33 protein-coding genes and 1 riboswitch are annotated in these 47,621 nt (G+C 53.6%); of the genes, 18 read left to right on the forward strand and 15 right to left on the reverse strand.

Annotation, left to right across the window (positions count from 1 at the left end):
- Positions 1–171: 171 nt before the first annotated feature.
- The 4 genes from KQI79_RS22255 to KQI79_RS22270 are packed head-to-tail and all read right to left on the reverse strand — an operon-like array spanning position 172 to position 3,086.
- Positions 172–912, reverse strand: coding sequence for a hypothetical protein (locus KQI79_RS22255; RefSeq protein WP_216540512.1), 741 nt, complete (start codon positions 910–912; stop codon positions 172–174).
- Entirely contained in the window at positions 909–1,625 is a 717-nt protein-coding gene (locus KQI79_RS22260) for a fluoroquinolone export ABC transporter permease subunit (protein WP_216540513.1), read from the reverse strand. The genes KQI79_RS22255 and KQI79_RS22260 overlap by 4 nt, the downstream gene beginning before the upstream one ends.
- Positions 1,622–2,476 carry an ABC transporter ATP-binding protein gene (locus tag KQI79_RS22265; protein ID WP_216540514.1) on the reverse strand — a complete coding sequence of 285 codons (855 nt, stop codon included), beginning with the start codon at positions 2,474–2,476 and terminating at the stop codon, positions 1,622–1,624. Before KQI79_RS22265 ends, KQI79_RS22260 begins: the two co-directional genes overlap by 4 nt.
- The gene (locus KQI79_RS22270; protein ID WP_216540515.1) at positions 2,469–3,086 is read right to left on the reverse strand and encodes a TetR/AcrR family transcriptional regulator; all 618 of its coding nucleotides are present in this window, start codon (positions 3,084–3,086) and stop codon (positions 2,469–2,471) included. The genes KQI79_RS22265 and KQI79_RS22270 overlap by 8 nt, the downstream gene beginning before the upstream one ends.
- Before the next feature lie 156 nt (positions 3,087–3,242).
- Between KQI79_RS22270 and KQI79_RS22275 the strand changes: the two genes are divergently transcribed.
- The 10 genes from KQI79_RS22275 to KQI79_RS22320 all read left to right on the forward strand — a co-directional run bounded on the left by KQI79_RS22275 (position 3,243) and on the right by KQI79_RS22320 (position 22,360).
- Entirely contained in the window at positions 3,243–3,872 is a 630-nt protein-coding gene (locus KQI79_RS22275) for a bifunctional 4-hydroxy-2-oxoglutarate aldolase/2-dehydro-3-deoxy-phosphogluconate aldolase (protein ID WP_216540516.1), read from the forward strand.
- 155 nt (positions 3,873–4,027) lie between these two features.
- The gene (locus KQI79_RS22280) at positions 4,028–6,475 is read left to right on the forward strand and encodes a YcdB/YcdC domain-containing protein (protein ID WP_216540517.1); all 2,448 of its coding nucleotides are present in this window, start codon (positions 4,028–4,030) and stop codon (positions 6,473–6,475) included.
- A 679-nt stretch (positions 6,476–7,154) separates the two neighbouring features.
- Positions 7,155–12,308: an S-layer homology domain-containing protein gene (locus KQI79_RS22285; protein WP_216540518.1), complete on the forward strand. Its 5,154-nt coding sequence runs from the start codon at positions 7,155–7,157 to the stop codon at positions 12,306–12,308.
- 215 nt (positions 12,309–12,523) lie between these two features.
- Positions 12,524–13,468 carry a carbohydrate ABC transporter permease gene (locus tag KQI79_RS22290; protein ID WP_216540519.1) on the forward strand — a complete coding sequence of 315 codons (945 nt, stop codon included), beginning with the start codon at positions 12,524–12,526 and terminating at the stop codon, positions 13,466–13,468.
- A gap of 3 nt (positions 13,469–13,471) precedes the next feature.
- Positions 13,472–14,284 (forward strand): carbohydrate ABC transporter permease, encoded by an 813-nt coding sequence (locus KQI79_RS22295; protein WP_216540520.1) that lies wholly within the window; start codon positions 13,472–13,474, stop codon positions 14,282–14,284.
- A gap of 100 nt (positions 14,285–14,384) precedes the next feature.
- Positions 14,385–16,733, forward strand: a complete 2,349-nt coding sequence (locus tag KQI79_RS22300; protein ID WP_216540521.1) for a glycoside hydrolase family 65 protein — start codon at positions 14,385–14,387, stop codon at positions 16,731–16,733.
- Positions 16,734–16,740: 7 nt separating this feature from the next.
- Positions 16,741–17,415: a beta-phosphoglucomutase gene (gene pgmB, locus KQI79_RS22305; RefSeq protein ID WP_216540542.1), complete on the forward strand. Its 675-nt coding sequence runs from the start codon at positions 16,741–16,743 to the stop codon at positions 17,413–17,415.
- Positions 17,416–17,514: 99 nt separating this feature from the next.
- Positions 17,515–19,326, forward strand: coding sequence for a sensor histidine kinase (locus KQI79_RS22310; RefSeq protein ID WP_216540522.1), 1,812 nt, complete (start codon positions 17,515–17,517; stop codon positions 19,324–19,326).
- A 4-nt stretch (positions 19,327–19,330) separates the two neighbouring features.
- The gene (locus KQI79_RS22315; protein WP_216540523.1) at positions 19,331–20,944 is read left to right on the forward strand and encodes a response regulator transcription factor; all 1,614 of its coding nucleotides are present in this window, start codon (positions 19,331–19,333) and stop codon (positions 20,942–20,944) included.
- Positions 20,945–21,067: 123 nt separating this feature from the next.
- Positions 21,068–22,360, forward strand: coding sequence for an extracellular solute-binding protein (locus KQI79_RS22320; protein WP_216540524.1), 1,293 nt, complete (start codon positions 21,068–21,070; stop codon positions 22,358–22,360).
- Between the two features lie 821 nt (positions 22,361–23,181).
- Here KQI79_RS22320 and KQI79_RS22325 read toward each other — a convergent pair.
- The 7 genes from KQI79_RS22325 to KQI79_RS22355 all read right to left on the reverse strand — a co-directional run bounded on the left by KQI79_RS22325 (position 23,182) and on the right by KQI79_RS22355 (position 31,101).
- The gene (locus KQI79_RS22325) at positions 23,182–24,525 is read right to left on the reverse strand and encodes an FAD-dependent oxidoreductase (RefSeq protein ID WP_216540525.1); all 1,344 of its coding nucleotides are present in this window, start codon (positions 24,523–24,525) and stop codon (positions 23,182–23,184) included.
- Positions 24,526–24,547: 22 nt separating this feature from the next.
- Positions 24,548–25,411, reverse strand: coding sequence for a carbohydrate ABC transporter permease (locus KQI79_RS22330; protein ID WP_216540543.1), 864 nt, complete (start codon positions 25,409–25,411; stop codon positions 24,548–24,550).
- 10 nt (positions 25,412–25,421) lie between these two features.
- A complete protein-coding gene (locus tag KQI79_RS22335) occupies positions 25,422–26,330 on the reverse strand; it encodes a carbohydrate ABC transporter permease (RefSeq protein WP_216540526.1) in 909 nt (302 codons plus the stop codon).
- Between the two features lie 10 nt (positions 26,331–26,340).
- A complete protein-coding gene (locus KQI79_RS22340) occupies positions 26,341–27,027 on the reverse strand; it encodes a hypothetical protein (RefSeq protein ID WP_216540527.1) in 687 nt (228 codons plus the stop codon).
- A gap of 60 nt (positions 27,028–27,087) precedes the next feature.
- Complete coding sequence (locus KQI79_RS22345; RefSeq protein WP_216540528.1) at positions 27,088–28,386, reverse strand: ABC transporter substrate-binding protein; 1,299 nt, start codon at positions 28,384–28,386, stop codon at positions 27,088–27,090.
- 134 nt (positions 28,387–28,520) lie between these two features.
- Positions 28,521–29,279: a response regulator gene (locus KQI79_RS22350; RefSeq protein WP_216540529.1), complete on the reverse strand. Its 759-nt coding sequence runs from the start codon at positions 29,277–29,279 to the stop codon at positions 28,521–28,523.
- Positions 29,257–31,101, reverse strand: a complete 1,845-nt coding sequence (locus KQI79_RS22355; protein WP_230191517.1) for a cache domain-containing sensor histidine kinase — start codon at positions 31,099–31,101, stop codon at positions 29,257–29,259. Before KQI79_RS22355 ends, KQI79_RS22350 begins: the two co-directional genes overlap by 23 nt.
- Positions 31,102–31,152: 51 nt before the next feature.
- On the opposite strand from KQI79_RS22355, the gene KQI79_RS22360 reads away from it, so the two are divergent.
- The gene (locus KQI79_RS22360) at positions 31,153–32,469 is read left to right on the forward strand and encodes a transglutaminase domain-containing protein (RefSeq protein ID WP_216540530.1); all 1,317 of its coding nucleotides are present in this window, start codon (positions 31,153–31,155) and stop codon (positions 32,467–32,469) included.
- Positions 32,470–32,562: 93 nt separating this feature from the next.
- A complete protein-coding gene (locus KQI79_RS22365; protein ID WP_216540531.1) occupies positions 32,563–33,852 on the forward strand; it encodes an MFS transporter in 1,290 nt (429 codons plus the stop codon).
- 1,088 nt (positions 33,853–34,940) lie between these two features.
- On the opposite strand, the gene KQI79_RS22370 is transcribed toward KQI79_RS22365, so the two are convergent.
- Positions 34,941–36,401: an amino acid permease gene (locus KQI79_RS22370; protein WP_216540532.1), complete on the reverse strand. Its 1,461-nt coding sequence runs from the start codon at positions 36,399–36,401 to the stop codon at positions 34,941–34,943.
- 92 nt (positions 36,402–36,493) lie between these two features.
- Positions 36,494–36,682: riboswitch (Lysine riboswitch) on the reverse strand.
- A gap of 174 nt (positions 36,683–36,856) precedes the next feature.
- Here KQI79_RS22370 and KQI79_RS22375 point away from each other — a divergent pair.
- Positions 36,857–38,713, forward strand: a complete 1,857-nt coding sequence (locus KQI79_RS22375; protein WP_216540533.1) for an ABC transporter ATP-binding protein — start codon at positions 36,857–36,859, stop codon at positions 38,711–38,713.
- Between the two features lie 31 nt (positions 38,714–38,744).
- Positions 38,745–39,956 carry an alpha-D-ribose 1-methylphosphonate 5-triphosphate diphosphatase gene (locus KQI79_RS22380; RefSeq protein ID WP_216540534.1) on the forward strand — a complete coding sequence of 404 codons (1,212 nt, stop codon included), beginning with the start codon at positions 38,745–38,747 and terminating at the stop codon, positions 39,954–39,956.
- A 78-nt stretch (positions 39,957–40,034) separates the two neighbouring features.
- Here the strand turns inward: KQI79_RS22380 and KQI79_RS22385 are convergent, their stop codons facing one another.
- Complete coding sequence (locus KQI79_RS22385) at positions 40,035–41,171, reverse strand: conserved virulence factor C family protein (RefSeq protein WP_216540535.1); 1,137 nt, start codon at positions 41,169–41,171, stop codon at positions 40,035–40,037.
- Positions 41,172–41,426: 255 nt separating this feature from the next.
- On the opposite strand from KQI79_RS22385, the gene KQI79_RS22390 reads away from it, so the two are divergent.
- From KQI79_RS22390 to KQI79_RS22400, 3 genes are all read left to right on the forward strand, one after another.
- Positions 41,427–42,566, forward strand: a complete 1,140-nt coding sequence (locus tag KQI79_RS22390; RefSeq protein ID WP_216540536.1) for an amidase domain-containing protein — start codon at positions 41,427–41,429, stop codon at positions 42,564–42,566.
- A gap of 101 nt (positions 42,567–42,667) precedes the next feature.
- Positions 42,668–44,182, forward strand: a complete 1,515-nt coding sequence (locus KQI79_RS22395; protein ID WP_216540537.1) for an oligosaccharide flippase family protein — start codon at positions 42,668–42,670, stop codon at positions 44,180–44,182.
- Positions 44,183–44,283: 101 nt separating this feature from the next.
- Positions 44,284–45,309 (forward strand): MBL fold metallo-hydrolase, encoded by a 1,026-nt coding sequence (locus tag KQI79_RS22400; RefSeq protein ID WP_216540538.1) that lies wholly within the window; start codon positions 44,284–44,286, stop codon positions 45,307–45,309.
- A 79-nt stretch (positions 45,310–45,388) separates the two neighbouring features.
- Here KQI79_RS22400 and KQI79_RS22405 read toward each other — a convergent pair whose 3' ends face one another.
- On the reverse strand, positions 45,389–45,670 hold the full coding sequence (locus KQI79_RS22405; protein ID WP_216540539.1) for a hypothetical protein: 282 nt from the start codon (positions 45,668–45,670) through the stop codon (positions 45,389–45,391).
- A gap of 180 nt (positions 45,671–45,850) precedes the next feature.
- Here KQI79_RS22405 and KQI79_RS22410 point away from each other — a divergent pair, with 180 nt between their 5' ends.
- On the forward strand, positions 45,851–47,470 hold the full coding sequence (locus KQI79_RS22410) for an ABC-F family ATP-binding cassette domain-containing protein (protein WP_216540540.1): 1,620 nt from the start codon (positions 45,851–45,853) through the stop codon (positions 47,468–47,470).
- On the opposite strand, the gene KQI79_RS22415 is transcribed toward KQI79_RS22410, so the two are convergent.
- On the reverse strand, positions 47,436–47,621 hold a 186-nt coding region (locus KQI79_RS22415), incomplete at its 5' end, for a hypothetical protein (protein WP_216540541.1). The genes KQI79_RS22410 and KQI79_RS22415 overlap by 35 nt on opposite strands.

The raw sequence follows: 47,621 nt of genomic DNA on the forward strand, positions 1-47,621 counted from the left end.
ATTGATACACCAAAAAGCTTTCGACCTATGATCTGCCCATATTAATTACCCCAAAAACGGATACAGTTTGCAACTCTATTTTCATTTATGGCGATGGTCGTCAGGCCATGGGGGATTTGAATGAAAATAAGGCTAAATCTAGAATTTTTTGCGAACATGATCATGCATCTATTAATCCGTTTTTAATAGAAACCGTTGATATAAGAAACGCAGCGCGATGACATGCACGGCAATGCCGGTGCCTCCGCAAAGGGCCAATACCGGTATTGTCAAAGCCTTCGGCGTCATGCCGCCGGCCAGAAACGTTCTCGGAACCCAATAAGCCGGGACGATTCCGGCGAGCAATTGCCATGGCAAAGGAACAAAGTAGGCGATCGCAGGCAAAAAAACGATCAATCCCGCTCCTTTCGACCAGGCCAGGCCTTCCACTTTGTTCGATGCGCAGGCGGCCAACAATAAGGCGATTAACGGAGCTTCCATCGCCAGCATGGGAAGCGTCGCAAGCAAACTCGCGGTCTGCGCCGGTGCAAGGGAAGCTGCGAGCAGAAACATGCCGCAATAGAGGACGGATAATACGATCGGGAAAGAGAGACGGTACAGCAAGTAGCCCGACTTGGAAAGCGGCGTGACGGAATAATAGGCGATCAGGTTCTCGTCCCGTTCGTCCAGCATCATAAATCCGGCGAGCACTCCTAGAATAAGCGGAATAAGCAGCATCGCAAAGCTGAGGATCAGATTGTAATAAGGAGCCAGATCGAATCCGGCTTCGCGCTGCAGCAGCGCTGCCGCGAACGGAATGCCGAACCGGACCGCCAATATAATAAGCATCGGAGCCAGCAAATAAAAAGCGAGCATCGGATCGCGCGCAATTTGTTTGACGTCTCCGCGAATAAGATGAAGGAACCGATTCATTTGCCGCCTCTCCTTTCGTTTCCGATTTTTAAAATGATGAACTTGCGGAATGAATGCCAGGTCCATAGAAATGCAATCGCGTTCCAGCCTGCCAGAAGCAGGAGGCCGTACGCCAATTCGCGCCAATCAAGCGGCGAGAACGCCGTACCGAGCAGCAGCAACGACGCTTTCGCGGGCAAAACGGCAAATAGCGGACTTGTCCATACACCCACGGTTTCGAAGAGCGGCAGGACGAAAACAAACGTGTACAGCGTAGACATGAAGAAGAAACCGTTCAACGTCTGGCATCTTACCGCCAGTCCCATACCGATCAAGGTAAAGAAAAAGGAAGTAAGCGCAACGCCTGTCACATACAGCAGCAGATTCGTATGAAAGCCGAAGGCGCCGACATGAACCGCATAACTTGTAACGACGGACAAGAGGGTAAGGGACAGCGTTTTCGACACGATATATTCCGCCGGACGATACGGCGTAACGAATAAATTGTCGTAGACGTTCTGCCCTTTCTCCAGCAGCACGAGACCGCCGATAAAGAAAAAGCCGAGCACGCTCGGATCGGAAAAGGTTATGAGAATGCTTGCCGTTTCCTTGTACTCCCGAGGCATGAGTCTCAGCAAAACGATATAGGCGGCGCTGATGAACAAATAAGCGTAATAGAAGCCGTGCCTGAACTGCAGTTTCATATCGTAAACGAAAGCCGACGCCAATCTCATCCCAAACTCCTCCCGGTCACTTGAATAAAAATATCTTCCAACGAAGCTTCTTGCGTATGGATCGTCTCGACCCGTTTCGTCCGCAGCATATCGAGAAAATGCGGATCCGTTCCGATTCCGTCCAGATGGAAATCGGCGCTCCGCAAGCCTTCGCCTTCCCGGTATTCGACGCGCAGCCGTTTGCTGCCGCGCTGCACTTTCAACGTCCGCGGCGAATCGATCAGACTGATTCCGCCGTCGACGATAAATGCGACGCGATCGCAAATTTCATCGGCCGCGCTCATATTATGCGTCGTGATCAGAATTGTTTTGCCCTCGGACTTTTTGGCCATGATCAAATCCTTCATCTTCCTTGCGTTGACCGGGTCGAGTCCGGATGTCGGTTCGTCGAGAAACAAAATATCCGGTTTGTTCAGCAGCGCCCGGCAAAAATTCAGCCTCATCTTCATGCCTTTGGAGAAATCGGATACTTTCGTCTTGGCAAATCGCTCCAGATCGACCATGGCGAGCAGCCGCTCGGGTTGTTCCGTCTCCCCCTTGTACAGGGAACGGAATAAATTCAAATTTTCCAATGCCGTAAAACGGTTGTAAAAATTGGGGAATTCAAAAGCGACTCCGATGTTCTCGTAATAATCGTTCGTGACCTCGCGCAATTCGCGGCCCATCACCCGAACTTGCCCCTCATACCGTTTCAGGATGCCGATCAAAATTTTTTGCGTTGTGCTTTTGCCGGCGCCCGACGGGCCGAGAAAACCGAAAATTTCCCCTTTGCCCATCGAGAAATCGAGCCCTTTCAGCGCAGGTTCCGTTTGCCCCGGATACGTATAATAAAGCCGTTCGACCTCAATCATGGCGCTGAGCCTCCTCCTTAACCAAGCCGCTGGCGACCAGTTCAATGAGCAATTCGATCGTTTCCTCGTAACGTTCTTCGCCGATTTGCCTTTTTTGCATGGCCAGAAGCACGATGGACCGGATCAGACTGACGATCGTTTCCGGATTGCGGGCCGCCATCCACCCTTGTTGCTGTCCGCGCACGATCAGCGGCACGAAGAAAGCCGAGTCGTCCGTAAACAACTCTTGCAGTTTATCTTCCGGCAGCTTGCGAAACACAGATTCCATCGCATCCTCGTCGTATATTTGGCGGATGAACGGATTTTCCTCCATCACGGCAAACGACCGCCGCAAAAATTGTTTGAACATTTCTCTCGTGATATGGTCCTGCGCGAAGAAACGTTCGATCAGCTGCGACCGAATGACGCGTTCCTCCTGCTGCAAAATTTCGCAATACAGTTCTTCTTTTGAACTGTAAAACAAATAGAACGATCCTTGCGCGATTCCGACCGCTTTCGTTACGTCTTCGATGCTCGTCTTTTTTAATCCTAACACGGCGAACAGCCGCCTTCCCTCGTCCAGCAGTTTGTTGCGGATCGCTTCCTTTTCTTTTTCCGTAAATTTCGGCATAGGATCGACACCTCGTTTATTTTGAATTTATGAATAATTTATTTTTATATTCATAATATACGCCGGCATTGTCGATTTGTCCAGAGCCACATGAAGTTATGGTATAATGACGTTGACGTAAAAACGAATTGAAAATCGACGAAAAGAGGAATACATATGGATATGACAACGTTATTATTGCGGCATCGCATCGTCGCCATATTCCGCGGCATTGCCGCAGAACAGGCGGATATGGCGGGGCAAGCTCTCGTAGACGGCGGCATTGCCCTAATGGAAGTGACAATGAATACGGAAGGAGCGCTGCCGATCGTTTCGCGCTGGCGCGAGCGCTTTGACGGGCGCGCCTATATCGGCGCAGGCACGGTGCTGGATGAGGAAATGGCCCGGGAGGCGGTCGCCGCCGGCGCGCAATTTCTCATTTCTCCGAATTTGGACGAGGCGGTGATCGCATACGGCTTGGAACGGGGGGTCGACGTATGGCCGGGCGTAATGACGCCGACGGAAATCGTTCGCGCCTGGAAAGCGGGGGCGAAGGCGGTCAAGCTGTTCCCGATGGGGGCGCTCGGCCAATCCTACTTGCGCGAAGTTCGAGCTCCTCTGAATCATATCCCGATGATGGCGACCGGGGGAGTCGATTTGCATAATATTGCCGATTTTTTCGCGGCGGGGGCGGCCGCAGTCGGTCTCGGCAGCAAATTGGTCAACGCCGAATGGCTGGCGCGCGGCGATTACGAGCGATTGACGGACAACGCGCGGCAGTTTGTCGAGGCGGCGGGACGCGCCTAGAGGCTATTCAAAAAGTTTTTGAACACATTTTTAGCGTTCGTTCATAAAAAGTTCAAAAAAAATAATAGAAAATCCGGTAACTTTCTCCAATGCGATACGTTTTACTTTATAACGAACTATGAAAGCGTTTGCTTTCGAAGCGAGGAGAGGTTGGTTTGAACCGGAAACAGATGCGCAAAGCGATGATGAAGAAATCGATGGTAGCGGCAACGCTCACCTTTTGTTTAGTGCAGCAGGCGGTTGCCGCGGAGGCGGCCCATTCCGAGACGGTAACGGCGCAGTCCGGCCCAAGTTTTGCGGAAGTATCCGTCATGTCGGGAACCGCAACGAATTCGGGCGAAGGAAGCGCCTCCGTTTCAAGCGGGACGGCGATAAGGCAAGCGGAAGCGATCGATATCGCAGGCGGGTTGAATCCCGCGGATGCCAACATTTCCAAGGACGAAGCGGTATCGATTCTGCGCCGGCTGTTTCCGCATCTGCAAGACGCGGAAGTCGACCGGGCGGAATTCGGCGATCCGCACTCCAATCCGCCGAGCAACGAGAAAGTGTGGACCATCCAATGGTCTTATCGAAGCGGCAATTCCGGCATCGGCTTCAATAGCAGCGTCGATGCGATGACCGGCGAAGTGCTGCAAGCGAACATTGGCAATTTGCTCGAACTGAAATACGGCAAAATATACGAGCCGCCGCAAATGACGCGGGAGCAGGCGCTCGAGAAAGTGAAAGCGTTTATCGCGAAAGCTTCGCCTACGATAAAGCAAGATCAGTTATCGGAAGCCAATGTTCAATATCCGGACGAGCAATCGCTGTTTGCGCCCGCGAAGTATTATTTTCGCTTCAATGTACAGGTGGACGGCGTTTCCTCGGATAACGAATCCTTATCCGTGACGACGGACGGCAACGGCGAGGTAACGGATTATTACCGCAGCCGCTCCGAACTGCCCTATCCGAGCGCGAAGCCTGCAATTACGCAACAGCAGGCGGATCGGATCTTGGCGGACCGGCTTGTCATGGAACTTGCCTACGTTCCGGTTTACCGTGACGGGGCGCTTCAGTCCTACATGCTTGCATACCGCCCCGCGGCAAACGGCTATCAAATGATCGACGCGCAGACCGGCAAACCGGTCGCCGCGCCTGCGGGGGAACAATGGGAGCATGGCGAAACGATCTATAAGCGGGTGCCGAGAACGGACGCAACGTTCATTCCGAAAACGGGAGGCGTGGCGACAGGCGACGAAGCGGTCAAGCTCGTGACAGATGCGGCAAACGTTCCGGATGGAATGCAGTTGCGCCATTCATCGCTTACGTCGAGCCGGGGCGTCAAGAATGAACGAATGTGGCTGCTGACATGGGCAAACGAGGAGAATCGGGCGATGCCGTTCGGCGGCGACCGGTTCACGGCTCAAGTCGACGCGGATACCGGCCGCGTGATTCGATTCGGCACGGAACGCTTCCCGATGCCGGGAGTGAGGAGCGAAGGGGAATCGAAACAGCCTGCGGGACAAACCGTTACGCAACAACAGGCGGAGCGAACGGCGATCGAACTGGTGAACAAGCTGTATCCGAACGCCGCGGAGGCGTTGAAACTGGCGTCTTCGCCGCCCGCCTACATGAAGAACGGCGATAGCGACGATTATTTATTTTATTTCCAACGTTTCTATAACGATGTTCCGGTTGACGGCGATACCGTGACCGTCGGCATCTCCCGTTCGGGGGCGGTACGGAGCTATTCCGCGGAACGGACCGGGATGCTGGAGCATTGGGCGGAAGGGCAGAAAGCCGCCGTAACGGCGGAACAGGCGCTGCAAACGTATCGGGAGCAAGCGGTAATGGAACTGCGCTATGCCCGGTTCGGCGGATATTACGGAACGGACGGGAAGGAGCTTAAACCTTCTGTGAAGCTCGTATATGATATGAAATTCAAAGATCGGGACCGGTCGTTTATTGCTTATATTGATGCGAACAACGGGAAATTGACGCAGACATGGTCGATTCCCGGCGGCGGTGCGAAGGATGCCGAACAAGCGGCCAAAGATATTGAGGGGCATCCTTCCGAGAAGGCGTTGACCAAATTGCTGCTTCACGGCATTTTGACGCCGGACGAACAAGGGCGTCTGCAACCGGATCGTTCTATTACATACGGTGAGTGGCTGGCGATCATGTCCAAAGTGGTAAATCCCTATTACCAGTCTCTCTATCCCGGTATGAATGAGGCTCCTTTCGCCGATGTTGCGCCGGAAAGTCCTTATTTTGCGGCTGTGAAATATGCGATTCAAGAGGGTTGGCTGGCCGAGGACCGCAATGCCCAATTGCGGCCTGAACAAGGGGTAACCCGGGAGATGCTGGCCGTCTCGCTGGCCAAAATCGTAAAGTACGATAAATTATCGCAGTTTCTGGCCGATGACAAGACGGTCGCGGAGTTGAAGGACGCTTCGTCGATCGAACGCAAGGGAGCGGCGGCGCTCTCCCTCAAGCTCGGATTGCTGCAACCGAAGGACGGGAAGTTCGAGCCTCAGGGAACGGTAACCCGCGCCGATGCGGCGGAGATCGTCATGCGCCTGGTCGCCTTGCAAGGGAAGATCGATACGGCGATCGGCAGATAAACGGAAGAAGGCTGTACCGCGCATGGTCAATGCTGATGCGGTGCAGCCTTTGTTAACTTGTTTAGTGGAAGCTCGTCGTCATGCGTTTAGCGGTAAAATCTGGAGCAAATAGGTTCTCATCGCGTAAATCGCGAAAGGTAACGGTATTTTCCGGAGCTAATCTCGAGCATTTCGGCGAAAATGTCGATTTCGGAGAAATTAGCGGTAGATTTTCCATGTAATGTGGCTGAAGAGGGGCAGTCGGGAATATTAGCGCCGGTTTTTGGAGCTAACTCCCAAAGAGGCCTCCTATTCATGCTGCGTATGTATGCGACACAGGAAACCTGTAAAAACGGCGATATGCGAGAAATTGCGGCTCGTTCTCTTCCGGAGGCGGGCTGTATTTTTTTGCTTAGGAGGAGTTCTTTTGTCAAGCACAGTGGAGCATGTAAAAATTTTCGGAAGCATGTAAAGATCTTCTGTATTTTGCCGCGCCGGAACTCATTATGATGAAGTTGGTTATGCAGGATTGATGGAACGACCGGCAAACGGAAGCTACTGGGGGTTAATCGGAAAGAATTTTCTTGAAAAGGAGGGGGAAATGGAAATTTAATCGGAACCGTTTTCATCCTGATGGAACGGTTCGCAGACATGCGTCTAAGAAGAATCTGACAATAAACCGGTAATGGAGGTCTTATTCATGCTTAAAAATGCGTTTCAAAAATGGACGTCCGCTGTCTTATTCATTTGTGTGATGATAACGACGATCATTCCAACCGCGGCGGCGTACGGGGCGGAGGAAGGCGGCGGCGCCGGCTCGCTTTCGCTTGAAATCGCGCAAAGCCAAGTCAATGGCGAATACGCGCTGAATCTGTCGGAGGTCGGCAATGTAGATTGGCTTCATCTTAAAGGGGATGGCGCAGGGAATGTCATTCAGATCAAAAAAGCGGGCTCCAACTCCGTTACATTTAGCGTATATGGAGAAACAGCGGTGGAGGGGAAACCGAACCGGGGCGGCGACGCCAACTATATATCGTACTCATGGAGCGACGGTATGCCGGGATATGAAACAGGCGTTAAAGACACAGGATTCGGCGTGTTCTTTCCCGAGCGGAGCAGGGATGCCGGACCATATGAAAATGTGGGCTGGGATTTTACAGTAGCGCCGCAGCCGCAGGATACGACGATCGTATTCGGCTTGGGAATGTGGAACGCCAAGATTGATCTGAACTTCTATGCGGAGGATTCTCTTGTAGAAACGAAGCAAATTAGCGCCGGCGGCACTTCGCAAGTGTACCAGTACCAAATGAAAGTGCCTGCCCATGTAAGCGTCAAAGTGGAGGGCCGGCAAACGGAAACCATCGCGAAGTACGGCAACATCACGTTCTCCGGGCTTGCGGTCGGCACTGGGGAAGTTGTGGACAAACTGCCATTGCGGAACGAATATAATGCGGTGAAAGATATGGTTCAACGTCTCTATACGGACGAATCATGGCAAGCGTTCGTCGCCGCAAGAGAACAAGCCAAGACGATATTGGAAAAAGCGGATGCAACGCAAATCGAAGCGGACAATGCTCTCCGTGATTTGAGGCAGGCCAAAGCCGCGCTCGTTAAAAGAGAAACGAATATTATGGTCGATTATACGGGCTCGTGGAAAGGCAATTACGCTTTCGGCAACGTGAAAGATCAACGGGACCGGTATCAGACGTTCACACCGAAAGAAAGCTTTGAGATGGAATACGTTCAAGTTCGCGTGATGCCGGAATACGGCGCGAACGATCTCATCGTAGCTCTCTACGCCGTCAATGATGGCGGAATTCCCGAGGGCGCGCCGCTTGCGCAAGCCGTCGTGGACAGCGCCGCGGTTGCAAGCGATGGGTTGACAACGGCGAAATTGAGTTACTCTCTCGAACAAAATCAACGTTATGCCATCATCCTTTCGCAAACGAATCCGGTAAACGGCAAATATCAATGGGTCGTAACGAACAAAACGGAAGACTCGGAGAACGAATACTTTGGCAAGACGGTATTTGCAAACGGGTCGGCGCGGTTTGTTCCGGAAGCGCACCTAGGCACCGGAATATTGCGGATCGTCAAAAAATCGAACCTGGATAAAAGCTCGTTGGAAGCGTTAATAGAGGAACTATCCCGCTATAACCGAAAATTTTACACAGCACAGTCCTGGTCGGCACTGGAGACCGAGCTGGCCCGCGCCAAAGAGGTGCTGCACGATTTTGACGCCGAACAGACAGAGATTGACGCAGCCTTCTCCGCCTTGCAGGCCGCATTCGATAACTTGTCGGTAAGCGGCGGCTTGGACGGTTTTGCCGAACAAATCGCCGCCATCGAAGGAGCCGTTGTGAAAGGCTATACCGAGGAGTCTGTGTATACTTTGAAACTTGCCGTCGAAGCGGCGAAATCTCTGGGGACCGATGCCTCCGAACAAGAGAAATTGCAAGCCTACTCGAACGTATTGAATACGCTGGACCGTTTGCAGGTGTCCGGCAAATATCAATATGAAACGAACAGGAAAATGACGGCTGCGTTCGGATTTGAGGGAGATAAGAACGCGTCGCTCGCTTTCCTGGACGGCTCGTACCAAATCGGGGGAGCACGGCCGCAGCAGCACGGGCCTGTCGCGCCTATGCAAATGGTTACCTTCGGCGTGACGGATACCGACCATATTTCATGGTATAAAGCGGAAGGCTATCTGCCGGTATTCGTCAGCGAATATACGAAGGACGACGTGAAGTACAAGATTGAGAGCTTCGGCAACAAACACACGGTCGAGGGCAAGGATTATGTCATCGATTATTCCAGAGTAACGGCAACGAATCTGTCGGGCGAGAAAAGATTGTTGCCGGTCGTTTCCGGCAATTTGATCCCTTTGAACGAACATGCGAACCGCACCTTTGTCATGGAAGCCGGGGAAACCGTGGTACGCGACTATGCTATCGAAGCGGATAAATACGAATACTTTGACGAAGGCGTAACGAAGTTTACTTCGCTAACTTCGGATCAAGTGGCGAGTCAAGGCTCATTCGACGATAACTACCAATCCATGAAGACGTATTGGGTAAATAGGCTGTCCGCATTGGTAAGCATCGATCTGCCCAACAAAGAACTTGTCAATGCGTTTAAAGCGGGCTATATCGATATGATGATTATTAAGGACGGCACCTATCTGCATGTCGGCGAGAACGGATATGCGAGATTATACTCCCACGATACGCTGGGGATTTTGGTGCAGCTGCTTCAAAGCGGAGATTTCCAATACGCGAAACAGTATCTGGAGAGCATCCCTTTGACCGGAGGAATCAATATCGAGACCGGCGAGATCGACGGCAACCTGTATTGGGACGCCAACTGGAAACTGGCTTGGGCCTATGCCGTTTATGTAAGCAAGACGGGCGATATCGGCATTTTTGACGAGCAAATGACTGCCGATGACGGGTCGAGAGGAACGATATTCGAGAAAAGAGTCAAATATGCGGCGCGGAGCATAGCGGACGATCGCAAGGAGAATGCCGACGGAATTATGAAGCAAACCTATGCCATCGACGATAAAGGTTATTGGACGATTGACAATCACTCCGCACTTATGGGATTAACGGCTTATGAGTACATCGGCCGCGAATTGTACAAAGCGACGAACGACGAGCGGTATATGCTGGAAGCGCAATGGGCCAAGGCCGAGTATAATGATTTATTGGAAAAATTCACAGCCAGATTGCAGAAAACGATCGATGACAAGAAGCTGGATTACATCCCGATCTCCGTCGTGCAAAGCAATGACGAGAACCGAACCAAAGATTCGAGAGACGCGAACTGGGCATCGATGTTCCTGTTCGGCAGATGGACATGGGACGGCTACTTGTACGGAGCGGAACAGCCCGAAGACAATATCAACATTTCGATGCTGGATCAAACGTATACGTACGGCATCAACAGACGAATCAACGAGGGAACGACCGATTCCCCTTACAATTTCGGCGGATACCCGCACGGTTTCTATTCTAGCGCGTACAACGCGGGTTACGGCAGCGCGGCATTGCGCGGGGAACAGTACAGAGATATGGGCATTAAAGCGTACGAATTTATGCTTGAGCGCTCCATGAGCGGACCGTTCAGTTGGTGGGAAGGGATTGATTATCCGAAACAGAAGACTCCATGGGCCAAAACGAACGATCGTCTGAGCGTGCATAATACGCCGGGCGGCGGCGGGTCGGCGCCGCATATGTGGGGACAGTCGGTTAACTCCAAAGTATTGATCGATGCGCTGATCGCCGAACGGATTTACAACCAAAACCGGAACTACGATATTATCGTGGGCCGCGGCATCCCGAAGGAATGGGTGGAGAACGCCGCGGACAATGCGAACGTCGTTGCGGAAGTGAACAACTATCCGGCGTTCCAGGGCGGCAGAGTCGGCTATAAAATCGTAAAAGACGGAAACAAACTTATTGTGACGTTCCATAGCGACTTGAACGGAGCCAAGGTAGGTTCCGAGGCGGAACGGCAATTCAGCATCCAATTGCCGAGCATGGTGAACAATATCGCCGCCGCATCGGCGGGAACCGTCGACGGTGCGAAAGGAATCGTCTCCGTGCCGATCGATACGCCCAAAGTAACGATCACGTTGGGCGACTCGGCGCAACCTGGCGATAAGCAGGAGCTTCAACTCGCATACGATCAGGTGAAAGATTTAGAGCAAGGTACGTATACGGACTCGTCCTGGACGGAATTCGTCGGGGCAAGAGCGAATGCGAAGGCCGTCTTGGACAAAGACGGGGCAACTGCGGCGGAAATCGAAGCGGCTTTGGCGGCTTTGCGCGAAGCGATCGACCGTCTTGAACAGTCGGCGAAACCGGTGTGGCCGCAGGGCAGCAAAGTAACGTACTCGAACGTCGGTACAAGCGGCTTGACGTTGCACTGGACCCCGGCAGCGGACGCGAAGGGGATCGCTCAATACAGCATCGTATGGGGCGAGCGGAATCTGACCGTAAAAGGCGATGTCCATACCGTTCGGATTACGGGATTAACAGCGGGTACGCAATATACCTTCAAGGTCGAAGCGCTGAACGAAGACGGCCTTTGGAGCGACAACGGACCGAGCGTTACCGTGAAAACCAATTCGAGCGGCGGGGGCGGCAATTCCGGCGGAGGCCAAACGGGAGGCTTGGATCAAGGTTCGTCCGGCAACTCGGGAGAGAAGCCTGGCGATACGAAGGAAGAAGGCGACAACGGTTCCGAAGAAGGTCAAGATCCCGGCAAGGACGGCGGAACGCCGCATCAGCCGGGGGATAAACCCGCTCCCGGCGAGAAGCTGAAGGATATCGCCGGACACTGGGCTGCCGAAGCGATCCGCAAGGCGGCGGAACTCGGCATCGTAACAGGCTATGAGGACGGCACGTTCCGGCCGAACCATCATGTAACCCGCGGCGAATTTACGGCGATGCTGGGACGCGCCTTGAAGTGGCGAGGCGATCACGCCGTCGTTGCCTTCGCCGACAAGGAGCGCATTCCGGCATGGGCGCAAGCGTTCGTAGCGGAAGCGGTCGGCGCCGGCGTCGTCAAGGGTTACGAAGACAATACGTTCCGTCCGGACAAAACGATCAATCGTACGGAACTTGCCGTAATGATCGCCCGGGCGGCGGGACTCGCAACCGATCCGAAGGCGGAGTTGTCCTTTGCCGACGCGGATCGAATCCCGGCTTGGGCCCGGCCGTATATCGCAGCCGCCGTCGACGCGGGACTTGTGAAAGGCAGAGGCAACAATCTTTTCGTACCGAACGACAACGCATCGCGTGCGGAAGCGGTCACGCTAATCTTGTCTTTGCTGGAATATAAATGATAACGAATAGGTCTGCGCCTCGCCGCTTCCATAGGAAGACGGCAGGCCGCAGGCCTTTTTTACTAAGCTCGATACCGAATGTAAAAATATTCGGTGCCATGTAAATATCTTCTGTTTTGCCGCGGCGTTGCGGCCCGTATCATGAAAGTACGCCGCCCGGCTTGCCGGGCAAGCGAATTTGCAAGAGGGGAAATGGACGGAGGTATGCGACCATAATGGCATCTTACACGGAAACGAATCGAAATCAAGCCGGCAGGCCGGCCAAACGGGGATGGAGGGGACTCGCCTCTTCGCCGACATTCGTAGGGTATTTATTCGTCGCGCCGATTCTCATTCTGATGGGAATTTGGTTTTATTATCCTTTGCTGCGCTCGTTTATTTACAGTTTTCAGGATATCAGCTTTCTGAATCCCGACGCGGCGCAATTTATCGGCTTGAGCAATTATGCGGAGATGCTGAAGGACGACGATTTCTGGGGAGCGCTCCAAAACTCGGTCATTTTAACGGCGGTGGCCGTGCCGCTGCAAACGGTCATATCGCTTCTGATCGCCGTTAACTTGAACAAGATCGCCCGGCTCAAGACGGTGTTCCGCACGCTTTACTATTTGCCGTACATCACGTCCACGGTCGCGGTGACGACCGTCTTCATGTATTTGTTCATGCAGCGGGACGGCATCGCCACAAAGTTCTTCACTTTGTTCGGCATGGAGGACGTATCGTGGTACGCCAGCACCAAATATGCGCTGCCGTTTCTGATCGTGCTGACGGTATGGACGTATGTCGGCTTTTACGTCGTCGTCTATTTGGCGGGATTGCAGACGATCCCCGGCGACGTATACGAAGCCGGCACGGTGGATGGGGCCAACGCCTGGCAGCGGCTTTGGTACATTACGGTGCCGATGCTGAAACCGACGACGTTCCTCGTGCTCACCTCGGGCATGATTTACGCGATGCAGTTGTTCGATCAGCCGTACGCTTTGGCGCGCAACGGGTCGCTGGGCAGTCCGGCGGGCGCGACGAGCACGATCGTCATTTATTTTTACAGCCAGGCGTTCAACTTTAACCGCGCCGGTTACGGAAGCGCCGCCGCTTTTATCATTTTTGCGCTGATCGTTATTTTCACCATCGTTCAAAAACGTTTCGTAAAGGAGGACGTATAGCTTATGACAAACTGGAAAATTACGTGGCTGCGTTACGTTCTTCTGCTGGCATGTTCCGTCTTTTTCATCGTTCCGTTCGGTTATGCCGTATATACGTCGTTTCTGGGCAAAGCGGATATCGATAAAATCGTGCCGATTACGAGAATGACGCTTGAAAACTACCGGGACGTGCTGCTGAACTCGGACATATCGATTTGGTATCTGAATTCCGTTATCGTGACGCTCGGCATTTTGGCGGGCAATATGTTAATCAATACGATGGCGGCCTACTCTTTATCGAGATTGCAGTACCGCGGCCGCAATGTCATTTTCTTCATCATCATCGGGATGATGATGGTTCCGTACCAAGTGACGATCATACCGATTTATTCGATGATCGTGAAGCTGGGCTGGCTGAACAGCTATCAAGGCTTGATCGTGCCGTTCCTGTTCCAAGGCTTTCTCGTTTTCTTGATGCGGCAATTTTTCATCACCATTCCGAAGGAATTGGAGGAGGCGGCGGAGGTCGACGGACTGACGAAGATCGGCACCTTCTTCCGCATCATTCTTCCGCTGTCCAAAGGCGCGCTCGGCACGCAAATCATTTTCAGCTTTACGGGCACGTGGAATTCGTTCGTCTGGCCGGTGACGCTGGTGAACGACAGCCGCTGGTACGTGCTGACGGTTGGGTTGAATACGCTCAAGAACCGGTATTTCGAATGGCCGAACGTCACGATGACCGGGGTCATCTTGTTGACGCTGCCGATTATTATCGTCTTCCTGATTTTCCAGCGCCACTTGGTGCAGGGCATCGCTACGACGGGGCTGAAGGGTTGACGACTGCAAGCGGCAGAAGGCATAAGCAAAAAGAAAAAAGCAAGCGTTAAACGACAGAAGAGCCATCGCCATATAACAAAGATGAGAGGGAGAGATTGGTTTGTTAACCTATGACGCCGGCCAAGGCGAACGGAAAAACTGGATTGTGGCGGAAATGCGGTTCGACGTCCGCCATTTGGCGAAATATGAGACGATCATGTGCCTGGGCAACGGTTATATGGGCGTACGGTCGTGCACGGAAGAGCGTTATGCGGGCGAGACCCGGAATTGCTTCGTCGCCGGAACGTTCAACAAGTTCGACGAGCGCGAAGTGACGGAACTGCCGAATTGCGCCGATATGACGGAACTGGATATTACCATCAACGGGGAAACGTTTCATCTGGAGAAAGGGAGGATCCATCGTTATATACGCCAATTGAATCTGCGAACGGGCGAGCTGACGCGCAGCCTCGTATGGGAAAATAACGAGGGCGAGGCGTTCGAATTCGTATTCCGCCGGTTTGTTTCCTTGCGGAATCTACACTTGTTTGGCATGAGGGCGGAGATCGTCCCTCTGACCGGCGAGGCGGAAATTGCGATCCGTTCCGGCATCAATGGGCAGGTGACCAATTCCGGGGCGCAGCATTTTCACGAAGGAGACAAGCGGATATTCGACAAGAAGCTGCTGCAGATGACGGCGACGACGACCGAGTCAAACATCGATTTCGCTTTCACTTGCACGCATCGCCACCGGATCGGAGAACGAGACATGGAACCCGAACCGCGCCTGTCCATCGGGCGGAGAAAGGTCGCGGTGGAATACCGCTATAAGCTTGCGGTCGGCGAGAAGATTACGCTGGAGAAAATAGGCGGCATTTACACGAGCTTGGACCGGGAGTTTGCGGCGTGTGGCGCTGCTGAATTGCGCGAGCGCGCTTTGATAGATTTGCAAACGGAAGCGGCGAAAGGCTACGAACAGCTGCTCCTGGAAAGCGCGGAGGAATGGTCGCGCAAATGGGAGAAGGCCGATATCCGGATCGAAAGCGCGCATGATTTCGACCAGTTGGCCGTACGCTTTGCCCAATATCATCTCGTTCTTATGACGCCGGCGCATGATAACCGGTTCGGCGTCGGGGCGAAAGGATTGTCGGGCGAAGGGTATAAAGGCCATTCGTTCTGGGATACGGAAATTTTCATTATGCCGTATTTCCTGTTTACCGAACCGGAGACGGCGCGCAAGCTGCTGGAATACCGGTACAACACGCTGGCGGGAGCGCGGCGCAAAGCGCAGGCCAACGGCTTCCGCGGCGCGATGTACCCGTGGGAGTCGGCGTTGACCGGGGACGAAGCGACGCCGGATTGGGGTCCTGTCGATGTCGTTACCGGCACGCCGACCCGAATCTGGACCGGGGCGATCGAGCAGCATATTACGAGCGATGTCGCTTACGGCGTCTGGCAATATTACCGGACGACCGGAGACGAGCGGTTTATGGAACGATGCGGTTACGAAATCGTGATGGAAACGGCGACGTTCTGGGCGAGCCGCCTGGAATGGGACGAAGCCGCAGGCCGATACCATATCAACGATGTGATCGGCCCGGACGAATATAAGGAACATGTCGACAATAACGCCTTTACGAATTATATGGCGCATTGGAACATCCGGACGGCGATCGCGTGCCACGACAAGCTTAGGCAGGAACGGCCCGAGCTATGGTCGCGGTTAAACGAGGCGCTCCATCTCGAAGAGGCTTGCCGCGAATGGAAGGCCAAGGCGGATTTGATCTACTTGCCGCAGCCGCGCGCCGAAGATCTGATCATTCCGCAGGACGACACGTATTTGCACAAAAAAATAATCAATCTGACGAAGTACCGCAATCAGCGGGAAGTCGGCCTCATTTTCGAGGATTACAACATGGACCAAGTAAGCGATATGCAAGTGTCCAAGCAGGCGGATATTATGGTGCTGTTCTATTTGCTGGAGCATCTGTTTCCGCGGGAAGTGAAGCGGGCCAACTGGAACTATTACGAGCCGAAGACGCTGCACGATTCCTCGCTGAGCATGTCGACGCATTGCGTATTGGCTTGCGACATGGACGATACGGCGCTCGCTTACCGCATGTTCGAGCAAGCGGCCCGCATCGACTTGGGGCCGAACATGAAATCGTCCGATCAAGGCATGCATACCGCTTCGATCGGCGGCATCTGGAAATCGGCCGTGTTCGGATTCGGCGGCGTGCGCTCGCTGGACGGCAAACTGCGCATCGATCCGCGCCTGCCGAAAGAGTGGGAGTCGTTAGCCTTTCCGCTATATTGGCAAGGGGACCGTTTGCAAGTGCGTATCGTTCAGGGACGCCTGGAAATCGTCAAGGAGACAGGCGTTCGTCCGTACGTGGAGTTCACGGTGCACGGCAAGCCTTACACGCTGAAGGACCGGCTTGAGATAGCGCTTGGGCAAGGGGAGGTTTGAGTTGAGCATGGACGTTAAAGCGTTTATTTTCGATCTGGACGGCGTGATTACCGATACGGCCGAACACCACTACCAGGCATGGGGGCTTCTGGCGCGGGAACTCGGCATTCCGTTCGACCGCACGTTCAACGAACGTCTGAAAGGAATCGACAGGATGCAGTCGCTGGAGCTCATTCTGGAGCGCGGCGGGATGCGGGACCGCCTCTCCCGGTCCGAGAAAGAAGCGATGGCGGGACGCAAGAACGATCATTATACGCAATTGATCGAAGGCATTACCCCGGACCATCTGCTGCCCGGCATCGCGGAACTGCTGCGCGACGTGCGCGAAGCGGGGATGAGAATCGGACTTGCATCCGCCAGCCGCAACGCCGGAACGATTCTAGCGAAGCTGCAAATCGGGCATTATTTCGACACGGTCGTCGACCCTGCCCTGCTGGCGAAGGGCAAGCCCGATCCGGAAATATTCCTCAAAGCGGCGGCCGACCTGAAGGCAACGCCGGCATGCTGCGTCGGCGTGGAAGATGCGGAGGCGGGCATTCGGGCGATCCGCGGCGCAGGCATGTTCGCCGTCGGCGTCGGCACGCCCGAAGCGATGAAGGAAGCGGATCTGATCGTTACCGGTACCGCGGAACTGAATTTCGAGAAAATTGTCGAATTATATCGGATTAAGTCTAAAGTTTGATCAAAAGCGGGGGAAACCTGTGCTATCATTGGTTGAGGAAACACTTTCCTTAGCCAATGATCTTTTCTATTAAGGCTATCGAATGGGGGATCGGGCGCGTTGCGGCGAATAACAATGAAGGATCGCAGCATCAATCAAAAATTGTTTTTGACTTATGTTCTTCTCATTATCGTGCCTCTGATCTTTATCAGCCTCATATCGTACTATTATTCCATTTCTTTTCTGGAAGGACGGATCGTGAATTCCTTTACGGAACTGAATCGGCAAATGATTACGAATACGGACGCCTTCCTGCAAAACATGCTGCGAACGTCCGGCGCGCCGTTTTACGATCAGGAACTGCTCGCGATTTTGGCCAAGGATTACGACAGTTACGAATATCCGGTCTATGAAAAAGCGAAAGACTATAAGTTCGTGAACGATTCGTTTTTTCGCAATATTTTGCTGTTTAACGACGATATCGATTCGCTGGTCATTTATCCCAACAATAACGACGTAGCTTACCGCAAAGGATATCAGGTCATTTACAATTACGAATACAAGCCGGACGAAGAGGAATGGTTTCGATACATTGTAAGCAAAGAAGGCGCTCCCGTTGTCGTCGGGCTTCACCCGGAGAAGCAAGTGAGTTCGTCGGAGCGATACGTCCTGACGGTCGGCCGGGTCATCGTCGACCCGACGACAAACCGGAAGTTGGGCGTGTTTCTCATTCATATTCGCGAGAATGCGCTGCAAAAACTGTACCAAGGCTTGAAGTCCGGTCCGGAAGCGGAACAAATCATTGTAGACGAGAACGGAGCGATTCTGTTCAGCACGCATACGGGAGAAGTGGACGAACAATTTCAGGCCGCATTGAGCCGGTACCCTTCCGGCACCTTCAACCCGGCAAGCCTGGAGGGGAGCGAGAAGTATTATATCGTTCATAATGCTTCCCAAGTCAGCGGTTGGCAATTTTATACGGTCATCCATAAAGACAAGCTGTTTCACGAAGTATACTCGATCCGCAATTTTATCGCCATGATCGTAGTGATTTTAATCGTCGTTGCGTTCATAGTTGCTTATCTGGTCTCCCGCAGCATTTCCAATCCGATCATGAAATTGAGCCGGATGATGAAAAAGGTGGAGCAGGGGAACTTCAACGTGACCGTCGACGTGAAGAGCGGGGACGAAGTCGGGCGTCTTAGCCGTTCCTTCAATGCGATGACAAGCGAGATCAAGAGCTTGATCGGGCGCATCAAGGAGGAAGAAGGGCGGAAACGGAGCGCCGAATTGAACGCGCTGCAGACGCAGATCAATCCCCATTTCATTTACAATACCTTGTCGGTCGTAAAATGGATGGCGCAAGCGCAGATGGCGGACAACATTACGGAAACGCTGGATTCGTTCATTCGGCTGCTGACGTTCTCGACGCAGAATACGCAGCAATTCGTCTCGATCGAAGAAGAAATTTCGTTTATTAAAAATTACGTCTCTCTGCTGCAATTGCGTTATTTTAATACGTTCGAGGCGGAGTATGATATTGCGGAAGAGGTATTGAACTATCGCACGCTCAAATTTATCGTTCAACCGTTCGTGGAAAATGCGGTATTCCACGGCTTCGCCGCCGGAAATCCCGTCAAATACCGACTTATCGTCTCCGTGCGGCAGAAGGGCGGCGCGGTCGAGTTCACGATCCGCGATAACGGCGCCGGCATGAGCGAAGCGCAAATCCGGCGATTATCGAAGGAAAGCGGCAAGGGCAAGAAAGGCATGAATTCGATCGGCGTTCGCAATGTGACGGAGCGCATCGGGCTTCATTTCGGCCCGGCGTTCGGCGTGAACATCGACAGTTCGCCCGGCGAAGGCACGGTCGTTGCGATACGCATTCCCGTTCTGGCGCACGCCGATTCCCCGCGGGAGAAGGAGGGTTAACGAGATGAAAACGTTGATTGTCGACGACGAAGCTTTCGTCAGAATGAGTTTGAAAACGTCCATCGATTGGGAGGGCCATGCGTTTGAACTGGCGGGAGAAGCCTCCAACGGCGAAGATGCGCTCGCGAAAATTGCCGAATTGCAGCCCGATATCGTATTTCTGGATATTAAAATGCCGATTATGGACGGTCTCGAAGTGATGAAGCGGCTGCGCGAAGGGAAGGAAATGCCCAAAATCGTCATCTTGAGCAGCTTCAACGAATTCGATTATGTCCGGGAAGCGATGCGGCTTGGAGCCTTCGATTATATCCATAAGCCGAGCCAGAGCGCCGCATGCCTTCTCGAAACGATGCTGCGGGCGCGCGAGGCGATCTTGCGCGAGCGGAAACGGACGCATGAAATGGAAAGTTTAAAGCATAACGTCGAACGGATCAAGCCGAACATGAAAGCTTTGTTTTTTAAGGAATGGGCGGCCGGCGCCGTGCGGCATGCGTGGGAAGTGGAAGAAAAGACACGGCTGTACGACATTGGCCTTAAGCAGCCGAATGTGTGCTGTATGGCGATGACGGTCGATCAATTTGCGAAAGTAAAGAAAAGATATAAAAAAAACATGGAGTATTTGCTCGGTTTTTCGATACAGAACATATTGAACGAAATATTCCGCAAATACGAGGAGATCGAATTTTATCAAGCCGACGACAAGCGGTTCGTTATTTTGAAATCGTATTCCAAGCTGCGAAGCTCGCAAGAGATATACGGCGAGCAATGGGAATTAATCAAATCCGTTCAAACCGCATTGAAGCAATTCTTGAACGTTACCGTCAGTTTCGGCGTCAGCGCTCCGCATGGCAGCCTGCTCGATATTCCGGCCGCCTGCAAGGAAAGTTCCCAAGCAGCCGCCGCCAATTTTTACGAAGGAGCAGCCGGCGTTTCGTTTTTCCAAAACCTTGCAACCGAGGCGGTTAACGACGCTCCTACGCAGATTGAAACCGATATGGTCCGGCTGATGAAGCAGGATATCGCAGAGGAGCGCTGGGACGGCTTGCGCGCGTCGCTTGAACGGTTGCATCAACGGATTCGCGAGAAACGGGAGCTTTCGCGCACGGACACGATCCGTACGGCGATCCATCTTCACTATAGCTTGCATGAAGTTTATACGACCGGGGCGGTTTCCGAATCGCCCGAATTTCCCGAAATCGAACAATTTACGGAAGCAGATACGTTACGGCAAATTTTCGATCTGCTGCAGCGGGAAGCCGAGCTTGTGCAAAACCGCAAATGCGCTGCCGCCCAATCCGGAAATTATAAGGTGCGGATGGTGCTCGAATATATTCACCGGCATTATAACGAAGAGTTGACGTTGGAAGAGCTGTCGCACTATGTCGATCTGAACAGTTCGTATCTAAGCCGGTTATTTAAAGAGCAGACAGGAATGATGCTGATCCAGTACATTAATCAGTACCGGGTGAACAAATCGCTTGAATTGCTCAGAAACAGCACGCTCAAAACGTATGAAATCGCCGAGAAGGTCGGGTTTACAAGCACGGACAATTTTTATATCGCTTTCAAAAAAATATACGGCCATCCTCCGAACGAATTCCGCAAACATACCCTATAGCCGACGTAAAAATATTCGGCGCGAAGTAAAGATCTTCTGTTTTTCGGGGGAGCGATCCTCTTTATGATGAAAGTACGCCGAACATTCGTCGGCGAATACTCGAACAAAAAGGGGAAAAGGCAGATGAAAAAAGCGTTAACTCTTCTGCTCTGCTGTATGCTGCTGATCGGGCTTACGGCAGCATGCGGATCGAAATCGGACGGCGGCGGAAACGGCTCGCAAACGGGCCAACCGTCGGGCGAGGCGCAGGAACCGGCAAAAGAACCGGAGCAGCCGGCAGAATCGGCTGAAGTGACGATGGCGTATTGGGCGAACGCAGCCGAGCAGAAAAATTTTGAATTCATGGTGAAGGGCATCGAGCAAAAATATCCCGGCCTCAAGGTGAAGCTGCAGCAATATCCGACGAGCGACGAATTCTGGAAAGCGGTGCCTGCAGCGATTGCCGCGGGCGTAGGTCCGGATATTATCGCTATGTCCGATGAAGGAAACTATGAATATATCGCCAAAGGCGTATTGGAACCGCTCGACGAATTGATCGATAAAGTCGGTTTCGACAAAAGCCGGATCTCGGCATCCCTATACAAAGGCTGGACGGACAACGGCAAACTTTACGGCATTCCGTACGATTCGTCCACTTCCATGATGTCGATCAACAAAGATCTGTTCGATAAATCGGGCATTTCCAAATACCCGGAAACGATGGACGAAGTGGTGGAATTGGCGAAAGCGATGACGAATGACGGCATGAAGGGAATCGTCGGCAGCATCGATCCGTTCCACATTACGCAATACGTTCATGCGTTCGGCGGGGACTGGAACTTCGGCAAAACGATCAACTCCCCGGAAAATATTCAAGGCGTACAGTTCTTCGTCGACCTGTTCCTGAAGCATAATGTCGCGATCGCGCCGATCGAAGTCGGGGCGCCGTGGGACGGGGAAGTGTTCGCGAAGGAGAAGGGCGCAATGTCCACAAGCGGTCCTTGGTATGTCGGTTATTTGAAAGAAGCCAATCCCGAGTTGAAATTGATCGCGCTGCCGATGCCGAAAGGAACGGTTGACGCCCAAAGCGCCTATTCGCACGGATTGTCCGTTTTGCAAAGCAGCAAAAACAAAGAAGCGGCGATGAAAGTCATCGACTACGCGCTGCGCGACGAAGCGCAACTCAGCGCGATCGAAACGGTAGGGTATTCGCCGGCGGTATCCTCGCTGTTGCCGAAATATTTGGAGCAATATCCGGATTTGAAGCCGGTATTCGACAATATGGAGAAAGCGGGCATGCCGTTCGCTTATCCGGAGCAAACGAAAAGCTTCAACGCCGATTTGGTGAAGGGCGTGGAAGAAATTATTTTCAAAGGCGGCAAGAAAAGCGTGGAAGAATTGCTGAATGAGCTGCAGGAAAAATACGGTCAAAACTAACGGTAAACAGCTGTCTCTCCCAGGGAGGAACGTCCCGGGGAGACAGCTGTTTTTTGTTCCGGCGAACGATTTCGACGGCGCTAAAGTACGGGCAATCGGACTGGCTCACGGGCGGATGCGGATTGCTTGGAGCGGCTGCTGCATCTTGTTAGCGGGAAAAAATACCTTTCATTAGTTGAGTTGATCGAGATCTTTTCAATTATCGGCATTTTCCGGAGCTAATTTCGTGCAGTTCGGCGAAAATGTCCATTTCGGAGAAATTAGCGGTAGATTTTCCATGTAATCAGGTTGAGGAGAAGGTATCGGCAATATTAGCGCCGGTTTTTGAAACTAACCATCCGTCGAGAGCGCTGTCCCTCCTCTGCCGTCCCCCGCTATGCGAATCCGTACCTCGCCTCTACTTATTGTAGGGCAAGACTCCGGAATTAGGGGGGCTAGCCGATCTACAGTCTACATTGCAGAATTTATAGCATGACAGGACTAGAACGGGCCGTCTTGCCATTTTATCGACGTCTATGCTGTATAAAATGCAACGTAGCGGCCCATTCCGCACGATTTATGATGCCTATGTTGCAGTATATACAACATGACAGGGTCAGAACGGGTGATCTCGCTATATATTCGGCGTTTATGCTGCATAAAATGCAACATAGCGATCTAACCCGCCTTTGAACCCCACGACAAGTTGTATTGTATACAACTTGCGCAGCCCCGATGTAGAAACTGACCTGGTGCAGCTCCAGAACGGGTAGATGACTCCGTTCAGCCCCGGCACAGGAAAAAATGCTCTGTTGCGCAGCCAGACGACTGTACATCTTGCCTTAGCGCAAACAGGCGTTTTCCTTCAACAATTCCGCCTGCAGTTCCGCTACGTCCACATCGGCGGCCCGGACGGACCGCTTATGGGCAAGAGCCGCCGCCGTGCCCGCGGCCTGGCCTGTCGCCATGCAGCTCGGCGTCAGGCGGGTCGTCGCCAGCGCTTCGTGGGTGGTGGAAATGCAGCGGCCCGCTGCCAGCAGGTTGTCGATTTCTTTGGCCACGAGACAGCGGTATGGAATATCGTACGCGCCGTCGCCGCCGATCCATGCCGCCTTCACGCCTTTGCCCGTCGGATCGTGAATGTCGACCGGATACCCGCTGCGGGCAATGACATCGTCGAATTTCCGGCCTTCCACGACATCCTCGATCGTCAAATGGTACAAGCCGTCGATCCGGCGGCTCTCGCGCACCCCGATCTGGGTCCCGACAGAAGAGATCGACGCCCGTTCGAATCCGGGCAGCTTCTTCTGCATAAATTCGGCCATCATCAATACTTGCCTGCGGCCTTCTTCCTCCGCTTGGGTCAAGTCAAGCACGTTCGTCGCGTCCAAGCCTTGCACCCGGGTGCAGTTGACCAGCACTTCGTCGTCGGCCGGTCCGGTGAAGAACAGCACCTGATCGCGGTTGATCGGCAAGTTCGCTTCTTTCCATTGCGAGTAAAATCCTTGCACGCCGGTAAGCGGAATTTTGTCCAGCTCAGCGATCGGCGTTTTGCGGTAAAAATTGTCGGGATTCTCGATCATATACCGGCGAACGCGCCCCAAGTCGACGCCTCTCATCCGGAATTTCATCGTCATCGGCTGCGTACGGTGATCGCCGTCGCGGCCTTTGAAGACCGGCGCGCCGGACAAATAGGCGAGATCGGCATCGCCCGACGTATCGACGAATACGCTGCCGCGAATGGCGATCCGGCCCGACTTGCCCGTTATTTCCACCGCGCGGATCCGGCCGTCTTCCGCAATGACCCGATCGACGAAACTGTGGACCAATAGCTGTACGCCGGCTTCTTTCAACATGTCGAGCACGAGCACTTTGAATATATCGGCATGATACGGCGTGACGGTATGGACAAATCCGACCGTATCGCGAAGATGGCCCGGCGAGCCGCCCGCCTGCATCAACCGGTCGACAATTTCCTGGGCAATACCTTGAATGACTTGTTCCCCTTGTTCCGTATGAAACGTCATCCAAGGATATACGGAAGCGGCCGTAGACATGCCGCCCACAAAGCCGTGCCTCTCGATCAGCACCGTACGGACCCCTTGACGGCCGGCGGCGATGGCCGCGTTAATCCCCGCAGGCCCGCCTCCGACAACGACTACATCGGCTTCAATCGTTTGGTTCATGATTAGCCTCCTACATGTATGATTATTCTTTCAATCCGGTCATCGCGACCCCTTCGATAAATTGCTTCTGCGCGAAGAAAAAGACGATCAAAAGCGGAACCGTCGCCATGACGGAGGCGCTCATCAAGTGATGCCACGCCGTACCCGCTTCGTCGGTGAACAGCGACAATGCGAGCGGCAGCGTCATCAATTTACGGTCGCTAATAAAGATAAGCGGATCGAAGAAGTCGTTCCAGCTTGTCAGGAACGTGAAGATGGTCAGCGTCGCAACCGCAGGCGCGGCCAGCGGCAGCATAATGCGCCAATAGATGCGGAGCCGTGAACAACCGTCGATCATGGCGGCTTCCTCCAATTCCTTCGGAATGCCGAGGAAGAACTGCCGCATCACGAAGACGCCGAACACGCCGCCCGCGCCGAAGATCGGCAAGACGATCAGCGGCATATGCGTATTGATCCAGCCGATTTCGCGCATGAACAAAAACATCGGAATCGCCGTTACCTCGGTCGGGATCATCATCGTGCTGAGCAACGCGAGAAAGACGAGGTTGCGCCCTTGAAACGGAATGCGGGCGAACGCATAGCCGGCCAGCGACGAGAAGAAGATGGTGCCGCATGTCACGACGGCGGCGATATAAACGCTGTTGAAATAAAACAGATGAAACGGTATCGTCCGCAGCACTTCGATATAGTTCTCGAAACGGACGGGCGAAGGTATGAATTCCGGCGGAAATACGAAAATTTTAGCCGGTTCTTTCAACGATGTGGAAATCATCCATAAGAAAGGGATGAGCATCACGATCGAGATTAGCAACAGTATGCCGTAATGGACGAGATGACTTGGCCGGATCCGCGCCAGCTTGCTTCGTTTGCCGCCGAACCCGGTCATCGGAGCCGCATCAGCTTTCATGGAATACCCACCTCTTTCTTAGCTGCCATTGAATCAACGTGAACGCGAAAATGATAGCGAACAAAATATAAGCGACCGCGGACGCGTAGCCGAACTCGAACATTTTAAAGGCTCTTTCCCAAATGTAATAGACGAGCACCTTCGTGCTGCCGCCGGGGCCGCCCTGCGTCATGACGTAAATTTGCCCGAACACTTTCAGCGATCCGATGATGGTCAGTATGACGGTCAAAAAGATCGTCGGCGAAATCATCGGAATCGTCACATTGAAGAACATTCTCGATTTTCCGGCGCCATCGATCCGCGCCGCTTCGTACAATTGGGCCGGAACTTGCTGCAGCGCCGCGATGAAGAGCACCATATTCAGCCCGACGTTCTTCAGCACGCTAGTGACGATAACGGCCGGCATGGCCAGTTTCGGATCGTACAGCCACGCGGGGCCTTGAATGCCGATCAATTGCAATATTTGGTTGATGAACCCGGAGTCTGTGGCAAACATATATTTCCAGACGATCGACCATACGACGAGCGAAGTCATGACGGGCACGAAAATCGCGGTACGGAATATGCCCATGCCGGGCAAATTTTTGGAGAGCGGCAGCGCTAGCAGCAGCGCCAGCGCGATATTCAGCGGCACAAGGCCTGCGGCGAAATAGAACGTATTTCCGAGCACTTTCCAAAATTCCGCGTCGCCCACAATCGTCCGGTAATTGTCCGCGCCGACGAATGACGCGTCGCCGAGCAGGGGCCAATCGGTCAAACTCATATAAAACGCCATAATTAAAGGAATAATGAGCAGCAGCAGAAATCCGATTACCATCGGCGACACGAACAGCCAGCCGGTAACGTTGATTTCTCGCCGTATGGCGCTTCTTCTGCGGGAACGAATTTGGTTTGTCATCGAATCATCCTCACTTGTCAATCTCATTCCGCAGCGCCGAAACGGCTCTCGCGATCTCGTCCGCCGTTTTCCCGGTCACGACGGAGCCGATCAGCAGCGCTTTAATGCCGCATTGCATGAAGGGCCGTATATCGTCGGCGACGATCCTGCGCTGCGAAGGAACGATCACCGGAACGCCGGCATTGTCGACGAGCCACCGGTATTTGAGCAAATCCGCAAAGCTCAGTTTCGTTCCGTATTCGGCGCCGGGGACGACGGAAGCTTCCAGCGCGTCCATGCCGAAAGCGGAAGCGGAGGCGGTCAGCTTCAAATCGAACGTATCGTTCACGGCGAACGTGCGGGCCACTCCATGGTCTTTCAACAGGAAAGACGGGAGGTGGAACGCGTAGATGGAATAGAAATCGATGCCGATGTCCGCAAGCTCGGCGATTTCGTCGGCTTGAACGCCGTCGATCGAATCTCCCGGTACGATGCCGAGCGGGCCGCCGAACATCGAGCGGATTTCAAGGAAGCTGTCCCGGTATTGGTCCAGCGGGCCGAAACGATTGCCGCTCGCCCGGTGGTCGGCGCGAATATGCACCTTAAGCCCGTCGGCCCCCGCTTGTACGGCTGCTCTCGCTAAAGCCGCGTCGTTCGCGGGGAGGCTGACGAACAGTTGCAGCTTATCGGATTGCAGCGCCTGGCGCAAACGATTCATTATGTCATTCCTCCTGAGAAAGCAACGGTTCGAGCATACGTCGAACCGTCGCGATTGTTATTATTTGGATAACAGCGGCCCGACTTTGTCGGCCATCGTTTTGACGATTTGCTCCGGTTCGGCGATTTGTCCGAACAATTGGTCGAACCCGAACAAGATTTCCGTATCGATTTTTTGCCATTGAATATGTCCCGGCTGCAATCTTGCTTTCGGCATCTCGTCGATGACCGCCTGCTTAATGTCTTCCGGTGCCGGGTTGTTCGGCTGTTTCATAAATTCGTCGGACTCAAGCACGCTTTGGCGCGGCGGCACGAAGAACGTGGAGGTTTTCTGAATTCCGTCTTTGCTCGCCAGGAACTTCAGGAACTTCTTCGCTTCTTCCGGATGCTTGCTGTCTTTGAATATGACGTAGCCCGCTTGGCCCAGCATCGGTACGGAACCTTGCGAACCGGACGGCATCGGCGCGATGCTCCATTCGAAATCTTTGATTTCGCGCGCCTTGGACACATAGCTGTATACGTCGAAGAACATGCCGATTTTGCCGGATTCGAAACTGATTTGCTCGCCCGCTTTCGGGTGGGAGCCGTCGACGAACATCATTTGCTGCAGCATTTTCAACGTTTCAAGGCCGTATTGATCGTCCCAGGTGAATTCCGTCATCTCTTTATTGAACGGTCCGCTTCCGTTCGACCAGGAGTACGAGGACAGTACGATCCATGTTTTCCAATCGCGGAAGAAATTCGCGCCATATGTTTTATTTGCGCCCGTGCCGCTCGTCAAGGTTTTGGCATCCTTCACGAATTGGTCCCAAGTCCATTTGCCTTCTTTGGCAAGCTCGTTCGGCAGCGTAAGCCCGGCGTTCTGGAACGCGGTTTTGTTGTAAAACATAACGGACGGCGGCGTCGAGAATGGAATGCCGTACAGTTTATCGTTCTCGCGGAACAATTCGAGCGTGGAAGGAATGAAATCGTCCATGCCGAATTCGGCGTCATTGGCAAAATCGGATACGTCCGCGAAGATACCGTTTTCCATAAATTGCGGCACCATCCGTTCCGACATCCAGGCCACATCAGGCAGCTCTTTGCCGGCCGCAAGCACCGAAATCTTCTGCTGATAGTCCGGGAAAGGCACCGAATCGATCGTCACTTTAATGTTCGGATTCTGCTTCGTGAATTCATCGGCCAATCCGTTGTATACGTCAAGATGCGCCTGATTTCCCCAGGTCAAAAATTTCAGTTCGACTTGTTTGCCGCTGTCCGCCGGTTTCGATTCGTTCGGGCTTTGGCCGGCGTTGCCGCCGCATCCCGCCGCAATCAAAACCAGGATCACCGACAACAATGAGATCCAAAGTTTCTTCATTTCTGTACTCCCCCTGTTCATGTAATGGCTTACAGAAACTATTGTATTGTAAGCGCTATCTCGGAGAAATTGCGTCATTTTTACATTTGGTTCGATTTTTTTACTACAATTTTTTTAACCGCATTCCATTATGTTTACCCTTGTTCCCGATAGGCGGTTGGAGAGAGCCCGGTCTGCTGCTTGAACACGAGCATGAAATGCTTTGGACTCTGGTATCCCGATAAACGGGCGATGTCGTAAATTTTGAGCTCGGTTTGCAGCAGCAGATGCTTCGCCCGTTCGATGCGAACTTCGGTAATATAGTCTGACAAGTTCGACTTCGTTTCCTGTTTGAACAATCGGCTCAAATAGGCGGGGTTCAAATGCACGAGTTCCGAGAGCGTCTGCAAGCTTAAATCTCCTTCCGGATTCGCCTGCACATACTCTTTAATTTTGCGGATCCATCGTTTGCCGTCGGCCGATTTATCCGCCGTCCCGTCCTGCGCCGCGCTCTCGTCCCTTAGCGGCGCGGAAGGCCGGCCGGAGAGCCGGACGTAAATCCGTTCCAGAGCCGTCACGAACGCTTTCCGATCGACCGGTTTCAGCAAATAATCGGAAACGCCGTAGCGGATTGCTTGCTGGGCGTATTCGAAATCGCCGTATCCGCTAATAATGAGGACAGGCATATGCGGATATTTATCCTTTAATTTTTGAATGAAGACGAGTCCGTTCATTTCCCGCATCCGGATATCGGTAATGACCGCGTCGGGCAGATCGACCGATAAATACTCGAGCGCTTCCTTTCCGTTCTCCGCCTCCTTGACGACGGTAAAATGTTCGGTTACTTGGCCGATCAGGCTTTTGATGCCCCGGCGAATGCCTTCCACATCTTCAACGAGCAATATTTTGTACATCCGACTTACCTCCAATGACGGGAATTGTTATTGTAAACGCCATGCCGCTTCCCGGGATGCCGTCTATATCCAGTTCATACCGTTCTCCGAACATAAGCGTTAATCTTTGATGGATATTGCGCAGCGCAAGCTTGTTCGTCTCTTCGCCATGACCGAACGGTTCCTCGATCGACGCTTTCAATCGTTTGATTTCTTCTTCCGTCATCCCTTTGCCGTCGTCCCGGACGGTCAGCAGCAAGCTCTCCTCGAACCGGACACAGGAAATCCATATCGTGCCGCCATGCTCAAGTTCGCCGATGCCGTGATAAATGGCATTCTCCACCAGCGGCTGCAGAAGCAGTTTCGGCATAAGGCAGGAAGCGGCGGCCGGTTCGATATCCAGGACGACGCGCAGCCGATCCCCGTACCGCAATTTTTGAATTTGCACATAACTGGCGGCGGATTGGACTTCCATTTCCACGGAAACCAAACGGTCGTATTTGCCGACGGTGTAACGAAGCATTTGGCCGAGCGCGGTCACCATATCGGATATGTTGTACACGCGCTGCTCGATCGCCATCATATTGACCGATTCCAGCGTATTGTATATGAAATGGGGATTGATCTGGCTTTGCAGGGCAGACAGTTCCGCCTCCTGTTCCCGCAATCGCAGCAAATACACTTCATTGACGAGCCGGTTGATTTCCTCCGTCATCCGGTTGAAGCCGCGGCTTAATTGCCCGATTTCGTCATGGGACTCGACAGGCACGCTCTGATCGAAATGCCCCCGTTCGACCATCAGCATTTTTTTCTTGAGGCGAACGAGCGGAATGCTCAGCCGGTACGAGAACAATACGGCCAGCATACAGGCGGCGGCCAGACAGACCAAGCCGATCAACATCGTAAAATCGCGCAAATGGTTCGATTCTTTCAACAGCGATTTCACAGGGATGAAGCTGATCGCTTTTAATCCCGAATAGTCGGAAAAATCGACGATCGTCAAATATTTCTCGCCCGCGATATCCATATTCAAGGTAGAATTCCCGTTGGGAAGATCCTGTCTGGCACGGTCGAACGAAGCGGCTATTTGCTCCGAGCCTCCGTATCGTTCCTCGAAGACAAGCTCATTTTTTTCGTTAACGACATACAGGCCGCCTTTTTCCTCGAAACGGACGTTCCGCAATATTTGCCGGAAGAGGTCAAGCTTGATGTCGATCTTGATCAGGCCGATTCGTTTGCCCGTACCCGGTTCCTTCAGCAGGCGGGCGACCGAAAAATACGGCTGCGGACGGCTGTCGATATAATAGGCCGGCTCGTGCTGCGGAATGAGCGTCCAAGCGCCGTCCGCCTTTTTCGCTTGCCGGTACCAATCGCTGTCCGAAATGTCGATGTAGGAATAGATGGACGTGGAATCGACATTGCTGAAGACGATGCCGTTGTCCGCGATGATCTGGATACCTTTCACCTCGGGCCTGTTGTAGGCCAGTCCGGAGATATGGAGGAACATTTTCTCCGCGTCCTCGAACGCCGCGCGGGTGCGGGCGTAGTCGGGGCCGGACTCGGCGTATTTCTTCAAAATAGACGTTACTTTCGTATCGTAGAGCGGTATAAGCGATACCCGCTGCATTTCCATAAGCGTCCGATCCAGATTTTGATTGATCTGACCGACGATCTGGACGGAATAATCGGCCGTTCTCTGCTGAATGGTGGCGGAAAAATCGACAAACGTAACCAATCCTTGCACGGATAGCGGGATAAAAATCAACAACATGAAAATAAGTATCATTTTGGCTCGTAAACTGAGCGAAGACATCCGGTGCAGCTTCTTTTTCCAGGCATTCATATGGCCATCTCCCTTCGGCTCGCCGGTCTCTTTATATGAAACCGCTGTCAAATGATCCGTCTGCAAAGCGTCCTGCCAGACTTTCTCATTGTACGGTGTCAACCCGGTCTTTACAATGGTTTTCCGATGGAAGCGGGCAAGCTTTGCGCGATCGGCGGCGCCGTTTTGAACAAACGGGGCGGATATGGTAATATAGGGAAAATTGATCTGAATTGGTGGTGCGACATGGTCGACGGACGGAAGCTGTGGTTGAACGGGATACTCGTCGGAAGCTTGCTGCTCGGCGGGGCAACGGTACATGGGAGCGGTGCGGATAAGGCGGATATATCGATGTCGAACAAGAATATATCGACACTGGCGGTGCAGACGGCTTCGCAAATCGAGAATCTGTTGTTTGCGGCATTATCCGAAAGGGAGCCGGTAGTATCCTTTACATACGGCGGGCGCAGCGAAGGGCTTTCTTCGCTATTGGATACGGCATTGGAGCGGGCGATATCGTCTGATCCATGCGTGCAGTACGTGATTAAACGCTATTCATACAACTGGAAGTCGACGTCCGCCTCGACGTCGATTACGGTATATTTGGAATACCGGGAAAGCGCGGAACAGACCGCTTATGTGGATCGGGAGGTGCAGCGCATCCTGCGCACGGTATTGAAGCCCGGCATGAACGATCATGAGAAGGTAAAGGCGATCCACGACTGGATCGTGCTCCACCTCGCTTACGACGTGACCCTCAAAAAAGATACGGCTTATGCTGCGCTGAAGGAAGGATCTACCGTCTGTCAAGGCTACGCGCTCCTCGCTTATAAAATGCTGAAGGAAGCGGGAATCGACAATCGGATCGTGGAAGGCGAAGCCGGCGGGCAACTGCATGTTTGGAATCTTGTACGGCTGGACGGCCTGTGGTATCATCTTGATACGACTTGGGACGATCCGGTGCCGGATCGGGAGAACGAAGTAAGCTATCAATATTATTTGCGTACGGACGATCAAATGAAGACCGACCATAAATGGAAAATGGGGAGTCAAACGGCCGCGAAGCCGTATGATCAAACAGTCGAGCAGTTGAAAACAAAGGATGCGGAGAAACGCGACTTTTACGAACAGCTCGAGATCGACTTAAATTATATTTACCTCAAACCGGATCATATTGCGTCCACGGTGGATCAACTGGTCGCCAAGGCGAAGGACGTCTTGGCAAGCGGCCGGAACTCCTTCACAATACGATATACGCGCGGCGATACGGTTCAGGAGGATATGAAGCAGATGCTTGCGCGGGTGGAAGGACTAGCTTCCGTGCGTTACCAATCGAGCGCGTTCGGGAATGAGGGAGACATTCTGTTGGAAATTGAAATGAAACGATGACATAAGTTTGGGGATGTAACATAATGGTTTGTCCGATTTGATAGGAACGTGAAATCATCGATCAGCTAAAATAATGCAAAGGGGAAAACATCGATGTTTCAACGTTCTTTTCGCAATTTATGGTTCAGTCAAACCTGTTCGAACACGGCGGATATCTTATATACGATCGCCTTGATTACGATGATGTATCAGATGAGCGGTTCGGCGACTTACACGGCGCTCGTTCCGCTATGCCGCACGCTCAGCATGAGCGTCAGCGGCATGCTCGCTCCATTAATGGTTGCGAAATACCGCTTAACTTCGCTTTTGCTCGGTTCGCAGGCGGTACAATTCGGCATGTTTTGCGTTATCGCGCTGTTTGCCTGGAAGGCGCTTGCGCCGCATAACGTCTGGGTGTTGCTCGTGCTTGTCGTCATCCTTTCCTTTTTTGACGGATGGACGACGCCGACGCGCAACGCCTTGGTACCGCGGTTAGTGCCGGATGACAAGCTGATGAAAGCGAACGGCTTTCTGGCTACAACGGATCAAACGGTGCAATTCGGCGGTTGGGCTGCCGGCGGCGTGATCGCCGCTACGATCGGCTCGCCGTTGACGCTAGGCTTGACGGCGGTGTTGTACGCCGTAGCATTGGCATTTACCGCCATGGTGCGCGATCCCTCCGCCAGCGGGCGGCATGCGGCGGAAGCGGCGGCAAGCCTTGCCGGGGAGGGCGTAATCGCGCCGGAGCGGCGTCATCGCCGGGATAGCGGCGCCTCGTCCGAGGGCGCGGCGGGCGGCACGCCTTCCCGCTGGGAGACGCTGCGGGAAGGCTGGATCGCCCTATGGCGATTCCGTTCGCTGCGCGCCATTACGCTGATGGATTTGATCGACGGCATCGGCGGATCGGTATGGATCGGCGCGTTTTTGCTCGTATTCGTTCAAGAGGTGCTGCATCAAGGGGAAGAATGGTGGGGTTTTATTAACGCCGCTTACTTTGTCGGCGCAATCGGCGGCAGACTGTTCGTCGTCGCGCTCGTGGAAAAGCTGGAGCGCCGCCTTACGCTGTTCATGGTCGCCGGCACGTTCGGATACGGACTGTGTACGCTGCTATTCGGGCTGAACGCGGGATTGGTTCCGGCATTGCTCCTTACCGTGCTGATGGGCCCGATGTTTCAAACGCGGGACATCGCCCGCAAGACGATGATCCAGCGCAGCGTATCGCGGGATATGCTGCCGAAGGTTTTATCGGCCCAAGCGACACTATCGTACGGGCTGTTCAGCTTGTCCGTACTGGCCATGGGCGTCGTGGCCGATACGTTGGGCATCGGCGCCATGTATGTAACCGCGGCGATTTGCAGCTTCCTCTCTGCGGGAGTCGGGCTGCTCTTCCGCAAAGCGTTCTAACGCGGATTGACGTGGCAAAGCCTTGGAGGCATTTTGGGGGATGCTTCCAAGGCTTTTTTAGCTGAAGAAATTTTGAAATTTCGTTCGAGGATGAGCAACTGCAAAAATTAAAAGCCATGAACTTGGTTCGTTATTCCGGTTTTTGCGCAAGACGAAAAAGGGTGTCTTCGAGTGCTATTCATGCCGAGTAAGTTCCATTGCCTCCATTGGCGTTGCATTAACTTTGCTTAGCAATCTTAAAACAGCTGTGTGGATTACCATGCGAATCCTTCATATTCCTTCTACCGCCCTGCTCCCAAAATTCGCGGACACAGATACGTTAATTGTGACAAACGGCCCGATTTCGGATAGTTTGCGGACAGACGATCCTTTATCCGCGGCAAAAGCGCAAAAACAAGCCCTCCGAGGAATGAATAACGGAACCAATGTCCGCCTAAACAGCAAATAAGCGGTTTTGACGCCAAATAACGGCCGTACGGTCCGGATCGCCATTTCTCGATGCAACGCCATTGCATTGCCTCTTCTGTATCTTGTTTTCTCCCCCCTTCTGTCGATATCCCCTTTGTTCAGAGACCAGTTCTGCCACCCAATAAGTCCGATGTATTATTGTTTGATGCGTCCCCAACGCCAAGCGTTGCCGCTCCATGTCCAGAGCTCGCCGATGAGCGAGCGATACCTTATCTAGCTCATGACCGCCTTAATCTGAGCGAGCGGAAGTTTGTCCTGAGCTTGCGGACTAGCAGCCGATACCGTTATATTGCAATGATCGCTTCATCTGAGCGATCGGGATTTCGGCAAAAGGCGCCGGCCGTGACCTGAGCGAGCGGGATTTCGGCAAAAGGCGCCGGCCGTGACCTGAGCGAGCGGGATTTCGGCAAAAGGCGCTGACCGTGACCTGAGCGATCGGGATTTCGGCAAAAGGCGCCGGCCGTGACCTGAGCGAGCGGGATTTCGGCAAAAGGCGCCGGCCGTGACCCGAGCGGGGGGGATTTCGGTAAAAGGCGCTGACCGTGACCTGAACGAAGGGGATTTCCACAAAAGCGCGAAAAAGAATAAACCCCGGAATGGGTACATGAGACACCGTTGCGCTATTCGCCGCTCGTATCGTGAAAACGGCATTCGTGAAGCGGGATAAGCTTCGTGCGCTTTGTCCATTTATACCCAAGCCAGACGATCACGAACAACGGCAGGCCGATATAGGAAACGAGCACGCCGTTCCAGTCGATGCGTCCGCCCGTGAACGCTGTATAGTTTTGGCCCAGAATGACAATCATGCACAGCGCGAAGGCGAAGATCGGGCCGAACGGGAACCATTTCGCCCGATACGGCAATTCGCTCAAGTCGCGGCCTTGCGCGACGAATGCCCGGCGAAACCGGTAATGGCTGACGGCGATGCCGAGCCAGGCGATAAAACCGGACATGCCGGAGGCGTTGAGCAGCCAGACATAGACGACTCCGTCGCCGAAGAAGGAAGCGAGAAACGCCAGCATGCCCACGAGCGCCGTTACCAGCAAGGCGTTGGCGGGTACGCCCCGCTTATTGATTTTGGCAAGGAAACGCGGCGCCTTGCCTTCTTGGGCGAGCACCCACAACACCCGCGTCGAAGCGTACATGCCCGAGTTGCCGGCGGAGAGCACGGATGTGAGAATGATCGCATTCATGACCGCTGCGGCGAAGGCGAATCCGGCCTTCTCGAACACGAGCGTAAACGGGCTGACCGCAATGCTCTCAACGCCGTCCTGAATCAAGTTCGGATTCGTATAAGGAATGATCATCGCGATCACGATAATCGCCAATATATAAAACAACAGGATGCGCCAAAAAATTTGCCGGATGGCGCGCGGCACGTTGTGAGCCGGGTTCTCGCTCTCGCCTGCCGCCACGCCGATCAACTCCGTCCCTTGGAAGGAAAATCCGGCGGCCATAAAAACGCCGAGAACGGCCATAAATCCGCCGTGAAACGGAGCGTCGCCGATCGTGAAGTTTTCGAATCCGATTCTCTCCCCGCCGATGATGCCGAGTATCATCAGCAGGCCGACCGCGAGAAAAATCAAGACGGTGGCGACTTTAATAAATGCAAACCAGTATTCCGATTCGCCGTAGCCTTTGACAGACAGACGGTTCAATCCGTATATGATCCCGAGGAAGAGCAGGCTCCATAGAAACGACGGGCTGTCCGGGAACCAGTATTTCATGATCAGCGTAGCGGCCGACAATTCGGCGGCGATCGTAATCGCCCAGTTATACCAGAAGTTCCAGCCAAGCGCGAACCCAAGGGACGGATCGACAAAGCGAGAGGCGTACGTGCTGAACGAGCCCGACTCGGGCATATAAGCCGCAAGCTCCCCTAAGCTTGTCATGAGGAAATAGACCATGATCCCTACCGCAATATACGCCGCTAATGCGCCGCCGGGTCCCGCCGCGTGAATGGCTCCCCCGCTGGCAAGGAATAACCCGGTGCCGATCGAGCCTCCGAGGGCAATCATCGTCAAGTGGCGCGCCTTCAATCCCCGCTGCAACCGTTCCTCCGTATTAGAATGGTTTATCATAAAAACTTACTCCTTTTTTAAAATATAGAAAAAATTACAAAAAACCGTCGAAGCAAATTCGACGGCTTTATCCGAATACCGTACCATCCCTTCGTGAAGATAGCGCAACACGCGAACGGCTCGTTTCGCGTGACAGTTCTGCACCTGTTCGGATACAGCCCCAGCCTGCGTAAACGGAGAACAAACGCAAACTTCGGCGGAAATGCCTTTCATGCGGATTCGTCGAGCTTCTCCGGCTCTGGCCCGCATTACTTATCATTCCCGCAACCTCTACCTCACCTTCGGACGGCGAGGATTGTATTTGATGTTTTTACACCGTACAAGTATAAAGAACGAATCGGCAGCAAATCAATTGAAAAATACAGGAAATGGCCCCATCCCATTTCCAAAGGGGCACCGTCGTCGGGCGCCTTCCGCGATGTTATAATAGGATGAGACCAAAGGAGTGGGTGAGGATGAATAACGGATGGGGACACCCTCACGCGATGCACAAGATCGGCGGCAACGCCCCGAAAGTGTCGTTGAAGGAAGTGCCGCTGAGACGGATTCTGGGCATGTTCCGGCCATATATGGGATTGCTGTTTTTTATTGTGGCGCTCGCGCTGGCCGGAGCGGTGATCGGCTTGCTCCCGCCGCTTGTTATGAAAGAAATGATCGACACGGCCATACCGGATAAAGACATAAAGATGCTCGTATGGCTTGCCGTTCTATTGGTTGCGCTGCCGGTTGCGAGCGGCATGCTCGGCGTGTGGCAAAATTATTTGAACACCAAGGTGGCGCAAGGAGTGATGCGCGATTTGCGGCAAGGATTGTTCGGCAATTTACAGCGGCAATCGATCGGCTTCTTTACCGCATCGCGGTCGGGCGAAGTCATCCAAAGGGTGACGGACGACGTACAAGCCATTCAAGGCGTCATTACGAACGTCGTCGTTTCGAGCATTATGCAGACGGTCGTGCTCGCGACCTCGATCGGAATTTTGTTCGCGCTCGATTGGCGGCTTGCGCTCATCTCGGTCGTCGTCTTGCCGCTATCGATGCTGCCGGTGCGAAAAGTGGCGACGCTTCGCAAAAAAATGCGCAGCGAAACACAAAAGATGCGAGCGCAAATGTCGGCACAGCTTGGCGAGGTGTTCGGCGTGTCGGGGGCGATGCTTACGCGGATTTTCGGCCGCGAACAAAGCCAGGAACGGGAATTCGGCGCCTTGAACAAGCAGGTTATGGACATGGAGTTGAAATTAAGCTTGATGGGACGCTGGTTCCTTATGTTTGTCGGCTTGCTCGGGCCGCTCGGTACGGCGATGATTTATTTGTACGGCGGATATTCCGTCATTCAAGGCACGATGACGATCGGAGCGATCGTCGCCTTTGCAGGTTATTTGGGCAGATTGTATCAGCCTTTCGGCACGCTTCTTAATTTGCATGTCGAAGTGATGACGGCGCTCGGCGTCTTTCAACGCATCTTCGAATATCTCGATTTGAAGCCGGATGTCATCGAGCGGGAAGACGCCGTTTCTTTGCCGCAGGCCGCAGGCAACATATCTTATGAAGGAGTCTCTTATTCCTACGACGGCGAGACTGAGGTGCTGCACGGAATTTCGTTTGAGGCGAAGCCGGGGGAAGTTGTCGCATTGGTCGGCCCAAGCGGCGCGGGCAAAACGACGCTTATCGGCATGATCGCCCGCCTGTACGATCCGACCGCCGGCGCCGTTAAGTTGGACGGACGCGATCTGCGCGGCATACGGATCGATTCGCTGCGCAGCCAAGTCGCGTATGTGACGCAGGAATCGTTTCTGTTCCATGCGACGATACGCGAAAACTTGGCGTTCGCCAAAGAAAATGCGACAATGGAGGAGATGGAATCGGCATGCCGCAAAGCGTTCATTCACGATTTTATTGTCGGCTTGCCGCAAGGCTACGACACGGTTGTCGGCGAACGGGGACATCGTTTGTCCGGGGGAGAACGCCAGCGCTTGTCGATTGCGCGGGCGATTTTGAAGGATCCCGTTATTTTGTTATTGGACGAGGCGACGTCCCATCTTGACTCCGAGTCGGAAGCGTATGTGCAGGCGGCGCTGCAGCAGTTGATGAAGGGCAGGACGACGCTCGTCATCGCGCATCGGTTGTCGACGATTCTTGCCGCGGATCAAATTCTTGTCATACACGATGGCCGAATTGCGGAACGCGGGACGCATAGCGAATTGCTGGAGCGGGATGGGTTGTATGCAACGCTGTATGATACGCAATTTCAGGAAGCAAGCCGGGACGATGCGCGCAGTCAAGGCGATGAACGAAGAAATCCGCATCCCGTATAGGAATGCCGGATGGACGAAGGAGGCGACAGAGATGTCAAAACTGCTAATTCGAGGCGGGCGGGCGGTATTGCCGGACGCCGTCGCCGATGCCGATGTGGCCGTGCGGAACGGGCGGATCGAAGGAATATGGACGAAGGAAGAGCGCGCGCGAAGCGAAGCATGGCTGGCGGAAGCGAGGGAAGGCGATGCGTCCGGCGAAACGGTCATTATCGATGCCGAGGGGCGATACGTGCTCCCTGGGCTGATCGATACGCATTGCGATGCGATCGAGAAGGAAATTCAGCCGCGGCCGAATACGCTGTTTCCGCTGGATATGTCATTGATGGAATTCGAGCGGAAGCTGCCTTTGCATGGCATAACGACGATGTATCATTCGCTGTCGCTCGGCGTGGGATTGAGTTTGCGCGGCGACCATTTGCTCACCCAGTTGGTGGAATTGATCCGCGAATATCGCTGCAAACGGGCGATGATCCGCCATCGGATTCATTTGCGTTACGAAGTTTCCCATTTGGACGGCTTGCCGGTCGTCGAACGTTACGTGCGCGAACGCCAGGTGGACTATTTATCGTTTATGAATCATGTTCCGGGACAGGGCCAATATCGGGAACCGGGCTCGTTCGAGCGCTATGTCATGAAAAATCAGGGCGTCGATACGGAAGAAGTTCGCCGGATTACGGAAGAATTGATCGCGCGCGAGCGGCAGGTAGATTGGGACGGGCTGCGGCGCTTGGCGGGGATTGCGGCGGAGAACGGCATTTCGGTCGCTTCCCATGACGACGACTCTCCGCAGCGGGTGGAGGAATCGTCCGGATTCGGCGTGAACGTCTCCGAATTTCCGCTCAATGTGGAAACGGCCGTCTTCGCGAAAGAGAAAGGCCTGCATGTATGCGTAGGCGCGCCGAATGTGGTCAGGGGCGTCTCCCATGACAAAAACATGCGCGCCGTCGATGCGATCCGCGCGGGAGCCGCCGATATATTATGCTCGGATTATCATCCGGCTTCGCTGCTTACGGCGGTGTTTAAACTGTTCGCCGACGGGGAGACGGATTTGCCCGCCGCGGTCCGCATGGCGACGCTGAACCCGGCGCGCGCGCTCGGGACGGCCGAAACGGTCGGTTCGCTCGAGCCGGGCAAAGCGGCCGACTTGATCGTCGTCGACCGTTTCGAAGGGCATCCATGGGTTACACATACCGTCGTCGACGGAACGATCGTATACGAAGGCGGCGTGTACTATACGGGATAGCATGACGAAGGGCTGCTCCCCAAACGCGGATAAACCGTTTGGGGAGCAGCCCTTTATTGTCCATGCGGCGAATGGCCGCTATTCGTCGTTGCGGCGCGCCATCTGCTGCCAGACGCTGCCTGCGGCGGCAACGCCTTCTTCGATGCGCTCAAGCGCCATTCTCGCTTGCAGGCCGACCTCGAACTCGGGGTCGGCCGCCGCTTCCCGCAGCGCGTCGAGCGCGGTTTCGTCGCCCGCTTCATATAAGAAGCGGGCTGCGCGCCAGCGCACGAGCTTGCTCGCGTCGCGCAGCGCGGCAATCATCGGTCCGATCGCGGCGGGATCGCCGAGATCGGACAGCGTATCGCCGGCCGTGCGGCGCACGGCGGCGGACGAGTCTTTCAATGCCGCGAACAACGGCGGCATTGCTTCGGGCGCGCGCAGGTCGCCGAGGTACACCACGGCGAGGCGGCGGATCTGGCTTTGCGAATCGCGCAAAGCCTTCTCGATCAGCGGCAGCCGCTCCAGCGTCGGCTGCATCGCTTCAAGCGCCGCGTACCGCACGCGCCAATCCGGATCGTCGAGCTTCGCCGCGACTTCCTCGTCGGACAGCTCGCGCCGCGCCTCCACGAACGGCTCCTCGCTCGCACCAAGCGCAATCGCCTGGCGTACGAGCGCTTCCAGCCGTTCTTCCGGATAAGCCGCCTCAATCTCTTGTTCGACTTCCTTGGCGATTTCGGCAAGTTCGCCGTAACGTACGCCGTATTCCGCCAGACGCCGCTCCTTGATCAACGTCGCGCTGGCGACGGCCGTTACCGCTTTTGTAAACCGTTCCGACAGCGCAACCCGTTCCTCCTTGCCTTCGGCTTTGACGCGAATTTGCATCGGAATGTTGCGGAACGTTTGCACGAACACTTGTGCCTCGCCGAATCCGCCGCTTTCGCCGTCTTCCGCGCCCGGGATCGAGAGCGGCGCTCCCTCGTCTCCGAACGCTTCTTTCACCACTGCCAAAATCGCGGCCCAATCGGCGCTCGCTCGCCTGTCGAGCGCGACGAAATCAAGAGTATGAAACACGCTTTTTACGCCCTCGATATCCAGCATTCGCTGAATAAACGGCGGCGCCGAGCGGTAATTGTCCGCCGTATATGTTCTCCGTACGCCGGGAGCCAGCGACTCGTCCAAATGAAGCTTCATCGTATTCGGACTCGGCGTCGGCTCGATGGAAACGATTTTCATGCTATCCTTCCTTTCCTTGCAAGACCGGACCGGCCGGCCGTTTTTATATTTAGCTCTCCTTATATTGTACTGCTTTATTTGGCAACGTACAAAGTTATTTGCTTACGAAGCATATTTAGCGGCCCACTTTTCAGCAAGCTCCAATTGTTTTTCGGTACGAACGATTCATAAGAAACGAAAACGGGGAGATAATGAAGAAGGGGAGAAACTATGATCGGAGTGCGTAAAAAAATATTTTGTGAGGGATAGGACAACATGAGACGTATTTTGCTGTGTATAACGGTGCTGATCTGTGCGATCACAAGCGGCGCTTCGGCGGTTGTGGCGGCGGATGACGAAAAGGAACAGGCGCTCTCTTTTTTAAGAACCCTTTATCATGACCGCAATCAGCTTATTCTGAACGGGAATCCGGACACGATCGCCCAATATTACAATAAGGCCGATAAGTTGAGCCGCCTGGCGATGCGTCAAGAAATGCGGCGCAGCCAATATTTGCAGGCATGGGCCGAGAAGAGGGATATGCGTCTGACGGAAGCGGAAGGCGATATTCGCGTGACGCGGTTCAAGCTTGAAGGCGATAAGGCCCGAGTCTCGTTAATCCAAAGCGTGAAAATAGCCTATCAATATAATCAGGAGCATCATTTGCCGACGCAATCGTTCGGCGTTGGGACGCGCCACGCGCTGACGCTCAGAAAATTGGACAACCGCTGGTACGTCGTCAAAGAATGGTATTTGGATCCGATGGACGAGAACCCGAATTTGATTCCTGCCGACAGCGTCAAAGGGTTTCCGAAGAAAACGTTAACCGTGCAGGCGTCGGCCATGATGCAGTCGGACGCGCAATCGGCCCGGCCGCGCAGATACAATCGCGAGAAAGCGGTCGCTTATGCCAATAAATATGCCGGGGCGGCATGGGGCGCGGGCAATAAAGGCCGATACAATCCCAAGTATCGCGATTATACGTATGTAGGCGGCGATTGCACCAATTTCGCGTCCCAAGTCATCGGGGATTCCGAGGAAGGCGGGGGGTTGCCCATGACGGGCGACTGGCAATATTGGTATAGATCCGGGGGAAGCCATACTTGGGTGCAGACGGACCGATTGAAAAACTTTTTGCTGTATAGCGGATACGGCCGTTTAATTGCCAAAGGAACATTCACCCAAGTCGTGCAGCCGAGCGATAAACATCCTCAAGGAGCCGTCGCCAAGCTGGAGCCGGGCGATTTGATCGCCTATGAGATGAATGGAGACGTCGACCACTTCTCCGTCGTCGTCGGCCACGACGTCAACGGTTACCCGCTTGTCAATTCCCATACGGCGGACCGGTATAAAATGCCCTTCGATCTCGGATGGGACAAATCCACGAAATATTTGCTGATTCATATTAACGACTAAGCCGCGCGAACAACATTTGACAACCCCTTAACATATCCGCCGATGCTTTGACATAATCCTTAAATAGGACAAAGCGTCTTTGCGGGAAGGAGGGGTGAGGCTTGGCGTCATCCAAACTCATGAAACAAATGGCACTTCGGACGAGTGCCATTTTTCTCGTCAAATTGATCGGCTTTTTCGCGCGCATCCCGCTGTTTCGCATGCTCGGTGCGGAAGGGATCGGGCGTTACCAAATGGTATATTCGTTATACGTCGTATTGCTTACGTTTGTCACGGGCGGGTTTCCAACCTCGCTCGCCTTGACGACGGCGGACGATCCGGCGAAAGGTTGGAGGTACTTTACATTTCTATCCTTGATATTGGTCGGGCTCGGCGGCGTCGCGAGTTTCGGCTGCTTCGTCTTTGCCCCGCAGTTGGCGTCGATGCTCGGCGACCCGGGGCTCGCATTTGCAATTCGCTGCCTGGCCCCCGCATTGTTGATCGTCCCCGTCTTAAGCCTGATTCGCGGCCTGCTGCAAGGGATTGAAGCGTATGGATATATTGCGGTTTCCGAATTGATCGAACAAGCCGTACGGGTCGTCCTGATGCTGCTGCTCGTTTCGCTCCTGATCGGCAAAGGGACGGCTATTGCCGTTAGCGGGACGCTGCTGGGAGCGTTTGCCGGCGCAACCGCCGCCATTCTCTTTTTAATTCTCGTTCTGTTGTTTATCCCTTATCCGGCCGTACGCCGCCGTAAAGGAAAATGGTCCGTTTGGGAAAACGGTTCCGGGATGCGGCAATTATTTCAGGCGGGAGCCGTTATTTCCCTTAGCCGTTATATTATTCCTGTCTCCGAGTTTCTGGACGCGCTGATCATTCCGCGAAGACTGCAAGATTCGGGATTGTCCTTCCCGCAAGCGAGCGCTATCTTCGGCGAAATGTTCGGCATGGCTTCGACGATAACGTATATGCCGCTTATTGTGACGGCCGCGCTCATTCATACGCTGTCCGCCAAATTTATTGCCGACTGGCATCAAGGAGAGGGAGAACGATTCTACAGGCGCGTTCGCTTCTCGTTCGATATCGCGATGTTGTGGGGGATCGGAGCTTCGCTGACGCTTTTCTTTTACAACCGGGAGTTGTCCGTTCTCGTCTTCGGCGACGAATCGGCCGCCATAGGCATTCGTTATTTGGCGGTTGCGCCGTTATTCGCCGGATTGCGGGAGTTGACGTCGACGGCATTGCTCGCGATGGGGCGCAGGAGGGAAATACTGACCGGCCTCATCATCGCGCTTGTTGCCAGCAACGTTCTGAATATCGTGCTGGTGGCGATTCCGGGATTCGGATACCAAGGCATCGCGATCGGCATGATCGTCTTCGAAGTCATTGGTGTAATATGGAACTTGGCCGTCATACGCAAGCATAGCGGCGGGAAATTGCAATGGAATCCGTTCAACGCGGGAATATGGATCGTCTTGCTGCTGTTTTTCCTTCAGTTCAACCTATCGGCTATTCTGATTCCCCGGATGGAAATGCCGCAATGGTTTGAAGGAGCGGTGCGAGCGAGCTTTTCTTTTTTACTGATAGGCATTTACATATTGTTGCGCTTCATGAAGAATAAACACGAGCATTTATAAAGGAAACGATTCGCGGGCCGGGCGGTCCGATCGACAGGCACAACTTTTTTCTTTCGGTCATAATTTGCTATATTGTAATTAACGAAAGGAGAAGTCGCCGAATGCCCAAACCTCGATTTCAAAATATTGACAACGTCCCCACGGATAAAACGATGAAAGATTTCAGACAATGGCGCCAGGAACGGATCATAAAGAAAAAAGATTATTCGTTCCGTGTACCGAACGTTCAGCCGGAACTCGAGTACTTGCGTCATAACCGGACCGATTCGACTGTGACTTGGATCGGCCATTCCACGTTTTTCATTCAATACGCCGGATTGAATATCGTGACCGACCCGGTTTGGGCGATGCGGATGGCAATGAACCGCAGATTGTCCCCGCCCGGCATACCGCTTCGGGACATGCCTCCGATCGACGTCATTCTTATATCGCATTCCCATTACGATCATTTGCATATATCTTCCGTACGCCGCCTCTACGGCGCCGATACGTTGATCGTCGTTCCGGCCGGTCTGCGCCGTAAAATGATGCGCAAAGGCTTCACTCGCGTCGTCGAGCTTCAATGGTGGGAGCAATTGCAAGTCCGCGGCGTGAAAATCGCCTTCGTACCCGCACAGCATTGGACGCGGCGTACCCTTACCGATACGAACCGTTCCCATTGGGGCGGCTTTGTGTTGGAATATGCCGGCCGGCGGCCGGTCTCCGAGCGGCAACAGCTTCGAATCGCGTCCTTCAATTCGAAGAAGACGGGCGGTCCGGACGAATCGGGGGATGGCGGAGGCAAGGAAGATAAGCTGCCGACGATTCATTTTGTCGGCGATACCGGCTATTTCCGCGGCTTTCGCGAGATCGGCGAACGATTCGACATCGATGTGTCGCTCATGCCGATCGGCGCGTACGAGCCGGAATGGTTTATGACGTCCCAGCATGTCACGCCGGAAGAAGCGCTGCAAGGGTTTCTCGAGACGAAAGCCGGCCTCATGATTCCGATGCATTACGGAGCGTTTAAGCTGGCCGACGATACGCCGCGCGAAGCGTTGGATCGCCTGGAAGCGGAGCGGCGGCGGCTCGGCATCGGGAGCGAATCGATTCGGGTGCTGGCGCATGGGGAGACGCTGCGGTTGTAATTCGCCCGCAACGACGAATGACGGCTCGAGCCCGAGCCGTCATTGTCATTGGATTTCAATGAATGTATAATGTCATGCACTACGCAAACGAGGACAGCACCGCTCCGAAGATAAGGACGAAGAAGATGACATAAATCGCTACCCCGATTAATGCCCAGATCAGAGCGGCTCTGCTGTAATTTCTTTTGTTCGGATTCGTATTGCCGCCGAATGCCCATACGAACAACATAATAATGTTCACGATCGGGATAATCAGAAGCAGCATGGTGACTATCCAATCTTTGGTCGAGACGACCGGCGCGGTTTCTACCCCGGTCGAATAGCTTGCATGCGGGGCTTGCACATTAACATTGGTTTCCAAAATAAAAACACTCTCCTTGTAAATTTTGGCTTAGGAAACGTTTTCCTCGATTTAGTATACAAGGAGACGGTTTCATTTTACAATACAAATTTTTACAATGGAGACAGGACGAAACTGATTTTATATGCTATAATAATAATTTGAGTGTTTTATTATTATGTAGCAAAGGACGGGACTGCCATGATTACTACAAGCGGTGTGACGCTCCGGTACGGAAAACGCGCACTCTTCGAAGACGTTAATATAAAATTTACGCCCGGCAACTGTTACGGCTTAATCGGCGCGAACGGAGCGGGGAAATCGACTTTTCTGAAAATATTGTCCGGCGAAATCGAGCCGAATACGGGCGAGGTGCATATTACGCCGGGAGACCGTCTGTCGGTATTGAAGCAGAACCATTTCGAATACGACGAGTTTCCGGTACTGGAAACGGTTATTATGGGGCATGCGAAGCTGTACGATATTATGAAAGAAAAAGACGCGCTTTACGCGAAACCCGATTTCAGCGAGGAAGACGGCATTCGCGCCGGCGAGCTGGAGGGCGAATTCGCGGAATTGAACGGTTGGGATGCGGAACCCGATGCGGCGGCGCTCCTGATCGGGCTTGGCATTCCGCGCGAATTGCACGACAAGAAGATGGCGGAGCTGAGCGGAAACGAGAAGGTGCGCGTATTGCTCGCCCAGGCGCTGTTCGGACGACCGAACATTTTGCTGCTTGACGAGCCGACTAACCATTTGGACATCGAGTCGATCAGTTGGCTGGAAAACTTCCTGATGGATTACGAAGGAACCGTTATCGTCGTATCCCATGACCGCCACTTCTTAAACAAAGTGTGCACGCACATCGCCGATATCGACTTTGGCAAAATCCAGCTTTACGTCGGCAACTACGATTTCTGGTACGAATCGAGCCAACTGGCGCTCAAGCTGGTGCGCGAGCAAAATAAGAAAAAAGAAGAGAAAATCAAGGAACTGCAAGCGTTTATTCAACGTTTCAGCGCGAATGCGTCCAAGTCGAAGCAGGCGACATCGCGGAAAAAACAGCTCGAGAAAATTACGCTCGAAGACATACGTCCGTCCAACCGCAAATATCCGTTTCTGCATTTCAAGCCGGAACGCGAAGCGGGCAAGCAGTTGTTGACCGTGGATGGCATCGGCAAAACGCTGGAAGGCGAGAAAGTGCTGGATAACATCAGTTTCGTCGTAAACAAAGGAGACAAAATCGCGTTCGTCGGTCCGAACGGATTGCCAAAAACGACATTGTTCCAAATCGTCATGGGCGAGCTTGAAGCGGACAGCGGGGAGTATACTTGGGGCGTAACGACGACGCAGGCCTATTTCCCGAAAGACAACTCCGCTTATTTCGACGGGGTTGACCTTAATCTGGTCGATTGGCTGCGCCAGTACTCGAAAGATCAGGACGAGACGTTCTTGCGCGGTTTTCTCGGACGGATGCTGTTCTCCGGCGAAGAGGCGCTGAAGAAGGCGAGCGTGCTGTCCGGAGGAGAGAAAGTGCGCTGCATGCTGGCGAAAATGATGCTGAACGGCGCGAACGTCCTCGTATTCGACGAGCCGACGAACCACTTGGATTTGGAATCGATCACCGCGCTCAACAACGGTTTGATCGACTTCGACGGCACCATTCTGTTCGTGTCGCATGACCACCAGTTCATTCAAACGATCGCGAACCGCATTATCGAGATTACGCCGAAAGGCCTGATCGACCGGGTAATGTCGTACGACGAATATTTGGAAAGCGAAGAAATCAAGCAATTGCGCGCACAAATGTATGGCGAATAAAGCAAAGAGCCGGTAGAACGGCTCTTTTTTTAACATTATAGAATTTATAAAATTTTGGGGTGGGCAGGGCTTCCGCCTCGTTTTTGTTTTTGGTAAGGTTAGGATATGGAGACGAACGTGCTAAAACGAATCTTCTTTGATGAACATGGAC

Origin of the sequence: Paenibacillus sp. MSJ-34 (genome assembly GCF_018918005.1) — a bacterium.
Lineage (GTDB): Bacteria > Bacillota > Bacilli > Paenibacillales > Paenibacillaceae > MSJ-34.

Bases quoted from the DNA above. Each gene is read 5' to 3' on its own strand.
- KQI79_RS22255 (WP_216540512.1), bottom strand. From the start codon at position 912: ATGAATCGGTTCCTTCATCTTATTCGCGGAGACGTCAAACAAATTGCG.
- KQI79_RS22260 (WP_216540513.1), bottom strand. From the start codon at position 1,625: ATGAGATTGGCGTCGGCTTTCGTTTACGATATGAAACTGCAGTTCAGG.
- KQI79_RS22265 (WP_216540514.1), bottom strand. From the start codon at position 2,476: ATGATTGAGGTCGAACGGCTTTATTATACGTATCCGGGGCAAACGGAA.
- KQI79_RS22270 (WP_216540515.1), bottom strand. From the start codon at position 3,086: ATGCCGAAATTTACGGAAAAAGAAAAGGAAGCGATCCGCAACAAACTG.
- KQI79_RS22275 (WP_216540516.1), top strand. From the start codon at position 3,243: ATGGATATGACAACGTTATTATTGCGGCATCGCATCGTCGCCATATTC.
- KQI79_RS22285 (WP_216540518.1), top strand. From the start codon at position 7,155: ATGCTTAAAAATGCGTTTCAAAAATGGACGTCCGCTGTCTTATTCATT.
- KQI79_RS22290 (WP_216540519.1), top strand. From the start codon at position 12,524: ATGGCATCTTACACGGAAACGAATCGAAATCAAGCCGGCAGGCCGGCC.
- KQI79_RS22295 (WP_216540520.1), top strand. From the start codon at position 13,472: ATGACAAACTGGAAAATTACGTGGCTGCGTTACGTTCTTCTGCTGGCA.
- pgmB (WP_216540542.1), top strand. From the start codon at position 16,741: ATGGACGTTAAAGCGTTTATTTTCGATCTGGACGGCGTGATTACCGAT.
- KQI79_RS22315 (WP_216540523.1), top strand. From the start codon at position 19,331: ATGAAAACGTTGATTGTCGACGACGAAGCTTTCGTCAGAATGAGTTTG.
- KQI79_RS22320 (WP_216540524.1), top strand. From the start codon at position 21,068: ATGAAAAAAGCGTTAACTCTTCTGCTCTGCTGTATGCTGCTGATCGGG.
- KQI79_RS22325 (WP_216540525.1), bottom strand. From the start codon at position 24,525: ATGAACCAAACGATTGAAGCCGATGTAGTCGTTGTCGGAGGCGGGCCT.
- KQI79_RS22330 (WP_216540543.1), bottom strand. From the start codon at position 25,411: ATGACCGGGTTCGGCGGCAAACGAAGCAAGCTGGCGCGGATCCGGCCA.
- KQI79_RS22335 (WP_216540526.1), bottom strand. From the start codon at position 26,330: ATGACAAACCAAATTCGTTCCCGCAGAAGAAGCGCCATACGGCGAGAA.
- KQI79_RS22340 (WP_216540527.1), bottom strand. From the start codon at position 27,027: ATGAATCGTTTGCGCCAGGCGCTGCAATCCGATAAGCTGCAACTGTTC.
- KQI79_RS22345 (WP_216540528.1), bottom strand. From the start codon at position 28,386: ATGAAGAAACTTTGGATCTCATTGTTGTCGGTGATCCTGGTTTTGATT.
- KQI79_RS22350 (WP_216540529.1), bottom strand. From the start codon at position 29,279: ATGTACAAAATATTGCTCGTTGAAGATGTGGAAGGCATTCGCCGGGGC.
- KQI79_RS22355 (WP_230191517.1), bottom strand. From the start codon at position 31,101: ATGAATGCCTGGAAAAAGAAGCTGCACCGGATGTCTTCGCTCAGTTTA.
- KQI79_RS22360 (WP_216540530.1), top strand. From the start codon at position 31,153: ATGATCCGTCTGCAAAGCGTCCTGCCAGACTTTCTCATTGTACGGTGT.
- KQI79_RS22365 (WP_216540531.1), top strand. From the start codon at position 32,563: ATGTTTCAACGTTCTTTTCGCAATTTATGGTTCAGTCAAACCTGTTCG.
- KQI79_RS22370 (WP_216540532.1), bottom strand. From the start codon at position 36,401: ATGATAAACCATTCTAATACGGAGGAACGGTTGCAGCGGGGATTGAAG.
- KQI79_RS22375 (WP_216540533.1), top strand. From the start codon at position 36,857: ATGAATAACGGATGGGGACACCCTCACGCGATGCACAAGATCGGCGGC.
- KQI79_RS22380 (WP_216540534.1), top strand. From the start codon at position 38,745: ATGTCAAAACTGCTAATTCGAGGCGGGCGGGCGGTATTGCCGGACGCC.
- KQI79_RS22385 (WP_216540535.1), bottom strand. From the start codon at position 41,171: ATGAAAATCGTTTCCATCGAGCCGACGCCGAGTCCGAATACGATGAAG.
- KQI79_RS22390 (WP_216540536.1), top strand. From the start codon at position 41,427: ATGAGACGTATTTTGCTGTGTATAACGGTGCTGATCTGTGCGATCACA.
- KQI79_RS22400 (WP_216540538.1), top strand. From the start codon at position 44,284: ATGCCCAAACCTCGATTTCAAAATATTGACAACGTCCCCACGGATAAA.
- KQI79_RS22410 (WP_216540540.1), top strand. From the start codon at position 45,851: ATGATTACTACAAGCGGTGTGACGCTCCGGTACGGAAAACGCGCACTC.